This window comes from Helicobacter cinaedi PAGU611 (genome assembly GCF_000284635.1).
GTDB lineage: Bacteria > Campylobacterota > Campylobacteria > Campylobacterales > Helicobacteraceae > Helicobacter_C > Helicobacter_C cinaedi.
Map to the genome: position 1 here is coordinate 346,029 of NC_017761.1, position 57,671 is coordinate 403,699.

The following is a 57,671-nucleotide window of genomic DNA, read 5'->3' on the forward strand; positions in this document are numbered from 1 at the left end:
ATGCACGAGTTGGGGGAAGTTATGCGTTATCATTTGATTATGTGAAAAGAAATTTTCAATATGTTGTGTGATTTGCTTTACATCACTTAAGCTATTGATAAGATTCCTAAACTCACTCGCCCCCTCGTGTCCTTTGGTGTAGGCGTGGAGATTCTTGCGAAACATAATCGCCCCCCTTTCCCCATAAAATTCTATCATTTTATGAAAATGCTCCAATACAAGTTCTTTTTTGACAATGGGTGGGATTTCCTGCGTATTGTTTTTAATCTGCCAGAAAATCCACGGCGAAGTAATAGCGGCCCGTCCTATCATCACACCATTTGCACCGGTATGCTCTAGCACCTTTTGGGCTTTTTCCACACTATCAATCTCGCCATTAGCAATAAGGGGCATAGGAATATTTTGCTTAATATACGCGATGGCATCATAATCAATCTTTTCTTTTTTGTAACCATCTGCTCTCGTGCGTCCGTGCACCACGACAAAATCAGACTTCACATCTTTTAGGGCTTGGGCTATCTCGTGGGGAATCTTTTTATCAAAGCCAAGGCGGACTTTTAGACTTGTGTAGGGCGTTTTAGCGTTTTCTTTAATGAGATTAGCAATTTTGACTAACAGATTTAAATCTTTTAGAAGTCCGCTTCCATTGCCGTGATTTGCGACCTTTGGGGCGGGGCAGCCACAATTTAGATCAATTATATCAATGTCCTTTTGAGTGTTTAGAATCTCAACTGCTTGTTTGATAACCTCTTCTTTTGAGCCAGAGATTTGCACACTATAAGGCTGCTCTTGTGGGGATTTTTCAGTCATTTTGAGCGTGCGTTTATTGCTATATACAAGGGCGTGAGAGCTTATCATCTCACTTACGGTTATATCCACGCCAAAGTCCTTAACCACGCTACGAAAAGGCAAATCTGTATAACCTGCAAGAGGGGCTAACATCAAAAGATTCTTAAATTCAATCATTTAATTTCTCTGCTTATAGTCTGTGTAGTCAAAGCGTTTGAGAATCTCAAACTTGCCATTTGTGTCAATCACGCCAAGAAAGGGTAGGGGGATTCCATTAAAGGTGTTGTTTTTTACAATCGTGTAGTGGAGCATATCTTCAAAAATAATTCTATCGCCAACAAGCAGTGGCGTATCAAAGCTATAATCGCCTATAACATCACCAGCTAGGCAGGTTGGACCACCTAAGCGATAAGTATATTGGGCGATATTAATCCCTTTATCAGATTCTATATTGCCATCTTTGCTAAGTTTGCAAAGGGTAGGGCGGTAGGGCATCTCAAGGCAATCAGGCATATGAGCCGCCGCACTCACATCAAGTATGGCTACCTTGCCTTGATTTTCAACAATATCAACCACCTCGCCTATAAGAAAGCCCACCTGCCACCCCACTGCTTCGCCCGGCTCCAAAAACACCTCAATATCATTGTGGCGTTGTTTAAAATCTTTGATAAGATTGATAAGCAACTCGCAGTCATAATCTGCCCGAGTGATGTGATGTCCGCCGCCAAAATTCACCCATTTTTTGTTTTTAAGATAGATTCCAAAATGCTTTTCAAAATGTGGCAATGTGCGTGAAAGGGCGGCAGAATCTTGCTCACAATGTGTGTGAAAATGCAACCCATCAATACCTTGAAGTCCATATTGCTGCACACCTTTTGTAAATTCGTTTGGGGTAATGCCTAAGCGGGAAAGTGGCACACAAGGATTATAAATAGGTGGCTCTACCTCGCTATATAACAGATTCACACGCAGTCCCACTTCAATGGGAGAAAGATTCTGTGTTAGGAGTGTTTGATTTTTAGAATCTATTAGGGGCTTAAACTTCTGCCATTGATTAAAGGAATTAAAAATAATATGCGTAGCATATTCTAAGATGGATTCAAACTCACTTGCTTTGTAAGCTGGGGAAAAGACACATATTTCTTTATGTTGCACACTAGAATCTTGTGTATTATCTTTGTCCTGATTTGCCCTGCCACCTATCTCTTCATAGCCTAACCTTGCTTCATATAGTCCGCTTGCTGTGCTTCCACTTAGAGTGTGTTTAAGTGTGTCAAATCGTCTCCAAAACGCATAGCCTTTGAGTGCTAGGAGAATCTTTGCTCCACTTTGCTTTTGAATAGATTCTAAGATTTTAAGATTGTGATTAAGCCTTTCTTCTTCTAAGACATAAGCGGGTGTTGGAATCTCTAAAAGTGTGAGAGGGTTTCGCATATTTGGCTCACCCTACTATTTAAGGGCGAATTTTCTCACCGCAGCTTCAATCTCAACGGGATTTGATTTAGAGATAAATTCATCAGCATCAAGGGAACGAGCCATATCTTCATTGCTACTTCCGCTCATTGATGAATTGACAACGATAGGCAAATGCACAGTGGCAGGATTGCTTTTGACTTGTTTGATAACTTCAAATCCGCTTGCTTCAGGCATTTCAAGGTCTGTGATAATCATACCGATTGAGTTGATGTCTGTCGTTGGCGAGAAAAGATAATCAAGCAAGTGTTTTCCATTGATAAAATCGTGATGGATAACACCAAGTTTATTAAGGATAAGCTGCATTGTGCGTAGCACCGTTGGGCTATCATCAGCAAGAAGTATGCTTTTTGTCGTATCCACTTGAGAGATTTTAGCAATGCCTTCTTCTTTGTCTTTTTCAATCCACGGGAAGACATCAATCAGCATTTTTTCAATATCCACCACCTGCACTAGGCGTCCATCAAAATATCTTGTGCGGCTCACAAGCTTGCCATTATGCCCGCCACCACCGACACCTACACCTTGCTCAATCTCTGTCCATTTTTTGTTTAAGATTCTATCCGCTTCGTAGATTCTTACCCCAATTGTCCAGCGTGAAAATTCACAAATCATAATAATATCTTCTTCCCCCGGCTCCCGCTTCACACCATAATCACGCAGATTCCTAGCCTTATTGCTACTATCATAATAAAACCATTTACGCATATCAATAAGGGGGATTGTCAGCTCACGAATGGTAATAAGCCCTTCAACTAAGCTATTATTCTCGTGTGTAACGACGGTAAGCATTCCGCTGTATTTGATAACTTCACGAATCTTAAAAACATTTACCGCATATAAATCCTTACCCTTTTCTAAGCGGAAACAAAGTAGCTGTAATTCATTGTTTTTGTGAAGGCTTGTTACTTGATCTATCTTTGACATACTCGTTTTTGACATAATCACACCTCAAATTTTCAAAAATAGCTAATCATAGCACAATTTCACTAAATCTAACTTTATGTATTCTTGTCTTTAGTGAGTTTTGAGCTAAAACGCACTTTTATGACAAGCACAAGCCACCGCAAGATTCCATATACCACATATCCGCTCATCAACACACACAAAGTTTCCTGTGGATTCACATACACAATGCCAAGCAGTAAAATCACGGCAATAAATGACTTAAAATTCCACTGCATTTTTTTAAAGCTAGGATAGCGGATATTACTTACCATAAGGATACTGATAATAAAGCTCCCAAGCAACATTACATACCCATAGTTATAATTTTCAATCAATTTATATTCTAAATCAATCAGCACCCACAGCATCACAACAACTGCCGCGGAGGGAATAGGCAGACCAATAAAAAAGTTTGGTTCGCTACTTGTAGTGATATTAAATCTTGCCAATCGCACCGCCCCAAAGATAACAAAAATTGCCGGCACACACGCTCCTAGCCGCCCATAATCTATGCCGATATAAAAATAAAGTAGCATTGCTGGAGCTACGCCAAAAGCTACAACATCGGCTAGAGAATCAAACTCCACTCCAAATTTGCTTGCCGTGTTTGTAAGCCTTGCTACGCGTCCATCAAGCCCATCAAGAATCATAGAGGCAAGTATCAGCCAACACGCCATTTCAAAATTACCCTTTGAGGCATAAATCACGCTTAAGATTCCTAAAAAAATACTCCCTGCGGTAAAAAGATTAGGTAGGATAAAAAGTGGATTAAACTTCATAGAAATATCCTAATACACTTTGTGAAGCACTCACTCTATCGCCAATACTCACTTTCAGCTCAATTTCGTTAAATGAATTTTTAGAATCTTGAGGAATAGTGATTTGTGTCATTCCTGCTTTCATAAAGCCCATGCGTTCGCCTAGCTCCAAATGACTATAAGCAAAAAGTTCGTGAGAAGAGAAGAAGATAGGGAAAAATTCCATAGAGAATACACAATCATGGTTGTTTTCAAAACGCATTGTAGCGTTGAGCTGGGCTTGTTTTTGTTTATTACAGCAAGTGAGAGACAAACCTTTTTTTTGACTTATCTTGCCTTCAAAAACATCGCAAGGTGCGCGTATTATACCCACATCAAGAAAGCTTGTTTCAATCTTGATATGCACTTCATTATTTGTAGAGTAAACATCTCTTACAATACCATCAACGGGCGAGACAAAGGCGTTGTTTTCGTGCGTTTGTGGAATCCGCTCCGGATTTCTAAACATAGCAACCCACAAAATGAGAAAGACAAGCGACACAAATCCACACAAAGTCCAATCAAACAAAGCACTGATAAGAAATAGGGCAAGAAGCACACCTGTGCCAATCCAACCTTGTTTTGCAATGATTTGTGTTGTTGTCATATTCTCTCCTTACTCTTCTTCCTCAATAGGCACAAGACGCGTTTGCAGCTGATTTTCCTTTTCATACTCTTCAATGATCTCTCGCACCCTAGCCCCATCAATCACCTCTTTTTCAAATAGTTCTTTGACCATATTTTCAATCGCGTCCTTATAATCGCTAAGAAGCTTTTTTACGTGCGTGTAGCGTTCATCAAGTGTGTTTTTGATATGAGTATCAATCTCTTGGGCAAGTTGTTCGCTAAATTCCCTTTGTGTGCCACCACCGCCTAAGAATGTATTGCGTTGCTTTTCAAGCACCATAAGTCCGCTTACATCAGTCATTCCATAATAGCTAATCATTGATTTTAAGATTCCAGTCGCTCTCTCCAAGTCGTTACTTGCTCCAGTTGAGATTTCCCCTAGGAATACTTCTTCAGCTGCCCTACCGCCTAAAAGCACATCTACTTCTGCCATAAGCTCGTGCTTTTGCATAAGGTAGCGATTTTCTTCAGGCGTGTGAAGTGTGTAGCCAAGAGCTGCCATACCACGCGGAATGATAGAGACTTTATTTACCCTATCCGCACCTTTTGTCATTTCAGAGACAACAGCGTGTCCGCTCTCGTGGTAAGCTACAATCTTTTTTTCTTTTGGCGAGATTCTACGAGACTTTTTCTCTAGCCCGGCAATGCCCCGTTCCACCGCTTCTTTAAGGTGTTTTTGACTGACTTCTTTCTTATTTTCTCTGCCTGCAAGCAATGCGGCTTCATTAATAATATTTGCTAAATCCGCCCCAGCAAGCCCTGCGGTGAATTTTGCTATCTCGTGTAAATCAACATCTCGTGCCAGAGAAACATTTTTGATATGCACTTTGAGAATCTCAAGTCGCCCTTCAAAATCAGGCTTATCCACAAGCACTTGCCTATCAAATCGCCCCGGACGCAACAATGCAGGGTCTAAAATCTCAGGGCGGTTAGTCGCCGCAAGGACAATAACAGGGGCAGATTCAGAGCCAAAGCCGTCCATTTCAGCTAAAAGCTGATTAAGCGTTTGTTCTCTTTCATCATTGCCACCTACCATACTTCCAGCGGCACGGCTTTTACCAATAGCATCAATCTCATCAATAAAAATAATGCTTGGTGCATCTTTTTTTGCCATTTCAAACAAATCTCTTACCCGACTTGCCCCAAGTCCAACAAACATTTCAATAAAGCTACTTCCGCTCATTGAGAAAAATGGCACATTTGCTTCACCTGCCACGGCTTTAGCTAAAAGCGTTTTTCCAGTCCCCGGAGGTCCTACTAACAGCACCCCGCGTGGAATCTTAGCGCCAACTGCCGCATACCGTTCGGGGTATTTGAGAAAATCTACAATTTCTACAACCTCTTCTTTTGCTTCTGCATTTCCTGCCATATCATCAAAACGCACATTAGGTTTTTCGGCATTCACAAGCTTTTTGGCGTTCCCCATACCAAAGATTCCACCGCCCATACTTTTTTGCATACGAGCTGTTAGGAACATCCACAAAGCAAGAATAATAAAAATAGGCAAAAGCATATTTACAAGATCGCCTAAGAAACTCCCCTCACTAAAGCCACTATACTCAACCTTTTTTTCATCTAGCAGTGGCACAAGCCCAAGGTCTGCCACCTTTTTGGTCGTATAAAGTGTGCGTGGGGAAGTGTGTGCTGAATAGGCTTTGATATAAGTCTGTCCAATGCTTACAGAGCTAATTTCACCCTTAGCTATAAGCTCCTTTAGCTCATTGTAGCTAATCTCTTTTGTAACGCTCCCTCCGATAAGTTTATCGGTTAGCGACTCGCCATTTGGTGAAAATAGCTTAAACAAAAGTAAAGCAAGAATCACAAAAATCGCAAAAGTAAGAAATGGATTTTGCTTAAAAGGTGGTTTTTTATCATTATTTTCCATAATTATTGTCCTTTTATTCTATTCTAGTGTTAGTTTCAAGGCTACCCATTCATCTTGGCAACGAGATTCTAGCACTTTAAAATCACTAAAAGTCTGCATTATATCAAATTTATATTCATCAAGTATCCCAGAAAGGATTAAAACGCCATTTTTTGCTAATTTTGCCTTAAAATCATTGTGTAAAAGCTTCACAACAAAGGCAATGATATTGGCAGTAATGACATCATAAGTTGGCGGAGAATCTTCCGGGGCTTGAGCGATACTACCAAGCCAAATATCGCATAAAGTTGTATTATTGAGCTTAGCATTTTTGTGTGTTTCTGGCACAGCACTTGCATCAGTATCACACGCATAGGCTTTCGCACCAAGCTTGTGAGCGGCTACACTTAAGATTCCACTGCCACAGCCCACATCAAGCAATGTTTTATTGTGTAAATCAAGTTGGCTAAGAAATTCCAAACACATCGCTGTGCTTGCGTGATGTCCAGAGCCAAAGGCAAGGGCGGGATTGATGATAATTTCGTGTTTGACTTGTGGGGATTTAGAATCTTTATCTTCATATTGCGATTCATACCACGATGGGCGGATATAGAAGATTCCACTAGAAATAGGCTGTATAGAATCTTGATAGGCTTTTATCCAATCGCAATTTGCTTTTTTCTCAATGTGATAACAAAAGCCAACAGATTTGTCAAAAATCGCTGAAAGGTTTAAGGCATAGGTTTGTAAAGATTTAAGGAGACTAGAGATGTCAAAATCATCTGCTAGGCGGATAATAATTTGTGTGGGTTGAGCATTGTCGCTATTGTTTTGAGATAGGGCTTTGGCTTGTAAAATGCTAAAATCATTAAAGCTCTGCCAAGAATCTTCATCATAGCTAATGGCAAATGGATTTGAAGCAGATGAGTTTAAAGTGGGGAAAATGTCTAAATATTCTATCGCAGAAGAAGTTTTGTCTGTAATAAAATCAGCGAATTGCTCTAAAAAGTGGCTTGGGTGGATAATAATCTCCCAATATGTTTGATGTTCCAAGCCATTCATTAAGACTGAAGCCTAGTCTTCATTCACACCTAGCACGACTTCAAGCTTTTCTTTGAGAACTTGAGGCGTAAATGGTTTTACAATATAGTTATTTACCCCAGCTTTTAAAGCCGTGATGACTTCAGCTTTGCCCCCTTCAGTCGTTACCATAATAATGGGAATAGTCGTATATCGCTCATCAGAACGCACTTTTTTAACCAAATCTAATCCATTCATCTCTGGCATATTCCAGTCTGTAATAAGCACCTGTATGCCCTCAGTAGTGTCCATAATCTGCCAAGCTTCCACGCCGTGTTCCGCTTCTAAAATATCCTCATAACCTAAGCGTTGGAGAGTATTTTTTATAATCCGTCTCATCGTAGAGCTATCATCAACAACCAGCAGTTTCAAGTTATCTCCTTCTTTAAATGTGGCTATCATAAATAAACCGACATTTTAGCATATCTTTATATACAAGTTAGATGAATCCTTGCATTTTTTTCAAAAATCGGCATTTTATCTTAGTCTCTAAAAAATTGCAAGGCTTCTTTTAGGTTTATTTTTCCTTCATAAAATGCCTTGCCTACGATAACACCGCCAATATAAGGGCTTTTATCAAGTGTGTGTAGCTCATCTAGCCTTGCAAATCCCCCACTAGCAATGGTATAAATTCCACTACTTTGAGCAATGCTTTCCGTCCAGTCAATATTAATCCCACTCAATGCCCCATCGCGGTTAATATCTGTGCAGATAATAGCTTGGACTTTGCTACCTGCAAACCTTGTTGCTAGAGTTTGTGAATCTAGTGTGCTTTCTTCTACCCAACCTTGTGTGGCAACCTTGCCATTGCGTGAATCAATCCCAACAGCCACGGGATAAGATTCTGCCATAGTTTTGACAAACTCCCAATTTTCTGTGGCAATAGAGCCTAGAATCACCCTTACACCCATTTGTGTGTAAAGCTTAATGCGGTTTTCATCGCGGATTCCCCCACCGACTTGCACTTGCAGCGTGGTAGAAGCAATAATCTTTTCAATATGTGTAAGATTCTTTGGAATCCCAGCCATTGCTCCATCTAAATCCACAATATGCAAAAACTTAGCCCCCATATCTTCAAAGCTTTTAGCAAAGTCCAAAGCTTCCCCATAGACTTTTGCACTTTGCATTTCGCCCTTAAAAAGTCGCACTGCCTTGCCATCTTTTAAATCAATCGCGGGATAAATATCAAGTGCCATTCTCACTCCTCATCTGGCTTAATATTATCATACATCCATTCCGCACACCAGCCCACAAACGCAAAAACTAAAAACGCATAACGCACATTAAAATAATTATCTGAAATGGCTAACACAGAGGTGCAAATAAAACAAATGATAATATTTAAGACAAGTAGGGCAAAATTCATATATTCATAGAATCCAAATAAGTCTTTATGCCTTATCATTACCCAAATGAGCAGTCCAACGCCCACAACTAAAGCAAAAATATCAAAATATGCATAAAGGTTATCGCGAAAATAATAAGGTTGCAAGGAAAGGGCAAACAACACAGCAATAACAACATTGACTGGAGGACGCATATCATAGAGCATTTTACCGATTTGATTATGCTGATTTGGGTGTATGCCAAAAATTAAAAATAAGAGTGGGACATAAACAAATAATATATAAGCACAAGCTATCAGCACAATGCGTGGCAAATAATCCACTAAGAGTTCAAAAAAGCCACGATGATAAATACTCCCTTCAATAGCAAACATATCCATAATATCTTCAGTCTGCGTTGTATGTGTGCTTTTAAGAATCACAAGATAGATAAAGACAATGCTTAGGCTTAGCATAATTACTCTTTGTAAGGCATTACTTGTTTGATACCAACTACTCATAATCACAAATACCCCACTTAGCACAAATCCACAGAGCAACAAAAAAATGCTTAGGCTATCAAAAAACTGATCTTCACGGATAAAAATCAAAAATAAATGCGAGAAAGATTGCGAAAATTGTGAAGTGAAAAGGGTGAGATTTGTAAAAACAAAAAGAGCAAACAAAATCAGTGAAAAAATAACTTTTATGCGTGTATTATTAATCATTTATATCCTTTTAATAGTTTCTTAGAAAATAACCATCTATACCATCGGCAATACCAAGTGCTAGAAATTTTTGATATTCTTTTTTGGCAATAAGCTTCCCTTCATCTTTGTGTGAAGCATAACCAATTTCAATAAGGACGGAAGGCATTAATGCTCCAGCCAAAACCCAAAAAGGACCTTCCCTTACAGCTCCATCGTGGGTATTATGTGTTTGCTTTACAATATTGAGTATGCCTGATTGAATCTCAATAGCAAGTTTGTGTGAAGCAACAAGATGAAAGCTACTGATGGTATTTAAAAATGATTTCGTAGCAAAATGGCTCATTGTTTCAATATCGCCTTGGTTTTCTGCCTTTGCCACTTGTTCGGCACGCTCACTTCTAGCAGGAGAGAGAAAGTAAGTCTCTACGCCACTTGGCGTTTTAGGAGAATCTTTTGGCATTGAATTAGCGTGAATGGATACAAACAAATCCGCATTTTTCCCATTGGCAAATTCTGTGCGTTTTCGCAAGTCAATATACACATCACTATTTCGTGTCATATATACAATGTATCCACGATTTTTAAGCTCTTGTGTAAGTAGTTTGGCCACTTCAAGCACGATGACTTTTTCACATATCCCTTCCACGCTCTTTGTGCCACAATCCTTGCCGCCGTGTCCTGCATCAACAACAATTTTTTTTCCAGCCCCAATTTTGCCTTTTTGTTCTTTTGGCGGTTGCGTGTCTTTTGTGGCAATTTCATCGTCTTTTTGTTTGGCTTTATCTTTAGATTCTGTTGTGGCTTCTGCTTTTGTGCTAGGCTGTTGGGCTTGTGATGGGCTTGTTGGCTTTGACTGTGTATTTTTTGAATCTAGGCTTTGTGGAGTGCTACTAGATTTGTTTTTTGGTTTAATGAAAATATAGAGATTCTCTTTTTCTTTGATGAGTTCATATTGGGATTTTGGCTGTGTGTTGATGACAATTCTTACAATTTTTGGCGTATTTTGTGCCACTTGCAAGGTTGAATTATCTTTGAAAATAAAATTCCGCTTTGGAATAGTGAGATTTGCTTCGAAATCAACAAAATACCTATTATCTTGGAGTTTTTTCACTTCCCATTTGAGGTTAGCAATATCTTGTGCGAATACGATTTTAAGATTCCCATCGCCAAAAGGCACCATTTTAACAATGCGATGCTCCCCAAACACACATACAGCAATAAATGCAATAATCGCTATAATCCGCAATATCAAGCCCTAATCTCGCACTAGTTCGGCAATGATTTCTTTTACCGGCTGAATCTTTTGGATTCTATATCCATTCGCCCCTGTAAAGTATAGCCCTTGCTCTCTATCACCCATAAAGCCTCGCCCTAGTGAATCTGCTATGCAGTAGCCCACTTTTTTTGCCTCCACGCCTCTATGGCAGGGTGAGACGCAGTTGCTGATACAGCGTATTTTTGGTGCATTGCCTTGGGCTAATCTATCAAAGATTCCAGTTTTCACCGCCCTTGCTGGATAGCCAACGGGGGATTTGACAAGCTCAATATCTTCTTTTGTAACTGAAGGCATTAAATCCCTATACGCCACTGCATCACATTCCAAAGAGCCAAGCCACCTTGTTCCCATTTGCACACCACTAGCACCCAAAGCCATCATTCTATCAATATCGCTTCTATCCCAGATTCCACCAGCGGCGATGACAGGGATATTGCCCCATTTTTCTGCCTCATCTACCACTTGGGGCAGGACATTTTCAAGCTGATATTCTTCTTTAAAGCAATCTTCATAGCTAAATCCTTGATGCCCTCCGCTTAATGGTCCTTCCACCACGACTGCATCGGGGATTCTGGCGTATCTATCCATCCAACGCTTACAGATAATTTTTAAAGCCTTAGCTGAAGAGACAATCGGCACAAGAGCGACATCAGGGAAATTTTTTGTAAATTCAGGCATATTTGTGGGGAGCCCAGCGCCCGTTACAATGATATTTGCTCCAGCCTCACACGCATCACGCACCACGCGACCATATTCATTAATAGCATAAAGTATATTTGCCCCAAGTGGATTATTGCCACAGATTTTACGCGCATTTTTGAAAATCTCATTGAGAGCGTGTTTTGAATAAAAATTAATCGCTTCAAATGGTTTGGAATTTGTGATTTTTTCAACAAACTGCATTTTTTGATAATATCCTGTGCCAACAGCACTGATAATGCCAAGTGCTCCTTCTTTAGAGACATTACCAGCTAGTCTATCCCAGCTAATCCCAACGCCCATACCACCTTGAAAAATTGGATACTTAATCGTGTGTTTGCCTATTTTAAGTGGTTGTAATCCCATCACAAATCCTTATTTTATAATCACTTTTGCAAATCGCCTTTTGCCAATTTGAACAATGTATTCCCCAGATGATAGCTTAAGATTTTCATCAGTTATCTTTTCTTTATTGATTTTCACAGCCCCAGCACGAATATCTCGGCGCGCTTGAGAGGTGGATTCACAAAGTTGTGCGTAAGTAAGCACTTTAGCTATCCACTCATCTTTTTCACAAGTAAATGTAGCTAAATCCGCAGGAATCTCATCTTTGCTAAACACATTGTCAAATTCTATTTTAGCTTTTTTTGCTAAATCAATGTTATGATAGCGTTGCGTTATTTCTAAAGCAAGTTGTTCTTTAACACTTTTAGGGTGTGCTTTTTGGCTTTCCACTTGTGCTTTAAGCTCTGCAATCTCTTGCAAACTAAGAGATGAAAGCAACTCATAGTAACGCCACATCATCTCATCGCTAATGCTTAGAATCTTGGCATACATTGTATTGGCAGATTCAGTAACACCGATGTAATTATTGAGCGATTTGCTCATTTTATTCACACCATCAAGCCCTTCAAGCAAAGGCATAGTCATCACCGATTGTTCTTTATCTAGTCCATAACTCCTTTGCAAACTTCTGCCTACTAAGAGATTAAACTTTTGATCATTCCCCCCAAGCTCAATATCGCATTCCAACGCCACAGAATCATAGCCCTGCAATAATGGATACATAAATTCCACCATTGAAATGGGCTGATTGTTGTTGTAGCGTTTGGTAAAGTCATCTCGTTCAAGCATACGCGCCACTGAAAACTTTGAAGTTAAATGTATGATTCCACCAGCTCCTAGCTCACTTAGCCATTTTGAGTTAAAGCATACTTCTGTGTATTTGGGATCTAGCACTTTAAAAACCTGCTCTTTGTAAGTAATAGCATTTGCTTCTACCTGCTCTTTGCTTAAAGGCTTTCTTGTCTCACTTTTGCCACTTGGATCACCGATAGTCGCGGTAAAATCGCCAATCAAAAACTTCACATCGCCACCATATTTTTGAAAAGTAGCAAGTTTTTGTAAAAGCACCGTGTGTCCCAAGTGTAAATCAGGTGCGGTAGGGTCAAATCCAGCTTTAACGCAAAATCGCTTTCCATTTTTATAGAATCTTTCTACTAAAGTGTGGATATAATCTTCTCCTATGAACTCCACACAGCCTCGCTTTAGCTCTTGCATTGCTTCTGTTATACTCATATTTTGTTCCTTTCTTAAAGTCTAGTTTCTAGCTTGAATACACATCTTTTAAGTTGCTTAATTCAATGATTTTGTATTTTTTACTTAAAGATTCTTTCAAAGTCTTTGTATCTTGCGTTTTGCTTTCAAAGCAAATCTCGCAATATGAAGCAAACTGGCGATTAAGCACATCATAATCTACACTTACAATATTGCAATCAAGCTTAGCCAATACACCGCAGATATGAGCCAAAGCCCCTTTTTGATTTTCTAAGGCTATGATGAGTTTATAGGTAATTTTTTGCTCATTTGCCCACTGCACAAACAGCATTTCACTGCCTTGTTCCATTTCATTAATAGCCCTATCACACATTTTATGGTGGATATAGGCTTTTTGTGCGGTTTTAATAGCCAAAATATCATCGCCATACTTTGGGTGACAGCAATAGTCAAATACCACTTCATTGATATTGCGATTAGTATGTAAAATGATATTATCAAAGCTTAGGACTTTAAACTTCAGCATATTAATTTTAATTTTCCCCAAAAAGTTTGCCTCTCGTGCAAAGTTGCCCTTAATGCTGTTTTTTACTTCTTTTAAAAATGTCAAATCACTTGCTGCACGATAAATATGAGAATCTAGCTTGTTTTCTTTAAGATAAGTAAGAATTGTCGCCTTTGAGCTATCAAAGATGGTTTGCAGGATATTTAACGCAATTTTTTTATCAATCTCTTTGAGTTTAGCTTGACACTGGATTCTCATATGATTTTTAGCGCGTGATGTTTTCACCGCATCAATCCAAGTGCAACGCGGAGAGATCTTTTCATTCTCTTCTGCGACTAGGATTCTCACAATGTCGCCATTTTTAAGTGGCTGAAGCAAGGAAGCCTTTTGATGATTGATATAGGCTTGTTTGGCTTTGTCGCCTATATCACTATGCACCGCATAGGCAAAATCAAGTGCCACTGCCCCAACAGGCAAGTTATAAATATCTCCAGCAGGGGAGAATACCACCATATCTTCTTTATACAAGTCGTTTTTTGCTAACTCATAAAACTCTTCAATCGTGTCATTTTGGTATTGTAAATTATTGAGCCATTCTAAGTTTGGCTCTCGCCCACCGCTTTTATATTTCCAATGTGCGGCTACACCATATTGAGCGGATTTGTGCATATCAAATGTGCGAATCTGTACTTCATAGATACTTGCCCCTTCAAAAATAGTCGTATGAATGGTTTGGTAGCCATTTTCTTTTGGGATAGCAATATAGTCTTTTAAACGCGACACTACTGGCTTTAGCTGCAAATGTAAAAGCCCCAGCACCTTGTAGCACTCCAAGCTTGTAGGCACGATAATCCGCACCGCGAGTAAATCTAAAATCTCATCAATACTCACGCCCTTGCGTTGCATTTTTAGAAAAATTGAATAATACCTTTTCACACGACTTTCAATCACAAAGTCTCTTTCAGCAAAGCCATTTTGCAATAAAATCGTAGAAACTTTTTGTGTAAATTCATTGAGTCGCAAAGCAATAGATTGATTATTATCTTGGATATACTGCTCTATGCTTTGGTATTCTTGCGGGAAGATATAAAAAAAGCTTTTATCTTCTAGCTCACTTTTGAGTGAAGAGATTCCAAGTCGGTGGGCGATTGGGGCATATACCATAAGCGTTTCTTCTGCTATGCGTTTTTGCTTTTTTGGGGGCAGGGCATCAAGGGTTAGCATATTGTGCATTCTATCACTTATTTTTATGACTAAGGCACGAATATCTTTGATAGAAGCTAGTAGCATTTTGCGAAAGCTTAGTGCCGAGGCGGCAAGCTTTTCATTCATATTTGAGCTTAGCTCCTCATTGCGAATCTCCACAATCTTTGTGAGTGCATCGACTAAATGTCCAACATCCCAGTCAAACTCCCTGCGTATGTCTTCAAGGGAATAGAGTGTGTCTTCTACCACATCGTGGAGCAATGCCGCACACAACATTGTCTCATCGCCTCCATAAAAAGCCACAATACACGCTACACACAGCGGATGAACAACATAAGGCTCACCGCTTTTTCGGAGCTGTCCTTGATGAGCGTTAATAGCCAAATCTATGGCTTTTTGCACCTTTGGTGTGATGGTAGTGAGATTATTAAGCTTACTAAGTGCAGATTCTGTATCTTTAATCTGTGTGAGTTGGGCAAAAAAGTCCAAAATTACTTCCTATTCTTTATCCTCAATGGAAGTAAATTCTATCTTGCCTTCAGCAATTTCACGCATAGCAATATCAGGGAGCTTGTGTAATTTCACATCCATATCTACAAGGGGTTCTGCACCATTGCCTAATTCTTTCACGCGTTCAAAAATGAGATTAGCTAGTAAGTATCTGTCATCTTGTAGTCTTTTTAACGCCTTTGCGGCGATTTGCTCTGTTCGTAATGCTTCCATTGTGTTCCTTATATTTGGGATTTAAAATTGCGGATTGTATCCTTTTTTTATTTTAACTTTGCTTTTATTTGACAATTGAGCATACACCCTTATCAAATTTCAATAAATCAAGCAGATTCCCTCTTTTAAACATATTGCACACAAGAATGGGCAGCTTATTGTCTTTAGCAAGAGCAATAGCCGTATCGTCCATTACTTTGATATGATCTCGCAATGCCTCATCATAGCTAATGGATTCTAACATCACCGCATCATCAAATTTATGCGGGTCTTTATCATACACGCCATCAACTTTTGTCGCCTTAATGATGACATCAGCCCCAATCTCTACTGCTCTTAAAGTCGCTGCACTATCAGTTGTAAAGAAAGGATTGCCCGTCCCTGCACCAAAGACAACCACACGCCCTTTTTCTAAATGCCTAATAGCTCGGCGGTAGATGTAGCTCTCACACACTTCTTTAATCTCCAAAGCACTTTGCACCCGCACATCTACACCCAAATGCTCCAAAGCTTCCTGCATTGCCACAGCATTTATCACGGTAGCAAGCATACCCATATAGTCCCCACTCGTGCGGCGGATAATGCCCCCTTGTGCGGCAGACACACCGCGGATAATATTGCCACCACCGATAACAATGCCTACTTCAATGCCATTATCCACAAGGCTTTTTATCTCACCTGCGATATATTCTAGAATCTTCACATCAATCCCAAATCCGCTATTACCCGATAATGCCTCACCTGAAAATTTTACTAATACGCGTTTATAGTCCATAGCTAATCCTTTGATTTTGAGTTTGCCATACTACTATAAAAGCTTAAACTATTCTATAATCACTCCCTTACAAACGCCACAAATGATGAGCTTTGCAAATATGAAAGATTCTAAATTTTATGCGGTAAGATGTCTTGAATCCAAATTTAAGATTCTACAACGCCATACGAATGCAGTCATAGAGCATATCCATATTTTGCTCTGGGACAAACTCCACGCCCATAAATTTACCCTTAGAGATGATTTCACTTTTGGGTAGCTCTTGGACTATCACGACAAAGGCGACTTTTGCATTGGCAGTTGGCATTTCTTTATAAGTTTTAATGAATCCTAATGCACTGGCATTGCCGATTTTCTCATCAATAACAATAATATCTTGCGGATTTTGAGCAAGTGTTTTAAGGGCGTTAATGGGGTCATTATCCATAGTGATAAGCAAACTAGAATCTATTTTTTCAATCACTTGGCGGTATTTAAGGATATTTACCATTGTTTCACGCACGATTAAAAGCTTTTTGCGGTTGGTGTTTTCTAGGTAATGCAATAAATCAAAAAGCTCTTTTGATTTGGGTGAGAGCTTACTCTTATCAAGCCCACGCAGAAAGTAACGCAAAAATGTCTTTGAGCTAAAGCTCCCTTCAATGCGAGAGTTTCTAAAAAAATGTTTAATAACTTGGCTGTATTTTGCCCTGCTCCAAAGTGTTGTGTCAAAATCGTATGCTTTTGTATCAAGCAGAGCGATAAAACGCGTTTTAATATCATCTGTCATTGGTGTATAAACGGCACTAAAAGCCTCAAAATGATCATCTCTAAACCGCTTGAGCCTAGCTGTCTCACTCACAAGGGCATCTTTTTGATTCCCTATGAAATTGAGTAAATCCACATACCGCTTCCGCATTTGCTTGACTTCTTTTTCAATCTCAGCATACTCTTTACTGCCTTTATCATCGCGTTTGCCTAGAGTTTTTTCCCCTGCTGCGAGTGTGCCACTTAGGGCGTTGGTTTGGGCTTGTGCGTTGGCAAGCGAGCTTTGAATCTTATCAATGTGCGTGATTGTTTTATTATATTCTGTTTGTCTGGCGAGAAAAATCATCTCAAAGGCGTAGTTGAGTGCATATTGTGTCTTTTTGTGATAGCTAAGATATTCTTTTGAGAGATGAAGCACTTCTTGTTTAAGCTTTTTAAGCACATCATTTTCAATATTTGCATCCATCGCACATAAGTCATTATATGCAGTGAGTAAAAACCGCCGCATACGGATAAAATCAAGTTTTAAATGCCCCTCCACAAAATCACTATATCCGCTTAGAATCTCATTTTCCCTAGCAAAATATTCTTCAATACACACACGAGCAGATTTTGTTACAGGAATTTCATCTGGGTCAATGGGCTTGGGCTTTATATGGATTTTTGTAACTAATTTCATCTCAACGACAAATTCTACTTCAACGCCCTTTTTCAGCTCACTTATCTCATCTTCCCAAACATCAAAAGGAAAGTCAAAAACGCGTTTATTAAGGTCTTGTTCTACTTGAGCGTTTTGTGCTTGTGAATCTACATTAATGATTTTTCCATACAGCATCGCATTCCCTTTAAAATTGTAGCAAGGTTGTATTATACCTTGCTTCCTTTAAAATAATGCAAAATTACACTCAAAGATTCTAATCCCTACTATTTTTTATATCTTTTGGATTTTTTTGTAGAGAGATTCTAGCTCGTTAGGCGTGATTTTAATGCTTTGTGTCTTTGCCCACGCATAAATGGCTTTAAGCTCATCGGTATTATCTGTTTGAGTAGTGCTATTATGCGTAAAAAGTGGCGGCAGAATCCGCAGTGGCGATTTGCTTTGAATCTTTGCCCTTAGCACAACAAGGCTAGATTCTCTATCTTGTAAAGAATGCACAAAGCGGAGTGTATCTACATTAAACCCGCAGATTCTAAGTTCATAAAATAGCGTTTGCAGCTCCCTTGCATCATAGCATAGGCATAAGCTCCCATTTGGCTTTATCACACGCTTGATATGTGCAAGCAGGGCAGGAAAGGGCAGGAAGCTTTGATGTCGTGCCATATTTTTACGCATATTTGTGCCTTGTAACGCCCCCTTGGCATAAAAGGGTGGATTGCTGATGACAAAATCAAACTTGATGTCGGTGTGAAAATCTAAGAAATCCACACAATGCACTTGAGAATGTATTTTGGATTCAAACTGCCTTGTGTTCAAACTCGCACATTGTGCCATTAGCGTATCTTTTTCTACAAGGTGGAGATTGATATGTGGATTCTTATGTGGCGTGGCTTTATTTAGAATCTCCCTAGCACAGAGCATTCCTAGAATCCCACTTCCAGCCCCCACATCTAAGAGTGAGATTCTAGATTTGAGAAAAGCCCTAGCAAAGTGGCTCAAGATAAGGCTATCGGTGTTATAGCAGTAGCCATTGTGGAGCTGGTATATCTCTAGTGCAGCCATAGAGCCAAATCCTTGCCTAGATTCATTGTGTGGTAAAGCTCAAAGTCCATTGCGTTGCTTTTTTGTGTAAAATTTAAATCCACACAAAAAAACGCCTTATGCACTAAAAGCATATCAATATATTTTCTTAACGCACCAAGCAGATTTAGCCCCCCTTCAATCACAACAAAGCCTTTTAAACTCTCAATCTCTTCTGCATTGCGGAAAGTATGGAATCTTGGATTATTTTCATGCTTGGAAAATAAGCAGAGTTTGGGTTGTTTATGCTTATCATAAGGGGGCAGGGCATATCTGGCATTAAGCGTTGGGTTATCACTTCTAAGTGTTGCTCCGGATATACAGAGATAATCACACACACTGCGTTGATTATGCGTAAAAATGCGTGAAGATTCAGCAGATATTTGCCCATTTACATAGCTCCCATCAAGTCGCATAGCAATTTTAAACAGCACAAATCGCCCCTTTTCTCGCAGAATCTCAAAGGGCAAAAGCAGTTTTTGTGCTTCATTTTGAATCTGGCTTAGGCTTGTGTGTATCCCCGCTTCTTGTAAAGTTTGCATTCCGCCTGAAGCAAGGGAGTGAGAATCTTTTGTGCCAATAACGACTTTAGCAAAGCCTAGTTCTTTTATGAGATTGGCACAGGGGGGCGTTTTGCCATAGTGATTGCAAGGCTCTAGGCTCACATAAAGGGAGTGGTTTTTAAAAATGCCATTGTGGTTGTGTAAAAGGAAGTTGTGGAGTTCAAGGCTAGATTCTAGATTTAAAATCTTAGAATCTTGCGTGAGTGTGAAATAGGCTTGTTTGATGGCGATGACTTCAGCGTGGGGGCTACCAGCTAGGCTATGCACCCCACGAGACAAAATCTCGCCATTTTCACGCGTGATGATAGCACCTACACTTGGATTTGGCAGGGCTAGAGTTTGGGCTTCCCACGCTATATCACAACAATGCTTGATAAGCAAATCATCACTAGAATTCAAAAATAACCTTTGCTTTTTTGATAGATGAAAAAGGAATATTTATCTTTTCTTTATCCACAAGTAAGGCAATTTCCGTGTCATTAACATTTTCTAAGATTCCTTGCAAACTGCTTTTGTCTATGAGTTTAAGGCTTATCATTTCGCCAAGTGAAAAGGCGTAATGCTGGGGCTTTTTTAGGATTCTATCCAACCCCGGAGAGCTAACTTCTAAATGATAATTATCCATATTGATATGTTCCACATCAAGTAATGGGGAGAGTAGCTCACTTAGAATCTGGCAGTCCTGCAAGCTCACTGCATTGCTATCTTTTGAGCTAAGATTCTGCATAGGAGCTTTTTTTGTAATGCTTATGCGTAAGATGTGGCGTTCATCTTCTTTTAAAAAATCAATGTCATAAATATAGAGTGAAAGAGAAGCGGCGAGTCGCTCTATTTTTTGAGTGGTTTGAGCTGAAAGCATATTATTCCTTTTTTTGTTTATTCTTTTGGGGTGCGTTTCTCACGCTCTAGTTGTGCGAAAATTGAATCTAGATTGTTCGCAGAATGCAGCGTATCATCAAACTTAAAAATCAAGTTTGGGCTACGAAACCACTGCGTAGAGTTTAGGATATATTCTTTTAAGATTCCTTGAGCTTTTTTGAGTTGCTCTAAAATGGTTTTGCGTTCATTTGGCGAAATATCTGTGCCTTCAATATACACTTCTGCACTCTGCTTACCCTTAGAGCATTTTACCCCTGTGATTATAAGGGTATTAATCTGCGGGTCTTGGAGCTGGGATAGGGCAAGGCTTAGCACCTCTTGGAGTAAAGATTCTGTGCGTTGTTGTTTAATATTCATTTGGGACTTCCATTTCTCTTAACTGATAAAAGTTTTGGCGATAGGCTGCAAAAGCTCCTTGCAAAATCGCTTCTCTTGCTTCACGCACGAGATTCAAATAATAGTGGAGATTATGCAATGAAGCAAGGCGATGATAGGTAATTTCTTGGGAGCGGAAGAGATGACAAAGATAGGCTCTTGTGTAGTTTTGGCAAGTGTAGCAGGAGCATTTTTCATCAATAGGCGAAGTGTCATTAGCAAAACTCGCCCCCTTAATGTTAATCTTACCAAAATGCGTAAAAAGCGTGGCATTCCTAGCATTCCTTGTAGGCATTACACAATCAAACATATCCACCCCACGATAAATCGCCTCTATAATGTTTTCTGGTGTGCCAACCCCCATAAGATAACGCGGCTTAGATTCTGGCATAAAGGGTATGGTGTGGGATATGGTGCTATACATCTCTTCACTACTTTCCCCAACAGCTAGTCCGCCGATAGCAAAGCCATCAAACTCACCTAGATTTACAAGTGAAGTGGCTGATATTTCACGGAATTTTGGGCTAGTGCCACCTTGGATAATGGCAAAAAGATTGTTTGTTGTCGCTTTACCTTGAGATTTTTTCATCTCGTGGTATTCTAGGGAGGCTTTTGCCCACTCTGTTGTGCGTTTGATAGAATCTAAGATTCTTGTCTCACTTGCTGGAAGCCCTACTAAGTCATCAAGCACCATCATAATATCGCTATTTAACGCATATTGAATATCTAACACAAAAGAGGGGGAAAAGAAATGCTTAGAGCCATCAATATGGGATTTAAACTCTACGCCATTTTCATTAAGCTTGACATTTTGATTTAAGCTAAAGGCTTGGAATCCACCGCTATCGCTTAAGTAGCTGCCATTAAAGTTAGCAAATGTATGAATCCCACCAAATGCTTTTAATCGCTCTATCCCCACACGCAAATACATATGATAGGTGTTTGCAAGGATAATTTTGGCATTAAGATTCTGTGCTAAATCAAGACTATCAAGGGCTTTGACACAGCCTTGCGTACCAACAGGCATAAAAATAGGCGTTTGCACGATAGAGTGAGCAAGAGTGAGTGTGAGTGCTCTTGCCTTGCCATCTTTGGCTTCTATATTCACTTGCATTATTTTTTAGAATCTCGTGCGTGTTCTACGGCAGTGTGAGCGGCTTTGATAAACGCTCCACGCACACCTAGCTCTTCTAAAATGGCTAGTCCCCTGATAGTCGTCCCACCCGGACTTGAAATGGCGTATTTTAACTCATTAGGGCTTTTTGTAGCTAACTCTGTGGCAAAGCCTAGAAAAGTTTGCTTGACTAACTCTTGGCTTTGAGCGTGGGTTAGCCCTTCTAAGATTCCCGCATCTATAAGCGATTCAGCAATGAGAGCAAGGAAAGCAATGCTACTGCCACTTGTGGCGATGCTAGATTCTATTAACGCTTCATTATCCACACTTACAGCTTTGCCAAAAGATTCTAAAAATGCAAGGATTTCTGCATTAATTTTTGAATCTGCTTGTTGTGTATAGGACTTGTGATAAAAGGCAGTGGCGGAGTTTTTACTAAAAGCGGCGATATTTGGCATAAGTCGCACGATATGGCAAGATTGAAGCCACTTTTCCAAGGTCTCAATACCAACCCCGGCTAGCACACTATACACATATTGAGCCTTGCCTTGAAAAATAAAGCTATCTAGCCCCTTTGGCTTGGTGCAAAGCAGAACAACGCTATCTTGTATATCAAGCACGGGCTTAGAATCTAGATATTGTGGCGTATAGACTTGAGCTTCTATGCCACATTGAGCGATACAATCTTTGGCTTTTTGTAAATCTCTGCCGGTAAGAAAGACATTAAAATGTGAGGCGATGAAGTCATTATGCGTAAGAATGGCTTTTGCCATATTGCCATAGCCTATAACAAGAAGTGTTTGTTTCATCTGTAACCTTTGCGTATTTTGTGGCTTTTGTGTATGATCGCTTGTTTTGGAATATAGAATCTAAATTTAGTTTTTTCTTACAGGAGCGGCACTTTCGCCTTTTTGTGCTTCCTCTTTATTATAATACTGCCCGATCGATTCACTTAAGCTATACATTGGATATTGCGTGCTATCAAGGACAACTTGTGCCATTGTGAGATTATCAAAGTTAAAAATAAGGGGTGCTAGAAAGTTTATGGTGGAACTTTCAATAGGCTTTTGAATCACCATAATATTGGCAACAGCGATATTTTTGGCATTATTTAAATCAAGCAGAATCTTAATGTTTGAAGGCACATCAAATTCGTATTCTCGTAGCAAAAAAGGATTCACAAGTGTAAAGTGAGGCACTTCATATTCAGCATTATAGAGCTTCATAAATAGCTCATCAATTTTTTCAAGTTTCATTTTTGTTACATTTTCAAACCCTAGAATCGGCGATTTGACTTCAAAAATCATCATTTTCTCCAAGAAATTTAGGCTATATCCACGATAGAAGCACGGATTATAACACAAATTATGTAGTTTTTATACTAAATAGTGGAATCTAAAGTGTATAATACATTTTTATTTTCAAAGTTTAAAGGTTTTTAATGAGAATCTACGCGTTTATGTGTCTTTTGTTTGCAAATTTGATATTTTTTGGCTGTGCAAAAAAAGAAGTAGAGTATAACAAGCCCGCGTCATATTGGTATGAATCCATCATCAAAGAGATTAATTTTGGCAACTTAGAGGGGGCAGATGGCTATTTTTCATCTCTGCAAAGTGAGCATATTAACTCTCCGCTTGTGCCAGAAGCTATGCTGATTCTAGGAGAAGCTCATATGGAAAAAGATGAATATCTTTTAGCTGCATTTTATTTTGATGAATATCTTAAACGCTACACTTCATTGGCAAATCAAGACTATGTGCGGTATTTGAAGATTCTAACAAATTTCTATGGCTTTAAAAATTATAGCAAGGACCAAGAATTTATCGCTCAAAGCATAAAAGAAGCACAAAACTTTTTACAAAGCTATCCAAATAGTCGCTATACGCCTTATGTGGAATACATATACATTAAGTTTCAATTAGGGCAGATTGAGCTATATAAGGCAATCGCCAATGTGTATGATAAGCAAGATAAAGATGAAGCAAAAGATAAGTATCTCTCACGGATTAATGAAGAGCTGCTGACAAGATTCAAGCCAAAGCCATCGCATATCCCTTGGTATGTTAAACTTTTTAATTGGTAAAAATGTAAAAATACAGGAGAAAAAATGAATAATATAGAAAATGATTTTCCCATAGTAATGCCCCTTGTGATAGAAGATGAGCTTTTTATTTATCCTTTTATGATTGCTCCACTTTTTATCAGTGATGAGAGTAACATTGAAGCCGCTGATAAGGCTATCAAGGGCAATAACCTTATTTTTATAAGCTCCACACGAAGTGATGATAATCAAGCCTTTTATGATGTGGGCGTGATAGGCTCTATTATGCGTAAGGTAGCCCTGCCTGATGGGCGTGTAAAACTGCTTTTTAAAGGGCTGTATCGTGGCAAGATTCTAAAAGTGATAAAATCAAGCAAAGAGCCGCTAAGCGTTGAGGTAGATAGGATTTACTATAAGGAGTATGATGAGATAAAAATGAACGCACTCTTAGAAGTTTTGCGTGAAAAGTTGCGACATTTAGCCAATCTTGATGGGCATTTTCCGCCAGATTTGCTAAAAAGCATTGAAGAAAACTCCGAGCCAAACCGCATTGTAGATCTCATCGCTTCAGCTATGCGACTATCTAAAAATCAAGCCTATACACTCTTTGCTAAAGATGATGTAGAAGAGCGGATTTTGGGGCTTATTGATTATATTATTGAAGAAACACAGGCTCAAAAACTCCAAAAAGAAATAAAGAACAAAGTCCATAACAAAATGGAGCAAGTCAATAAGGAATATTTCCTTAAAGAGCAGTTAAAGCAGATTCAAAAAGAGCTAGGCACGGATAATACGCGTGATGAGGAGATAGAGCAGTATTTACAAAAGCTTAATGCCCTAAAGCCTTTTATGGGTGAAAATGCCTATAAAGAGGTGCATAAGCAGATTAAGCGACTCTCTCGTATGCACCAAGATAGTGGCGATGCGAATATTTTGCAAAATTATGTTGAATGGGTGCTTGAGATTCCTTTTGGCACTTATGCTAAGCAAAAGCTTTCTATCCAAAAAGTAGCCAAACAGCTAGATATTGATCATTATTCCCTTGAAGAGCCAAAGGAACGCATTGTTGAGTATTTTGCGGTAAAAGAATTGATTGCCAAAAGAGAATCTACTCAAGCCAAAGAGACAAAAAATAGCAAACAAAAAGACGAGAAAAGCGAGAAAGGCACGATTTTATGCTTTTATGGACCACCCGGAGTTGGGAAAACAAGCCTTGCAAATTCCATTGCCAAAGCGATTAAAAGAAAGCTTGTGCGTATCGCTCTTGGGGGCTTAGAAGATGTCAATGAGCTAAGGGGACATCGCCGAACATATATCGGTGCTATGCCCGGACGCATTATACAAGGGCTTATTGAAGCAAAAGAGATGAATCCACTCATTGTGCTTGATGAGATTGATAAAGTCGGCAGAAGCTATCGTGGCGATCCTACAAGCGTTTTGCTTGAGATTCTAGACCCGGAGCAAAATCACGCTTTTAGGGACTATTACACAAATTTTGATGTGGATTTATCCCAAGCTATTTTCATCGCCACAGCCAATGATATATCCACAATCCCAGCCCCCCTGCGTGATAGAATGGAGTTTATTACTATCTCTTCTTACACGCCACAAGAAAAGTATGAGATTGCAAAAAAATACCTTATCCCTCAAGAGCTTAAAAAACACGGCTTAAGCCAAAATGAGCTAAATATTTCAACCCCAGCACTAAAGCAGGTAATTGAAAAATATACGCGTGAAGCCGGGGTGAGAAGTCTGCGACATAAAATCGCACAAATTATGCGAAAAAGTGCGATTTTAATCCTTAAGGGGAGTGAATCTGTAAGTATCACGCCAAAAAACTTAAATGAATTCCTTGATAAAATCGTGTTTGAAATCTCCCCAGCGGATAAGCAACATAGCGTTGGTGTAGTCAATGGACTTGCTTGGACGAGTGTGGGCGGCGATGTGCTAAAGATTGAAGCCATTAAGATTAAGGGCAAGGGGGCATTGACACTTACAGGGAGCCTTGGCGAAGTGATGAAAGAATCTGCCCGTATTGCGCATTCTGTGGTGAAAGTCCTGCTTGATAATAAGGTTTTAAAGCAAAAAAACACCGCAAAGAAAACTAGCTCAAAAACGCCCATTTATCAAAGCTATGATATACATTTACACGTGCCAGAGGGTGCTACGCCAAAAGATGGTCCAAGTGCGGGTATTGCTATGGCGTGTGTGATTGCCTCCATTTTGACAGATTCTAAAATCAATGCAAGTGTGGCGATGACAGGGGAGCTAACATTACAAGGCAAGGTTTTAGCCATTGGCGGCTTGAAAGAAAAGCTTATTGCCGCACACAAGGCTGGAATCCAAAGGGCTATCATTCCGCAAAAAAACTATGAACGCGATTTAAAAGACATTCCCAAAGAGGTGCAGCAAAAGCTAGAGATTATCGGCGTTAGCGATATACAAGAAGTGCTAAAACTCGCCTTGTTGCCTTAAATGAATCTGCCCCAAAAACAAGGATAATGAAGGATTACCGCAAGAAAATGAAAGATACACAATTTTTATTAGGGCTTGGCTTTGGGCTTGTGGGCTGGGTGCTTTTTGGCTTAGGAGTGGTGCTGTTTCCTTTAAGCCTATTTTTTATTATGCGTTCTTCCTATCGTCCGCCATTTTTTGCCCTGCTTGTGATTAATGGTATTACAGGCTTTAGCCTTTCACTCTATTTTGATTCTCAATACATCGCTCAGCACATTCTTTAAAATTTTTAAATTCATATCCAAATGCCACTTTTGTGCCACAAGGTGGGCGTTGTGTTTGAGCCTATCAATATCATCTTTTGTGTGTTTTGTTAGGGCTAAAAAAATATCGCTAGATTCAAAGCCATTAGTGATAATCCCGCATTGATGAGTGCTAAGAAAATGGCTCATATCCTGCAAAGGTGTGCTAAGGATAGCAAGTCTAGCTTGGAGATATTCAAAAAGTTTATTTGGCATACAATGGGCGAGATTAAAGGTTGTTGGCTTAAAAGGAATAAGTCCTATGTCGTATTCAAGGCTTGTTGGGATAATCTCCTTCATCGCCACAGGTTGCAGAATCTGCAGAGATGTGATACTTTTAGCTTGTTGGCTAAAAGATTCTAAAAAACCTTTTTGATTGCTTAAAGCCATTATGTGAAGGCTAAAGGGTGTTTGCTCTAAAAGTCTAGCTAAATCCAAAAGCTCCATACTGCTCCTATCGGGGCTTATAAAGCCGTGATAGAGAATCTTTATCTTTTCTTGCGTAGGGCGGGGTGAAACATCATAAAAAGGCGGCAGGGATAAAAAAGTTTTACAAGGGATATGAAAATCTTTTTTATACCGCTCACATAGCCCATCACTCACGCTAAAAGCAAAATCTACTTCGCTCAAATACGATTCACATAAAAAGCTAAAAAATCGCCCAAGCCCTTGAAGCCATTGCGTATCATTTTCATACTCAAGCGGGTAAAATTCACGCAAATCAATGAGAATCTTGCACTGCGGATTATGGTCTTTATATTCACACGCAAAGGGCAGAAGTGTAATGTCTTCTACAATAAGCAGATTCTGCAGGGGCAGGGAGCTAAGAATCTTAGCGATAGGTTTGCGGTTTGGCGTGAAAATAAGGGGCATAAAATCCCCTTTTTGACAAAGCTTTAAGATAGCGTCATTTTCCTGCTTTGTGCGTTGTTTGCTATTTTTATCTAGTGGGAAGCTAAAAAGTGTGGCTTGTATAGAATCCACAATTGCAAGGCTTTGGCAGTCTTTTGAAATGACATTTAGGTGTAATGTGTGGTGTGAAGTTTTCTGTATTTTGCCTAAGAGTTCTAAAAGCCGACTTGAGCGGGGCTTGGTATTGATATTATGATCGCAAAGCAGAGTGATATTAAGATTCAAGTCTTATTCCTTTGTGTGTAAATAGAATCTCACAAGCCTTTTTTATTCCATTCCTTTATAAACTCATTTTAAAATATTCAAAATACAAAATCTTTCAATAAGTGTCGGATGTGGTAAATGGCAAATAAGGTAAATGGCAAGTGGGTTTGTATAAAGAAAACTTGACTTTTTCATTTTGTTGTGCTATTTTTTCTTTTTTCGATATTTATTTACACAAAGGATTCTACGATGAAAATCGCTCACTCAATCACTGATATTATCGGCAATACGCCCATTTTGAATCTAAAGGAGTTTGCCCCAAATCTTTATGGCAAATGTGAGTTTTTAAACCCTAGCCATTCTGTCAAGGACCGCCCTGCGTATGCGATGATAGATGAGGCAATGAAACAGGGCAAAATCAATAAAGACACGATGATTGTAGAATGCACAAGCGGGAATATGGGGATTTCCCTTGCGATGATTTGTGCAAGTTTTGGGCTTAAAATCACTATCACTATGCCTGAATCTATGAGTGTAGAGCGACGAAAAATGATAAGCTTTTTTGGGGCAAATCTCGTGCTAACTCCAGCAAGTGAAGGTATGAAAGGGGCGTTAGATAAGGCTAAAGAGATTTTAGATTCTACGCCTAATGTCTTTATGCCAAGCCAGTTTGATAATCTTGATAATAAGCAAATGCACAAACGCACTACGGCTTTGGAGATTTATGAGAGTTTTGAAGGGGAGTTGGACTATTTTGTTGCAGGCTTTGGCACAGGTGGGACTATAAGTGGTGTAGGAGAGGTGCTAAAAGAGAAGATTCCACATATTCAAATTATTGGTGTTGAGCCTTCTGCCTCACCGCTATTAAGTCAAGGACAAGCTGGAGCGCATAAGATTCAGGGCATTGGGGCGAATTTTATCCCTAGCATTCTTAATCGTGATGTTATAGATTCTATTGTATGTGTGGAAAATGAAGTGGCGATACAAACGGCTCAAGAGCTGGGCAGAGTTGGCGTTATGGTTGGAATCTCAAGTGGGGCAAATGTGGCTATGGCTAGAAAAATCGCCTTAGAAAATCCAAACAAAAAAGTGCTAACAATGCTCAATGACACAGCCGAGCGGTATCTCTCAACGGATTTGTTTAATACGCTTTAGAGTTTGTGTAGTAGAGATGAGCTAGGCTTTACTCATCGGGTATTACGCGATAGAAAAATGGAATAGTATATTGCGTGTCTTCTTGCAAGTTGTGTTTTTGGCATTGTGCTTTTATACAGGCTTTAGCTTTGTGAAGCACTCTTGTGATATGTGGGGCAAACTCGCTTTTGGGCTTATCAAATGCGAGAGATTGAATCTCGCAAGTATTAGCTTTGAGTATAAAGCTAACTTTTAGGCTTTCTTCTTTGCCAAGTTGCAGGAGTTCTTTAGGATAGGTATTGTGCTTATCTATACATTGTTTTACAGCTTTGTAAAAAGGGGCTAGGCTTGAGTGCGTCTCTATGGCGGCTTTGTGTAAATCTTTTGCTAAGTCTTTAAAGCCTATCAGCAGATACACCAATACAAAGAGCCAAAGCAATGCGCCAATAATGCCATAAAGCAGTGCATATTTTTTCATCATAGAGCCTTTTTTGTTTGGGCGTAGTGGATTCTAGCACAAATTTTTCATAATAGAGCCTATACACTTAGAGGGTTAAAGCATTAAAACTAGAATCTAACATTGCGTTTTCTAAGCTTCTTTGCGAGAAGAGAAATCGCCCATCACACAAATCCAAGCTCCTGCCAATCTATGCTATTTGGCTTTTGTAGAATTGTTAAGTTTTCTCACACACCACTATCCATTCTTCATTCATTGTGTTAGATAAGATTCCAATCTTATTTGTGGGGGAATTTTTAAGTGGCATAGCTTTGTTAGAAATCTTGCGTCTTATGGTAGTCAAATGCTTAAAGCCATTATTGCAAAAAACTTCGGCGATAAACTTATCGGTTGGAAGTTGTATCTTTTTAACTTGACGATTACCTACTACAAAAAAAGTTTTAGCCCCGACATTCAAAACATTTATCAACTTTAAAATGCTTCGTTCCAAATCTACATAAAAGCTTGAAACTTCTAAAGCTCTTTTGCTATCAATTTTAGCAATTTCTTTTATATATTCTTGCATTATTCCCCTGTTATAAAGCTCTTTTGACTTTTTGCCGCCTAAAAGCTGCGAGTCAAGTTTCCTTGCATTTTTAACCCCTAAATACTCATTGATAAAAGTGCTAAATTGTCCATAAGCCACTGTCGTTTTAGAATCGCCATAAGGTGGGCTAGTGAGAATGGTGTCAAACTTTTCAGTGGTATTTGTAAAACTTGAGTTTGTAATATTATGCGTAATATTTTTTATTTTATGTTGATAAAAAGATAAATAATCATCAATAAGAGAATCCAGCTTTTCTTTAAAGATTTTATGCGTGTTTGGCTTGTAATTTTCATAATCTTTCATTCTAAAAAGTTTAAATTCATTATTTCTTGTATAGCTTGCTTCTCTTAAAGTTTCACTAAAAGCAAGTAAAAATAAGTTTTTTATATTCCATTCTTTAGTATTGTTTAAATGATGAAAAATAAGGGCTAAATCCACCTGTGCTTGTTTCTCTATCCAAAAATCAATATTTGTAATATTAGCTTTCTTAACTTCTATAATTTTTACCATATTTTCAAGTAACTTAGCCTTTTCTCTTAAGAGACTCTCTCTTTCTATATAGTTAAGTTTAGCTTTTGATATAAGGATTGCTAAAGGATTTAAATCAAAGCCCACAAAATGCTTTATACCATACTCTAAACCACTTATAAAACTACTACCACTTCCACAATATGGGTCTAAAAGAGCTGTTTTCTTTGCCTTAAACTCTTTTAATAATTCATAGCCAATTTGTGGGAGCATAGTCGCTGGATATTTGTGTAAATTAGGATACATTGACGCATAGCTTTGCCCTAAAAAATCATATTTTGGATTATATATAGTTTTTATGGATTCTTGTATTGCTAGGGTCATAATTGCTCCCTTATATAATCAAGCATATAGCTTAAAGGTTTAATAAAATCCCCTGTTTGTATATTTTTCCCTATAAAAGCGCAATCAAAAAATTTAAACATACCCCTATGTTGCGGATTATTGATTTCATTATAAAAATTAACGGTAGCAAAACATACTAAAGGTTGAATAGGTGGGTTATAGCTAATATTGTATTTTTCTTTAATGCTAGATTCTGTATTGGCAATTTCCATTAGAAGCTTCCATTTGTATGTTTGACCAGCCCTTTCTCTTAGAGAAGTTTTAAGAGATAAGATAAGGCAACTTGCTAAATTTTGTTTAGAATCTAGTCGATAAATTACTAAATCTACATCTGGTTTTTGCGTTTCTTCGCCCACTTTTATATAAAACAAGTCTTTAAAATGTGGGATTTGTGATATTTTATTGGTGATAAAAATATCTTTATCAATATTTTTGCTTTCTTTATTTTTTAAAAATACCCAAATAATAAGGTTTGAAAAAGCACTTCCTGCTATGCTCTTTCTTGCTTGACTTATATCTTTAATCTCATTTCTATCAACTCGTTCTTTCAGCAATCTTTCAACTGCATCTTTAGAATTTAGCAAATATCCATAGAGATTGTTAAAAACTTCCTGTAAATTAAGCTTATTATTTTTTAAATCTTTTATTATGGATTCAAGCATAGGCTGCATATAGTATTTGTTTTCTATCTCTTGCAATGTTTTTATTTCAATGTTATTTAGCATTTTTATTCCTTTGTTACTTTAAGCTTTTGCTACCCATTTCTCGTATTTTACCCTTTTACAACTCCGTCTTTAAAACCGCGCCATTTGCGGCGTTGCTTACAAGTAGCGAGTAGCGTTTGAGCCATTTGCTTGTTATCTCTTTTTTAATTGGTTTCCATTTTGCCTTTCTAGATTCTAGAATCTTAGAATCTACCTTTAGCTCCAAGCTCCCACGCGAGACAGAAATCTCTATTTCATCACCATCTTCAATCAGTGCGATAAGCCCCCCTTCAGCAGCCTCCGGGCTTATATGCCCGATACAAGCCCCCCTTGTCGCCCCACTAAATCGCCCATCGGTTATGAGTGCCACGCTTTCGCCTAAGCCCATTCCCATAATAAGACTTGTAGGGCTTAACATCTCTTGCATTCCCGGTCCCCCCTTTGGTCCTTCATAGCGGATAACTACCACGCTTCCAGCCTTTACCTTGCCCCCTGCGATGCCCTTAATCGCTTCATCTTGGGAGTTAAAGCAAATTGCCTTGCCGCTAAATTCTTTCATAGATTCTGCTACTGCTGCGACTTTTAGCACCGCCCCTTGTTTGCACAAATTGCCAAAAAGGATTTTTAATCCGCCAACTTGTGAGTAGGCATTGTCATTATGGCGGATAATTTCGGGGTCTGTGATATTTGCGTTTGCTATTCTCTCTCCCAAAGTTTCGCCTGTGATTGTAAGAGCGTCTAAATGTAAAATAGAATTTACAAAACTAGAATCTTTACTTTCTTTTTCACAAGGGGGAGGGGCTTGAATTTGCAAGTGTGGGTTTGCTTCGCTGCACGAGAAGTCGCTCCCTCTCCCTTGTGTATCCCCCACCCCTACGACGCTTTCAAGGTTGTGCTTCGCACTTTCATTGATTATATTTGTGGCAAAGTTGTGCTTTGCCACTTTGAGCGTTGCTAAATCTACTTGAGATTCTGGGTTTTTAGAATCCACAATTCTAGTATTTGCGGTGTGGCTGTGCAAGTTTTGAGAATTTTGGGGAAGGTTAGCGGACTTGGCGTCCGTGCCTTTCACAAAATTCTCAACCTTGTCGCATTGCATACCCAAAGACGAATTGCCACGCTTAGAGATTTCATTCATCACTGCCGACACCCCCCCCGCTCGGTTAATGTCTTCCATATGCACACTACTTAACGCCGGGGCGATTTTGGCAATATGGGCAACATTTGTGGCAATATTATTGATAGATTCTAGGTTGAAATCCACTTCCGCTTCCTTGGCGATGGCTAACATATGCAAAATCGTATTCGTGCTTCCGCCCATTGCCATATCCACGACAAAGGCATTATGCACGGCTTTTGCATTTAAAATATTGCGGAATCTAAATTTTTCACTTAGGCTAGAATCTAGGGCAATCTCTACAATGCGTCTAGCCCCCTGCCTTAGCAACTCTTCCCTTTCTGGCGTTAAAGCCGGAATCGTGCCATTGCCCGGTAATGCCACGCCCATAGCTTCACAGAGTGTATTCATAGAGTTTGCCGTAAACATTCCACTACAACTCCCTCCGCTAGGACAGGCTTGACACTCTATCTCGTACAGTCTTTTTTCGCTAATCTTGCCGCTTTCATACGCACCTACTGCTTCAAATGCTGAGTTTAAATCGAGTATTGTGCCATCTTCCAAACGACCCGCTTTCATAGGACCGCCACTCACAAAGATTGTGGGCACATTCACACGCAACGCTCCCATAAGCATTCCGGGCACGATTTTATCGCAGTTTGGCAGGCAAATCATCGCATCTAATGCGTGGGCGTTCATCACAGATTCTATGCAATCAGCAATCAGCTCTCGGCTAGGCAGGGAATAGAGCATACCGCTATGTCCCATAGCGATACCATCATCTACGCCGATAGTGTTAAACTCAAAAGGCACACCACCAGCCTTGCGTATCTCATCTTTTACAATTTCAGCGTATTTGTTTAGGAAAAAATGTCCCGGAATGATGTCAATATAGCTATTTGCTACGCCGATAAAGGGCTTATTAAAATCTTCATCTTTTAGCCCCGTAGCCCTTAGCAAACTTCTGTGTGGGGCGCGATTATGTCCCTTTTTTACAATATCACTTCGCATAGAATCTCCTTAATTAATCTCTGCGACATTGTAGCATTAAAGCGTGATTTTTTGCTGATTCTGTGAAAATGGATAATGCGAATTTGTTGATGCAAATAGCACAAAGACGCATTTTTAGGAGCAAGTCAATGAAGATAATATTGTTTCTATGTTTGTTTGTAAATCTTTATGCTGAAGTTGTGAGCTTAGTAGTAATGAAACTAATGAGCTGACAGAACAAAAGAATAAAGGGTAGGATAGTGCATTGTGAATGGGTGTAAATCATTTTGCTTTGCTTGATTGTATGGATTCTGTAATTATTTAAAGCGGTTTGATTGAATCTAAATACATATACCCCCTATATGTATATTTACAAATATGTGGAATAATGCCTAAAAATTGATACCACGATATGAATAAAAAAGGCATTGCAAATGGATCAAATGGATAGACAAATAAAAATGACACAGCACACAGGACAGACTCAAGCATTTTTAGCAGATGATGAATATTTAACACAGGATAGCACTTTAGCAAACCCTACATATAAAGACTATACGCTTTCAATCTCTGGGCTTGATTGCCCAAGCTGTGCTTCACGCATAGAAGATTCCCTAAACGCCCTGCCACAAGTGAGTAAAGCAAATGTTGATTTTAGCACCAACACACTCTATCTCTCAACAAGTGATTTAAATCTTGCTATATCTACAATTCACACCATTGAGCCACAGGCTAGGCTCACTTCGCCCCAAGATTCTACATTTGTAATTTCCACGCAAACGCCACAAGCACAAAGGGGCTTTATATTTTTAGAATCTGCATTTATTCTCACACTTATAGGGATTTTTGGCTTATGTATGGGGGCGTTGCACTTGACAACTTTTGGGGAGCAGAATGCCCCCTATGTATATGGAGTTTTAGCTCTTTTATATCTCACCGCTGGTAAGCCTATTTTTTTAAATACGCTGAGTAATCTTAAAAACAAAGTCATTTTTGATGAAAATTTTCTTATGCTTTTTGCCACGATTGCGGCATTTTGCTTAGGCGAGATAAGTGAAGCGGTGGCGGTTATGCTGTTCTTTCGCTTAGGAGAATTTTTAGAATCAAGGGCAGTGCAGAAGTCTAAAGATTCTATAAAAGCCCTTTTGCAAGTCATTCCCACAATCGCACATAAAAAAACAATAAATGCGGAAAATGGCGAGATTTTAACCGATTTACACCCAAGTGAGCTAAAAGTGGGGGATTGTATAGTGGTGAGAGTGGGGGAAAAGATACCAACTGATGGTGTGGTGTTGCAGGGGAAAAGCTACCTTGATATGCGTTCAATTAATGGCGAGAGTGTGCCAATTAGCGTGGATTCTGGGCAAAATGTCATTGCCGGGGCGATAAATACAAGTGCGGTTTTAGAAGTGCGTGTGGAAAGGGTGTTTGAAGATTCTCACATTGCTAAGATTGCTAAACTCACACAAGAAGCAAGTGCCAATAAGGCAAAAACGCAAAAAGCCATTACAAGCTTTGCTAGAATCTACACGCCCATTATCTTTGCCTTAGCCTTGCTGATTGCTTTTGTGCCTCCGCTTGTGCTTGGGGGTGATTCTACCTTATGGCACGAGTGGATCTATCGTGCGTTGGTGGTGCTGATGATAAGTTGTCCGTGTGCGTTAGTCATCGCCGTGCCTTTGGGGTATTTTGCCTCTATTGGTTATGCAAGTAAGCTAGGCGTTTTGTTTAAAGGCTCAATCCATTTAGAATCTTTATCGCAAGTGAAAAATATGATTTTTGATAAGACGGGGACTTTGACTTTGGGGAATTTTGAGGTATTAGAAGTTGTGCCAAATGGGGAGTATGATAAGGATTTTCTTATCTCTTTGGCTGTATGTGCGGAAAGTCAATCCACTCACCCCATCGCTCAAAGTATTGTAAAACTTGCTCAAACACAAAACAATGCGTGGCGTATAGAATCTTATGAAGAGTTAAGCGGGAGGGGTGTGATTGTGCGTTGTGAAAAGGGGGAGATTCTAGCTGGGAATGAAAGGCTAATGAAAGAAAAGGGTATTCAATTTACTCCGCAAGACATAGGGCTTACAATGGTGCATATCGCGTATAATGGCGTGTATGTGGGGTATATAAGCGTTGGCGATAGGCTTAAAAATGATAGTGTGGAATCTATACAAGCCCTTAGGCGATATGGTGTGGAGCATTTTGCGATTTTGAGCGGGGATAGTCAAATGCAGGTGGATAGAGTGGCAAAGGAGCTTAATATTCCCTATGCGTATGGGAATCTTTTGCCACAGGAAAAAGCACAAAAGCTCGTGGAGCTTATGGGGTGTTGGAGTGGAAAAACTGCCTTTGTAGGCGATGGGATAAATGATTCTATCGTGCTAAGGCGGAGCGATGTGGGCGTGAGTATTAACACGGGCGAGGGTGGGAATGATATAAGCAAAGAGAGTGCGGATATTATTTTGCAGCAAAATTCCTTGCAGAGCTTGGTGAGTGCTTTGAAAATCGCTCAACACACACGCAAAATTACTTGGCAGAATATCAGCTTTGCCCTTGTGAGTAAGCTTTTTTTGATTGTGCTAGGGGTTGTGGGTGTGGCGAATATGTGGCTAGCTGTCTTTGGCGATGTGGGCGTAGCACTTCTAGCCTTGCTGAATGCTAAACGCCCCATAGATATAAATAAGAGAAACTAACTCTTACTGCTGTTTGCGTCTAAAATATAGTCCGCTCCAGCACAAAGCGGATATATCTCTGTGAAAAGGTATGTTTGAGCCATCAAATGGGTCTTTCCACTCATCATATAATTCATAGCCCAGATCGTTGAAGAATCCGATAAATTCATCACGATTAAAAATATAAAGTGGTGTGTAGAATTGATTGAGTGCGTTTTGAAGTGTTACATAGGTTGGGGTTTTATCTTGTAAGGGTAGGCGTGTGAGTAGTATATGTTCTATCCCCCCCCCCCGTTAAATATTCTCTTAATGTTGTATAAACATTTTCCAGATAGAATAATGCACCTGATGAAAGAAAAATATTGCAATTTTGCTCTTGTGGGGTTAGAGACATAATCTTTTCATCTAGCTTTGATATAAAGTGTAGATTCTTAGCTCCTAGCTCTGCTGTAATGGCTCTGCCAAGCTTAACATTGTGCTCTAGCTCACATACACGCCATAGTGGCTTGTGATGAGTGTGGCTTACATAGGCAAAATAATGCCGTCCTTCCCCGCCACCAAAGTCGCATATATTAGGTGTGATACCATTTTTGATTTGTGAAGAGATAATTCTATCAAGCCAAAAGAATACGGGATATTCTGTATCCACCATAGGTGTAGGTTTTGAGTAGAACTTGATAAATGCTTGAGTACCTTGAGATTTTACATCATTGTAGCCTAAGCCCCTTTTTTTGCTATGTTTTGGTATAGCTTTTGTGGCAGATTTAAAGCCATCATACACACCACGAAACGCAATAAAAGCATAAGGAAAATATATGTAGCGATATATATCCTTAACAAAATTGAGTATGTTCCTAATTATACTCATAGAAAACTCCTTGTGTTTAAATTTTGCAACATAAAGTTGCTTGGTGGATTATAACACAAAGGTAATTGTTTTCTAGTGTAAGATTCTAACAACTATAAGTCGTTAAAAACTCAAATGGGTGGGGGCGGGCTTCCCAAGGCCAGATTTCAGTTTCAAATTTATAAGCTTTGTAGGTTTGGATAAACTCTTCGCTAAATACGCCGCCCTCCTTGAGATATGCTCTATCAACAAGCATTTCTTCAATGGCGTGGCGAAGTGTGTGAGGTAACTGCTTAATGCCTTTTTCTCTAATCTCATCTAATGTTAGTTCAAAAAGATTTATCTCCATTGGCTCACCGGGTTCAATTTTATTTTTAATCCCATCAATCCCTGCGAGCAGCAAACTTGCAAAGGCAAGATAAGGATTTGCCGAGCTATCAGGGAATCTAAACTCCATTCTTTTAGCTTTCTCACCGCTGTTGTAAGGGATTCTAATACTTGCAGAGCGATTTTGTGCAGAATAAGTCAAAATGCTAGGTGCTTCAAAGCCCGGGATTAGGCGTTTGTATGAGTTTGTGCTAGGATTTGTAAAAGCAGCTAACGCCCTTGCGTGTTTAAGCACACCGCCTAGAAAATGCAATGCCATATCACTTAAACCTTGATAAGAATCTCCAGCAAAGAGATTTTTGCCATCTTTCCAAATGCTGATATGCACGTGCATTCCGCTGCCATTATCGCCATACAAAGGTTTTGGCATAAAGGTTGCAGTTTTGCCATTTAAATGTGCTACCATTTTGACAACATATTTAAGCTTTTGCACATTATCAGCCGCTTCTAACATATCACCAAATTTTACGCCAATCTCCCCTTGCCCCTGTGCCACTTCGTGATGCACGACAAAGGTTTCTAGCCCCACTTGATTTAGCACCTTTACCATTTCTGCACGCAAATCCACCATCGTATCAACAGGAGCTACGGGAAAGTAGCCACCCTTAGTCCCGGGGCGATGTCCCATATTCACACCACCTTCAAACTCTCTAGCACGATTCCACTCGCCCTCTTCAGAATCTATCTCATAGTATTGGCAATTCACCGCATCTTTTATCTTAATAGAATCAAAGACGAAAAACTCATTCTCTGGTCCATAATACGCCACATCGCCGATTCCACTCTCTTGTAAAAATTTCATCGCCCTTTTTACAATGCTTCTAGGGCATTTTTCATACGGCTCATTTTTATAAATGTCCCAAATATCGCAAAACACCACCACCGTTGTATCCGCAGTAAAAGGATCGATAAAATATCGCACCGGATCGGGTATAAGAATCATATCCGATTTATCCACACTCTGCCACGCAGGGATTGAGCTACCATCAAAAGGCACACCTTCAAAGCTTCCTTCATCAATCGCATTTCGTGAAAAGCTCACGTGATGCCACACGCCCTTAATATCGCTAAACCTAAAGTCTATAAACTCCACTTCATTTTCATCGCAGAATCTAAAAAACTCCGCCACTTTTGTCTTATCTACGCTTACTCTACTCATTTTTGCTCCCTTTATCAAAATGTGCGGATTATAGCACAAGTAAGTAAAATGACTTTGTGCTACTTTCTAGATTCTTGCTTTGTATGCTTGTGAAAATCTCTCTAGCGGATTAGAATCTCCACCTTGCCATTATTACCATTCACGCGGATTCTATCGCCATTTTTGAGAATCTGCATTACATTTGGCACAGCCATAACGGCGGGGATTTTCATCTCTCTAGCGGTAACCGCTCCGTGCGAGAGTGCGCCACCACTTTGGGTTACCACTGCTTTGGCATTGTAAAAAAGTGATGTCCAAGCGGGATTTGTGCTTTGGGCTATAAGAATGCTCTGTGGGATAAACTTGCCAAAGTCTTCGCTCCCACGCACGATAAACACCTCCCCCTCCACTATCCCCGCACTTGCTGGGATGCCTTGCAGAATATCGCTAGATTCTATATGTGAGCAGTTATCCGCAGTAGAATCTAAGCAATCTTGTGTGGAATCTAGCTCCCATTTTGGCGTTTTAGCGGCATTTTCTAAATAGGTTTGTTTATTTTGAGTGATGTGGCTTTTGAGTTGTTCTTGTGAGATTTCGCCCTTGACAAAGGATTCTAGCGAGGCGATATTAGCAAAAAATACATCAAAATTTTCACTCACAATATCTAAAGCCTTAAGTCGCTCACCTAAGACATACACGCCTTTACGCACAATAGGGGTAAGTCGCGTTGTTTGATAATGCTCTTCATCATCTAAAATCGTATAAGTTTCAACAAGCTCTAAAAACTCATGCAAAAACAGCTCAAGCTCCACACTTTGGCTTCCCACAAGGGATAGAATCTGCTTTTTAGCTTGATATTTTTTTGCCACAATATCACTTGCTTTGGGTTGGGGTGAAGTGCTAAGAAGTTTAAGTGTATCAAGCACGACATCTATGGCTTCACCCCAAGTGGGAATGTAGGCGTCAAACTCCACTTCGCGATGTCCGTGATTGTGTAAAAATGTTTGTAAGCTTTGAGAAAATGCCCCAAAATCCCGCAATAGATTCTGCTCTATAATGCTTTTAGAATCTGTGCTATGGAGCAAATCATACAAGCTTTGATTATTTTTTATCATACAAGCGAGTTTGAAAAGCTCATCATTCACAAGGCTTGTTTTGGTGTTATCCGTGGTGGTAAGCAGTGTAAAAAGGCTTTGGGCATTTGTGCTATCAATAAGCTTAAGCAGGGCAAATAGAATCTTATAGAGCATAGCTTGAGTAATGGAAATAGCGATATTTGGCTTAAAATACTCTGTGCCAACTCGCACGATTTGCCCTATAAACTCCCATACTTCTTGTAAGTTTGCATTGCTTAAATCCTGTGCTTTTAACGCTCCTAGCTCTTGGAGATATGTGGCTAAATCACGATGCCATAGCTTTGGCAGGGTTTTTATAGATTCTAGCTTATTTGTGAGTGAGGGCAGGGCTTGTATGAGTGAATCTAAACCAGTAAAGGGCAGTGTATTCTGCCCCATATACAGATTGATCGCATTTTGATTGCCATAGATGTAGTTATCAAACATAGTAAACCACTTGCCCTGCATAGGCGGCAGTCCTAAAAGCTTAAAGGAATAATCAAGCGAGATGTGAAACGCCCTATCTACATAGTCCCAAGTGAAAGGGTTTAGTGCCTTTGGGTATCGCTCCGCAGACTCATCTCTGCTCCAACGCGGCGGGATAGTCGTAATGGGGCGAGATTGCAAAAGGTAGAGATTGTCATCTACAATCGCCCATTCTATATCTTGTGGAAAGCCATAAAATCGCTGTAAGGCAAGGTTTAGTGAAGCAACTTGCGTAATTTCTTTTTCACTTAGCACTGCTATATCAGCAAAGGCAGAATCTATATGACATTCCATTGTGCCTTGCGTAGAATCTTGTGAATCTTTTAAATCCTGTGGGCTTTGGGGTGAAGCTTTATCCTGTGGAGCAATGCAATCTTGTGTGCAGTGTGTGGGAAAAATGCCTTTGGTTTTATGAGCGATATGGCTAGATTCTATTTTCTGCTCTAAGGTGTTAAAGCGATATTCATCAACATCAAACTCCCCGCCTACGACACTTTCCCCTAAGCCATAATTGGCGTTAATCAGCACTTCATTAAGGTTGCAAGTAATGGGGTTTATAGAGAAGCTCACGCCTGATTTTTGGCTTGACACCATTGTTTGCACCACTACCGCCATTAATGCGTCTTTGTGGGAAAATCCAAGCTCACAACGATATGCAATAGCACGGGTATGCCAGAGCGAGACAAAGCATTCTTTGATTTTTTGCTCAATCATCTCTAGTCCAACGCAGTTTAAAAATGTATCGTGTGCTCCAGCAAATGCTCCGGCATTTAAATCTTCAAGTGTGGAAGAAGAGCGAACACTAAAGGCTTGTTGTGGGCTAAAGTGAGTTAGGGCAGATTCTAGCTCTTTGAGACAAGAGGGCGGCAGGGGAAGAGTGAGTAAATGCTCTTTGTATTGCGTGGCTTTAGATTCTAAAAGGGCTAAGTCATCGCTTGGAAAAGATGGAATTTCATTGGCGTTTGATAAAAAGGCTTCATAAGCTTTAGTAGTGATGATAAAGCCCTGTGGCACAGCAAATCCCACTTGAAAGACTTTGGCTAGACTTGCCCCTTTGCCTCCACTTAGTGAAAGCTTTAAAGCCTCCTTGTCGCTAAAATGTAAAAGATTCATTTTCTCCCCCTTGTGTTGAGATGTGTGCTAAGATAGAAAGGCAAAATGCAGATGATAGCTAGGGCAAATCCCGCAAGGCAGTCAATCACATAATGATAATGCAAATAAATGGTAGAAATCCATAAAAACACGCTTGGCAGGAGCCAGATTTTAAACTGTGTGCGTGAAAAGGCAAAATTATACAGCAGGATAAAAAGCGAGATTCCACAATGCAGACTTGGAAAGACATCAGTTAAGTTACTGCCTAGCGTGTAATGCTCCGCAAGGAGCGGGTAGAAAAAATAGCCTTGCGGGGCAGTAAGCTCATCTTGTAAAAAGGCATAAGGACCGATAGCAGGGAGAAAAATATAACCCAAAAAGCCAATGGCATATACACTCATAATGCCTATGAAAAACCTTGCTGAAGGCTTATAGAGCAGATAATAGATAAAAAAATACAGCAATTCAAACAAAAAAAGCAAATAAAAAAAGCTAAAAAAATCATCAAGTAAAAGTGAAAGGCTAGAGTGCGAGTAGGAAAAGAGTTTGCCTAGATACTCTCCACAAAGCCAAGTATCAAGCCCATAGAGCAAAGAATCTACCTTGCCTTGTGGATTGATAAGTGGCGAAATATCCCTTAAACTTATAAATAGCACATTCATTAGCACGATATAGAATCCAAACCGCACGATAAAGGCTGTTATGCGTGTGTTGAGCAGCACAAGAAGTATAAGGGCAAGTATAAAAGACAGGCTTGTGCCTGTGTGGCTAGAATACACAAGCCTTGTAGCGATAATGCCAAGTAGGATAAACCATAAATATTCGTGGAGTAGCATTCTTTTGGGTTGAGCGAGTTTTGACATTTTGTTCCTTCAATACAAGCTTGATAAGCATTTCACAGATTTCATAGATTTTGCCATTACACTAGCCCGACAAGTTGTTTGGCTTTATCATAAGTAGCCTTGGCAATGGGGCGGATAGAATCCGCACTGCTATCAAGCACACTTTGGATATAGGCTTTATCTTGGCTGATTTTGGCATAAGCTTCTTGAATAGGACGCAAAGATTCTACCAATACTTCGGCAATGGCAGATTTAAGATGTCCATAGCCCTTGCCTATAAATTCAGATTCTATATCGTGGCGACTTTTTTGCGTGAAAATCTCATAAATGCACAAAAGATTATAAAGCCCTGAGCGACTTTCATCAAAGACAATTTCAGTTTGTGAATCTGTAATGGCTTTTTTGATTTTTCGTGTGATTATATCTGGGCTATCAAGCAGGAAAATCGCGTGATTTTCGCCTTTGGCGGATTTACTCATTTTAGAATGTGGGTCATCTAGCCCCATAATCCTAGCACCAATTTTAGGGATTATAGGCTCTGGAATCCTAAAGCACTCGCCATACTCGCGGTTAAAGCGGATAGCGACATTACGCGTTAGCTCTAGGTGCTGCTTTTGATCTTCGCCCACAGGCACATTGTGAGCTTGATAGAGCAGAATATCTGCTGCCATAAGGGCTGGATAGTTAAACAAACCGACATTAATATTTTTTGAATTCTTGTTTGATTTATCTTTAAACTGCGTCATACGACTCATATCGCCCATAGGAATATGGCAGTCTAGAATCCACGCTAATGCCGGGTGCTCATCAATTTGACTTTGGATAAAAAGGCTTGATTTGCTTGTATCAATCCCGCAGGCAAGTAGGATTCCAGCAAGTTCAAAGGTTTTTTGTTTCAATTCGGCAGGGTTTTGACGCGTGGTAATGGCGTGGGAATTGACAATGCAAAAGATGTTTTCATACTCATTTTGTGAGCTTACCCATTGCTTGATTGCTCCTAGATAGTTGCCAAGGTGGATATTGCCGGTGGGCTGAATGCCTGAAAAAACGCGTTTTTTAGATTCTATCGTGTGAGATTCTCTCTGTGCTGTGTTAGTCATAAGATTCCTTAATGTTGTGAGATGATAAAGATTATCAAGGCGGTATTATAGCCTAAAATCTTAGCGTGAAAAGTTGTGTTTATAGCAAAAAAACTGCCTAAATTTTGGTAAAGTTTTTCTTTACGAAAATGTGTAGAATCTCCCCCTTTTTTCTTTATATAAAATTAAAATGTTTCAAAATGACACGATTATTTAGCATTGCTGTGCTAGAATCCCCACACAAAATCCAACAATGGAAGGAGATATAAAGATGCTTGAAATTAGATGGCATTCTCGTGCTGGGCAAGGTGCTGTAACAGGTGCGAAGGGTCTAGCCGATGTAATCGCAGGGACAGGCAAAGAAGTGCAGGCATTTGCGTTTTATGGTTCAGCCAAACGCGGTGCATCAATGACGGCGTATAATAGGATAGATTCTGAACCGATTTTAAATCACGAGAAATTTATGAATCCGGATTATATTTTGGTGATTGACCCGGGCTTGGTGTTTATCACAAATATTTGCTTGTATGATAAGCCTTCTACAAAATACATCATCACTACGCGTTTAAGCAAGGAAGAGCTTATAGAGAAAAAGCCAGAACTTGCGACAAAGAAGCTTTACACACTTGATTGTATTCAAATCTCTATTGATGCCATTGGTAAATCCGTGCCAAATGCACCTATGCTTGGGGCATTGATGAAAGTTTCAGGTATGCTTGAGATTGATTATTTTTTAGAATCTTTTTCAAAAGTGCTTGGCAAGAAGCTTCCCCAAAAGGTGATTGATGCGAATAAGGTGGCGATTAGACGAGCTTATGAGGAAGTCAAATAACATAAAGGAGATTTTATGGAAAAGTTAAAAGATTGGGATCAATTTGAAATAGGCTCCGTGCTTTTTCCTTTTAAAAAGGGTGTAGATGGGGCGATGGAGCTTTATAAATGCGAGAGAACTTATAGTGGCGATAGCTCATTTACTGATAGTGTGGCACATTGGCGTGTGGAAAAGCCTGTGCATAATAGCGAGATTTGCATTAACTGCTTTAATTGCTGGGTATTTTGCCCTGATGCGGCTATTTTGACAAGTAATGATAAGTTAGCTGGGGTGGATTATGTGCATTGCAAGGGTTGTGGTGTTTGTGTAGATGTATGTCCTACAAATCCTAAGTCTTTGCTTATGTTTAATGATCACAAGGATAATGATGAGGCATTAAGAGAGTGGCCCCAAAAGCAACCTAAAAAGACAGAAGCATAGGAGGAGAATATGGCAAAAGTAATGGAAGTAAGAGATATTGAAGTATGGGATGGGAATATGGCTGCTTCCCAAGCGTTGCGTCAAGCTCAAATTGATGTCGTGGCAGCCTATCCTATCACGCCTTCAACGCCTATCGTGCAAAATTATGGGAGTTTTGTGAGTAATGGCTACATTGATGGTGAGTTTGTAATGGTAGAATCTGAACACGCGGCGATGAGTGCGTGTGTGGGGGCTGCAGCTGCTGGTGGGCGTGTAGCCACAGCGACTAGCTCTCAAGGCTTTGCTTTGATGGTTGAGGTGTTGTATCAAGCGTCTGGTATGCGTTTGCCTATCGTGCTAAATCTTGTCAATCGTGCCTTAGCCGCACCACTTAATGTTAATGGCGATCATTCTGATATGTATCTTAGCCGCGATACAGGCTGGATAAATCTCTGCACATACAATCCCCAAGAGGCGTATGACTTCAACCTTATGGCGTTTAAAATTGCTGAAGATATGCGTGTGAGAGTGCCGGTAATTGTAAATCAAGATGGCTTTATTTGCTCTCATACAGCACAATCTGTGCGACCTTTTAGCGATGAGGTGGCATATAAGTTTATTGGTGAGTACATCTCACATAATCCTATGCTGAATTTTTCTAATCCTATTACCTATGGCGCACAAACTGAAGAAGATTGGCATTTTGAGCATAAGGCACAGCTACATAAGGGCATTATGGATTCACATATTGTGATTAATGAAGTGTTTGAAGCATTTGAAAAGCTAAGTGGGCGTAAGTATAGCCTTGTTGAAAGCTATGACTTAGAAGATGCGGAGGTGGCGATTGTCGCACTTGGCACAAGTGTAGAATCTGCGCGTGTGGCAGCAAAAGAGGTGCGTGAGCAAAAGGGCATAAAAGCTGGTGTGCTATCTATCCGCTCTTTGCGTCCCTTTCCATTTAAAGAAGTTGGCGAAGCGATGAAGAATCTTAAAGCGATGGCGTGTTTGGATAGAAGTTTGCCTGCTGGAGCGCTTGGAATGTTATTTAATGAATTTTCAGCAGCAGCTCTTTCAGCTGGGGCACACCCTATAATGTCAAACTATATCTATGGGCTTGGCGGACGCGATTTGACACAAGCACATTTAGAGGGTATTTTTGCTGAACTTGATGCAAATGCAAAGGCTGGTAAGCTTACCCACCCACTTCAGCAAATGCTGGGCTTACGCGGACCTAAGATGAGCTTTTTTTAAAAGGAGAATGCAATGGTAAAAGAAGTCAAGAATCTAAAAGAATTTCAAAAATCATCAAAAAAATTTGAAGGCGCACATTTACTTTGTCCGGGCTGTGCACACGGAATGATTGTGCGTGAGGTGCTAAGTGCGGTTGATGGACCTATTATTTTAGGAAACTCAACAGGGTGCTTGGAAGTGTCAAGTGCGGTATATCCACATACAAGCTGGGATGTGCCGTGGATTCACATAGGTTTTGAGAATGGTTCTACGGCAGTGGCTGGAGCTGAAGCGATGTATAAGGCTTTGGCACGCAAGGGGCGATATACTGGAGAAAAGCCAAAATTTGTAGCTTTTGGTGGTGATGGGGCGACTTATGATATTGGGTTTCAATGGATTAGCGGTTGCTTTGAAAGAGGGCACGATATGACTTATATCTGCCTTGATAATGAAGTTTATGCGAATACCGGTGGGCAGAGAAGTGGCTCTACTCCGCTTGGTTCAAGCACTTCAACAACCCCTGCTGGAAGCTCAAGCTATGGTAAGAAAGAAAAGAAAAAAGACCTGCTTTTTATTATGGCAGCTCACGGCTCTCCGTATGTCGCTCAAGTCGCACCCAATAAGTGGAAAGATATGAATAAAAAAATTAAACGAGCCATTGACACAGAGGGTCCTACTTTTATTAATGCAATGAGTGCCTGCACCACAGAGTGGCGATTTGAATCTAACAAGACGGTTGAAGTGAGTGATTTGGCTGTGGATTCTCTCGTGTTCCCATTGTTTGAGATTATTAATGGTGTGGAGCTTCACATTACATATCGCCCAAGAAATGTGATTCCTGTGCGTGATTATCTTGGTGCACAAGGGCGATTCAAACATCTTTTCAAGCCTGAAAATGAGCATATCATTACACAATTCCAAAAAGATGTAGAAGCGCGTTGGGAATATCTCCAAAGACGCGAAGAAATCAACCCCAAATAATCCCCAATCCCTAATCTTTAGGATTGGGGAGAATTAAAAGTCTTAATCAAAGATTTATGCAATTTTAAATACAATTGCCGATTTTATTTTCCACTATTTCACTGCTAAGGATACAATAAATGTCAGAAAAATCCGAAAAAATAGGCAAAAAATCAAAAGAAGTTAATGCAGAACTAGAAAATCTTTTTAAAGAAGAGGATAGCGATTATATCACTTATGAGAAAATCGCACAGATTATGCTCAAAGCCCCAACAACAGCACAAGTCAAAAAAATAAAAGATTTAAGTAAAAAGTATAAAAAACAGCTTTTAAGCTCATCTGAAGTAGCAAAAATGCTGAATACCAAAGAGCAGATTCAACGCCAAGCTGATAGAAAAAAGCTACTCAATGAAGAGCTTGAAGATGAATTTGATTTTATGAAAGACAAGGAGCTGTTAGAGTGGAGTAGAAGTGATAGCCCTGTAAGAATGTATCTGCGGGAGATGGGACAGATTCCATTATTAACAAAAGAAGAGGAAGTAAGCCTAAGTAAGAATATAGAGCTAGGTGAGAATACCATACTTGATGCGATTTGCTCTGTGCCGTATTTGATTGATTTTATTTATGACTATAAAGATGCGTTGATTAATAGAGAGAGACGCGTAAAAGAGCTGTTTAAAAGCTTTGATGATGAGGAAGAAGAGGGCGAAGAGGAGGAAGAGGAGTTTGATGCTGTTGAAGAGGAGGAGAACTCACGCAAGGCAAATTCCAAAAAAGATCAAAAGAGAATTGAAAAGGTAATGGAGAGTTTTAAAGTACTTGATAAGGCTAAGAAGGATTGGCTCAAAGTGCTCGAGACGCCCATTAGTGAAAGTGAAGATGAATTAGGGCATATTTTGTTGCTCTCCCACAAAAAGCATATTTTGAAAATGAAGCTTTTGGATTTGGGACCTACAAGTAAGCTTATTAATGAGCTTGTAAGAGCTATGGAGAATAGCTTAAAAAGTGGCGATGGCTTTGAGCGTGAATTAAAGCGTTTGGAATATAAACTGCCATTATTTAATGACACGCTTGTGGAAAATCATCAAAAGATTCTTGCTAATATTACCGCGATGAGTCGCGATGAGATTGCCTCAATGGTGCCAGAGACGACTATGGTTAGTGTGTATATGGAGCTTAAGAAGCTTTTTCAAACAAAAGAGGCAAGTGAGGGGGGCTTTAACCTAGAGCCAGAAAAGTTAAAAGAGATTTTAGAGCAAATCAAACGTGGAAAGTCCATTTCTGATAAAGCAAAGGCAAAAATGGCAAAGTCAAATCTCCGCCTTGTTGTGAGTATTGCCAAGCGTTATACAAATCGTGGGTTGCCTTTTTTGGACTTGATTCAAGAGGGGAATATTGGGCTTATGAAAGCTGTGGATAAGTTTGAGTATAAAAAGGGCTTTAAGTTTTCTACTTATGCGACTTGGTGGATTCGCCAAGCTATCTCTCGTGCCATAGCCGATCAAGCACGCACAATTAGAATCCCTATCCATATGATAGAAACGATTAATAGAATCCACAAGATTATGCGTAAGCATATACAGGAAACGGGTAAAGAGCCAGATATTGAGTATATTGCTAAAGAAGTGGGATTGCCTATTGATAAAGTCAAAAATGTGATTAAGATTACAAAAGAGCCAGTAAGCCTTGATGCACCTATTGGGAGCGATGATGATGGGAAGTTTGGGGATTTTGTAGAGGATAAAAGCTCTGTTGGTCCTATGGACTATATCCTTAAAGAGGATTTGAAGGTGCAAATTGATGATGTGCTAGAACAGCTTAATGATAGGGAAAAGGCGGTTATCCGTATGCGTTTTGGATTGCTTGATGATGAGAGCGATCGCACACTAGAAGAGATTGGCAAGGAGCTAAATGTTACCCGTGAGCGTGTGCGACAAATAGAATCTAGTGCGATTAAAAAGCTCAAACACCCAAAAGTAGGCAGAAAATTAAAGAATTATATTGAAGAGTAGGTAGTTGTTTTCATTGAGGGTATTACTACTCTCAATGAAATTGAGTATTTAGTTGGGTTAATGGACAGCTATCATACACACTAAAATAGAAAGATATAGCGTATATTAATGGTGTGTGTTCTATCTTTTAACTCAAATCGCCCAGTGGCACCTGTGTAGATATTGGTTGCTGTTGTGTCAAAAATGGTGCTAGGTAGAATTGCCACTCGTGTAAAAAACTCTAAACTATGCCTGTTAGCAAATAATTTCCTTATTCCTAGATTTGCCCATAGGTTTATAGCCTATTTTGTGGTTAATATATACATCACGATAGTTGTTAATCGTATTGCCACCAAAAAAATTAAAGCCAACGCCTAATCCACCAAATACATCAAGATAATGCTTAATGTTGTAAAGTACATCAAAATTAAAACCTATTTTAAATGTGCTAATGTCCCACTGACCGGGATAATTTACTAAGATGTAATCCAAACTTGTATAGTAACGAGCTGAAAAATCGCTTTCAGGCATTTGTGTTTCTTGTCCTATATAAAACCCATAATTCAATCCATTACCACTATCTGTAAAAAGGGTTACACCGCTGCTTGTTATTGAACTCATACCATATCCTAAGCTTGCACCCACAAAGTAGCGATGTTTTATTTCTATTTCGTGCTTTGATTGTTCTTTTTTGGTGTTTGCTTGAAGAGATTCTACAGAATCTGAAGCAGAAGTAACCCCCAAAAAGACTAAAAACATCCATATGTGCCACCTAAAAATATTCATAATCAAACCTCCAAAAAGTATTTTTTGAGATTGCGATTTTCCCCCCCCCCCCCCCCGTATTTTAGATTAAAATACGGGATAAGTTGAAAATTTTGATATACAAATTGAAAAAAAAGTAAAAATTTTACAAAATAATAAAAAAGTATGATTTTAAAATGGAGGTTGATTTGGGGTTGCTTTTAACTGATATTTAGTTTATTACGATACAATCCACCCTTTATTTTATACCAATCAAGGAGGTCATTATGGCTTTAGATACGGCGAAAAAAAAGGAAATCATTGCAAAATTTGCAAGAGATGGTAAGGATACAGGCTCAAGTGAGGTGCAAATCGCACTGCTTTCACAGAGAATTGCGGATTTGACAGAGCATTTAAAAGCAAACCCAAAGGATCATTCAAGTCGCTTGGGGCTTTTGAAGCTTGTAGGACAGAGAAAATCACTTCTAGCCTACCTTAAGAAAACACAATATAATCGCTATGTCAAACTCATTGGTGAGCTAAAACTCAAAGATAGGTAGCATTTTAAGATTCTAGCCTTGATTTTAGACTAGAATCTTTCTCCAAATCTTCCAAACACAAGCAGAATTAACATACAACACATACCGCCAAAAATCACTTCTCCAAAGGAATTAAGTGCCTTGGTTTGTGATAGGATTAGAATCCCAAAACTCGCCCCGGTAGTTAAGGCTGAAAAGACAATAGCGTGGTTTGTGCGTGGATTTTCTCCCTCTTTTATCGCATAGATTCCATAATCTACACTTACTACCACAAGGATAAGCAACGCAAAAAGGTGCATCATATTAAATTCACTATGACTCGCAACAACACAAAGTGCCACACTCAAAGGAAAAAGCACAAATCCCACTGCGTGAAAAAAATCTTTTCTTAAACTAAGGGACAGAGAGAGAAGCATAAGCCCTAGAGCAAGGCTCAAAACAAACATCATAGGCTTATAAATAGAATCTGCAAGATTATCCATAATGCTTTGTAAAGAGCATGTTTCAAGCATAAGATCAGATTCTAGAATCTGCTTTTGCTCTGCTGCATTCCATAGCTTAAGGTTGCTGTTTGAATTTGTTTTTAATGCTTCAAGGAGCGAAGTGGCGTGCTTTATCTGCTCTTGTGTCATATTTACCAAAAGATAAAAATGCTTTTCTTGCGTTTCTCCCTGCTTTTTATTAAAAGTTATATTTAGCCCTTCGCTAAGAAGTCCTCGCACAAAGAGCATAAGCCCTTGAGGCTCTCTAGCTTGTAGCAAAACTTGTGGTGTATCGTTGTGAAGTCTTTCAAAAAATGCCCTTTGTTCAAGCATTTGCGTGTTGTGATAGTCAAGCTTAGAGAGATCAAAATCAAGCCTTGTATGCCAAGCGGCGTAAATAAAGCCAAGAAAGGCTAGGAGCAAAAACACAAAAGAGGGTATGTAAGGCTTTCTTAAATGATTGATAAAAGAAAAAAGCCTAGGGGGATTTAAGCCCAAATGCGGATAGATAAAAGCAAAACTCATATAAGCAATACTTAAAGAAATCATCGCGTATAGGGCAAGTTGAGCTAAAAGCGGAAAAGGGATAAACAAACACGCCCCAAAGCCTAGTATTGTGGTAATGTAGCCATAAAACACGGCACGATTAAATATTGCTTTTTTCCGTGCATAAAGCCCAAAAAAGTGATGGTGCATCATATAGTCAATGGCAATATTTGAAATCCCCATACCAAAGCTTAATGCCATAATCGTAACCTTTGGATACACGCACAGCACGAGCAAAATGGCAATGATATTAGCAAGAATAAGTGTGCAAATGGTGTGAAAAGTCAAAAGCGGTATGCGGAGAATCACAAAATACAGCACAATAAATACAAGCGATGCAAAGCCTAAAAGAAATTTGACTTCTTGTAAAATCAAGCCTAGATTCTCCACTCGCATAAAATCAGCGGAAAAATATCGCATATCCGTATAGCTAGATTCTAACTCTTTGAAGCTCTGTATCCTCAAGGCTACGCAATTCCACAAGGGCGTAAAATCCATAATCTTTGGCAATAAGGGGTGAGCGTGAATCTTGTAAAATTTGTGGCGTTTGCGAAGTTTGGAGCGTTTGCAATATAGGGGTAAAAATTTGAGTAAAATCTAAGTCTGCCTGTGAGTTTGAATCTGGGGTAAGGAGATATGAGCTAGGGTTGGTTAAAAAGTCATAGAGTTGTTGCTGCTGTGAGGAGCGGAATTGCGAGATGGAAGCGACATTGGGAATTTTTTCAACCTGTGAAAGAAGTGTCTCAAATCGCTTTTTTGAAGATTCATCAAATCCACGCAAAGCTAAGGGGACATATTTTGAGTTTGCAAAATGTCTGTGGGCTTCAATCAAGGCTCTGTTATCATTATCTGGGAATAAATCAAGCACCTCTTGACTTATCCTAGAAGAATCTACAATCCATAAAAAATGCCAAAAATACAGACAAAAAGTACTAAGTGTAGTGAGACAGATTTGTTCATTGTTAAGCCTTGGAATCTAAGAGAATGCAAAGTAAGTATTATAAAACCTTTGCTATAAGAGAAGGCTAAAGTTATGCGAGAAAAATGAAGAGATTATGCTGCAAAAGCAGCTATGTGAAAGATTCAAAGCCCTTTCACATCGGCAAATTAGATTTTAAAAGGATTTTCAACCACCTTTTTTCTATCTACAATATATGGAATAAGTGCCATATGTCTTGCCCGTTTGATAGCTACTTCCACACGTTCTTGCCATCTCTTTGTGTTGCCTGTCAAGCGTCTTGGCATAATCTTATATCGCTCTGAAAGTGAATGCTTCAGCATTTCCACATCTTTGTAGTCAATAAACTCAAGCTTAGTTTCAGTGTATCGGCAGTATCGTTTTGAGTATTTTTTCTTTTCCATTTGAGTCTCCTTACCAAAAATTATGCTTAGAATGGGAGGTCTTCATCATCAATATTGATTTCAGGGATATTTTGAGAATAGCCTCCCGCTGCTTCTCTCCCACCGCCATAAGTTTGTGGCTGATTATAGCCTTGAGGATTGTATCCTGCATTTGGATTATTATATCCACCATTGTTTGTGGTGTTTGCAGGATTTGCGGAGTAGGCATTATTATATCCCCCTCCATTCTCGCTATACGCACCACTTTCGCCCATAGATTTAGAATCTAGCATTTGCATACTTTCAGCTGTGATGGTGTGTTTGCTTTTTTTAGCTCCACTTTGATCGGTCCAAGATTCAAAGCTTAATCGCCCTTCAATGAGAATCTTACTCCCCTTTCTTAGGTATTGATTTGCCACTTCCGCACTTCGCCCAAAAAGCTTCACATCAACAAAGCATACTTCTTCGCCTTGCGAACCATCTTGCTTTTTATATCTCCTATTGCTTGCCAATCCAATAGTCGCTAGAGCACTTCCGCTAGGCAAGTATCGTAGCTCTACATCTCGTGTGAGATTTCCCATCATAATTACCTTGTTATACATCTAGCGTCCTTTTGTGTGTTAGGCTTGTGGAGATTCTTGTGTGTCTGCCTTTGGGGTTTCCTCTTTTTTTGGCTTTGTAGCTTTTGCTTCAGGCTTATTATTTGCCTTATTGACAAGCGATTGCCACGCATTTTGCTCTTTTTTGCTCTCATACTTAATCACAATAAATCGCAAAATTTCTTCATTAATGCGGTAATTTCGCTCAAGCTCCAAAATCAAGCTAGGCTCTGCTTTGAAGTAGATAACAAAATAATATCCGCGTTTATTTTTTTTGATTTCATAAGCAAGATTCCGCATACCCATATCAAGGCAGGTTTCAATCTCGCCACCATTTTTTGTAATAACTTCTTTGAAAAAATCAATTCTTGCCTTGATTTCTTCTTCAACAAGTGTCGGTTTGAGAATAAACATCGTCTCGTAGAATTTCATTATGTCTCCTTTTGGTGTAACCGCCCTTTTGTAGCCTAAATGAGCCAAAAGAGCAAGGCATAGGGGGCGGATTCTAGCGTATCAATTCTTGAATTTTGATTAAAGCACCCATAGATTGCTTAGATTTGCCCTTGCTGACTTCATATCGCCAGAGTGAAAGTAACTCAAAAATATGAATATATTCTGCTTCCTTAAAGCGTATGCAGTAGCGTGATAAACGCTCAATAATGTGGTTTGGGGGATTATAGCCTAGAATCTCCCTTGCATTGATACTCCCATAGCTTTTCGCGTAAGCAAAAAATAAAAAAAGTTGATAAAAAAATCGCTGAATCTCCCCAATCATCATTATTTCATTCACACCCTCTTCATAAATATTTTGCAATATATGAATAAAGGGCTTTTTATCCATAACCGCACAGCACAGCTCTTCTATGCTAAAGCTCCCCACACCATCGCATAATAGATTAACTTCACTCATATCAATGCTTTTTCCCGCATAAATGCTAAATTTCTCTAGCTCATTTAGGCTTAGGGCAATATCATTATTTTGTATATTTAGAATTTGAGTTAAGATTCTATCTTCAATCTTTAGCCCAAGCTCCTTGCTTCTTTCCTGTAAAAAGCCTATACATTCTCTCATATTTGGCTCAAAAAATCGCACTTCAACAACGCTATTTTTTGGCATTTTAGGGTGATGAAAATACCCCACAATACCCTTGCAATCACGCATATAATCGCCACTAGACTTATTTTGTGCTTGATAATATTCTATAATCAAGGCATTATGTGTATTAGCACTCAAAGAGTGTAAAAAGAGTTCAATATCTGCTTTGCTAAGTCTGTGATTAATCTTTAGCACCACAAGGGAGCTTGTGCCAAAAAGTGAGCCTTGTGAAAGCAGGGTATTGATGCTGATATTATTGTATTCATCAAAATAAAAGGTGGTTTTTTCTTCACTCTTTAAGCTTTGGGCAATTTTCTTACCATAATAGCCCACCATAAAGCTATCTCCATACAGCAAACTCGCACGAGGCGGATTTTCTTTGAGCAATGTATCAAGCTGGGCTTTATTCATTTTTATCCTTTTTTTTTCTTTGTGGCATTTGTGTGATTTTTAGTGCGTTTTTGCGTGGTTTTTTGTGCTAAATCCTGCAACATAGAATCTTGTGCTTGTGAATCTAGCACCTTTGCATAAACACTCATAGTGAGCAAATCCACCTCCATAATCTCCACTTCCACCACGCTAAAACGCGGCATAAACCTATCAAGTGTGATTTTCACTTGCGGAATGACATTAAGAGCCACACCTTCCCCTTCATCTCTGCTGACTAGAATCTCACATCTAAGCCCTTTATCTAGCAGCCTTTTAGCATACCGCAACATTTTAAGATGATAAAAATACGATTCAATCTGGGCTATTTGCTTTTCTTTTAGGTTGAGTTCGTGGGTGGTGGCATTGCAAGATTCAAGCAAAAATGGCAAATTTTTATCCTTATGTAAAATCGCTTTTAAGATTCTATGCACAATAAGATCACTATATCGGCGGATAGGTGAAGTGAAATGCGTGTAAGATTCAAATCCTAAGCCAAAATGTGCCAAAGGCTTTGAGCTATAAGTCGCTTTGCTTAGAGATTTAATCATAAGCCCATCTACTATTGCTCTTTGATTGTCATTTTGAGATATTTTGGCGTTATCGTTTTCATCAGCTTGAGCTTGAATCTGCGTAATCAGCGTGTGTATATCTTGTGTCCTTGACACTTCATAGCCCATAGATTCTAAATCCCATCTTAGCTCATCTATTCGCTCTAGCTTTGGCGGAGGGTGGATTCTAAAAATACCTGAATCTAGCATTTTTGCACTCTCCACATTAGCTAAAAGCATAGATTCTTCAATAATGCTATGGGCTAAACTTTGAGTGTTTTTCTGCCACGAGGAAATTTCCATAGATTTATTAAACTTTAATTTTATCTCTTCATTTTTAAAATCAAAGCCCACATTTAAGCGGTTTTTTCTACATTTTTTCACAAATGGCACATAGGCTTTGAGCCATTGCGTAACAGAATCGGGCAGTTGCGTGGATTTAACGGACTTATTTTGTAAAAAAGATTCTATTTCTTCATAGCTGACATTGGCGTGTGATTGTATAAGGGCTTCAAAAAGCCTACTTTTTTTCACTTCTGCTTTTGTGTTTAAGCTTATCTCCCACACCATTGCTAAACGCAGTTCATTCTGCTTTAAAGAGCAGATTCCACTGCTTAGGGCAAAAGGCAGCATAGGCAGGACTTTGTGTGGAAAATACAGACTAAAGCCCCTTTTTTTAGCCTCTCTATCAAGCTCACTATTAAAGCTTACATACTCGCTGACATCGGCTATTGCCACATAGAGTGTGCGTGATTTTACATCAAAATAAATCGCATCATCGTGGTCTTTTGCATCAATGGGATCTATCACGCAAAAGGGCAAATGGCTTAAATCCGCACGATTAGGATACATAGCCTTATCCACTTCATTACCAAAAGACAAAGCAAATTCATTAGAGCTAGGGCTAAAATCATAGGCACGATTATAAGTGCTTAGGGCTATTTTTTCATCAATATTTGCATCTTCTAGCACCCCAAAAACTTCAACTATATTGCCACTTGCCACTTCCACTTTTACCACACAATGCTTTGGCAGGGCTTTGAGTGATTTTTGTGAGAGTTTTAGCTCAAGGTAACGCCCCCTTTTGCCCCTAGATTCTAACTCTAGGGCAAGAATGCACCCCTTTTTCATCACAAGCACGGCAATGGCGTAGGGCTTTATGGCGTATAAAAGTGTGATAAGATTTGCTTTTTGTTTTGTTTTGCCTTTTTGTCCTTTGCTTTTTGCTTTACCCCTTTTAGCTAAGATAATATCGCCCTTTTTGAGTTTATAAAATTTACCTTTTTCAAGCACAAAATCCGCAGAATCTGTATCTCTAAAACTTTTTAAAAAAACCTTGCCACTTTGTGAAATATCCACACTGCCGATGATAAAATCACTTTTAAGCTTATGGATATTCCCTTGTGTTTCAAGGACATCGTATTCTTGGAGTTTTACAAAGGCATTATGGAATGATCTTGGAATCTGCTTTGTGCCATTGGCGATAAGTGCGTAAAAATAAATCATTCTTTTATCCTTTGAGTCTTATTTTTCCCATTAGATTCTATCCTCTAGATTCTATTTTTTTCTCGCCATAATCTTAGAATCTCGCCCAAAGTCTTTGGCTCAAAGCCCAAACGCTCACAGCTGACATTAAAGCAAAAGGAATAATTTGTATCGCGTGAATGGATATGTCCGTGGATATTTAAGCTACAATCTGCTAGGGCAAAAAGCGTATCTAGGCTTTCTCTACTCTTAGCAAATCTATCGTGTGCCTTGCGGTGAAATACCGGAAAATGCGAAAACATAATCCGCTCCCCACCACAATCAGCAATAATAGCATTGAGATACACATCATCTTTTATCATCATCTTGCCGTATTTTTCATAGAGTTTTTTGCGTATCGCCTTAGCATTTGGAATCTGCAAATTTAAGCCCCTTTGCACCTGCCAGCTTTTCAGTGCTTTAAGCTTGGTAAAACGCGTAACATCATTATTGCCGACAAGGAGCTGTTTTTTACCCCGCAGTTCTTTTAGGTAGTGAAACCCACCCGGATAATACAAATCCCCCAAATGTAAGATTCTATCTTTTTTCCCCACTGCCTTATTCCATAAATCTTTATGAAACGCATAAAAATCATCATAGCCATTTGTCCTAGCACTTTTTAGGCGTGAAGGCTCTCTTTGCAATACTGCTTTATGTCCAAAGTGGCTATCGGAGATAAGAAAAGTATTTTCATTAATGATAAAATCCATACCCTTATCCTTATAATTTATGGGATTGGCTCTAAAAGTCGCTTTGCTACATAGCCTTGTATCTCTCTTTTGCCACTTTGAGATTCAAAGATGTAATAAATTTTCGCCCACTGTGCATTGTTCTCGCCCTTTTCAAAGGATAGAATCTGCATTTTTCGTCCCTTTGGTGCTTTAGCGATGATGATAGAATCTGTGCTAGGCTTTGCCCTTACCATAGCGGTATTAACGATGACTTTGGCATAAGATTCTGTCTTTTTTTGCTCTAATTTAGAATCTTGCTCTGTGCTTTGGGGCGTTTTTGTGGTTTTTTGCGGTGTAGATTCTGTGTTTTGGGCTTGGCTTTGCTCTTGTGGGGGCAAAAGCGTGTTGCTTAGAGCTTGGCTTATCACATAGCCTTGCAATGTTTGCGTGGATTTTGTTTGTGGAATAGAATCTACTGAAACTTTGCTCCATTTGCCTACTTGTTGTAAAACTTTTACCTGTGTATATTTTGGCAATT

55 protein-coding genes and 1 pseudogene (2 of these 56 cut by a window edge) are annotated in these 57,671 nt (G+C 39.3%); 11 read left to right on the forward strand and 45 right to left on the reverse strand.

Annotation, left to right across the window (positions count from 1 at the left end):
* From HCN_RS01730 to fliW, 24 genes are all read right to left on the reverse strand, one after another.
* A protein-coding gene (locus HCN_RS01730; protein WP_041309585.1) for a tRNA dihydrouridine synthase crosses the window boundary here: on the reverse strand, positions 1-963 show its 5' portion. It extends 21 nt beyond the left edge of the window; only the first 963 of its 984 coding nucleotides appear in the window; the start codon lies at positions 961-963; its stop codon lies beyond the left edge, outside the window.
* A gap of 3 nt (positions 964-966) precedes the next feature.
* The gene (nspC, locus tag HCN_RS01735; RefSeq protein WP_014666370.1) at positions 967-2,223 is read right to left on the reverse strand and encodes a carboxynorspermidine decarboxylase; all 1,257 of its coding nucleotides are present in this window, start codon (positions 2,221-2,223) and stop codon (positions 967-969) included.
* Between the two features lie 15 nt (positions 2,224-2,238).
* Positions 2,239-3,204 (reverse strand): chemotaxis protein, encoded by a 966-nt coding sequence (locus HCN_RS01740; protein ID WP_014666371.1) that lies wholly within the window; start codon positions 3,202-3,204, stop codon positions 2,239-2,241.
* A 59-nt stretch (positions 3,205-3,263) separates the two neighbouring features.
* The gene (gene pssA / locus HCN_RS01745) at positions 3,264-3,989 is read right to left on the reverse strand and encodes a CDP-diacylglycerol--serine O-phosphatidyltransferase (protein WP_002957165.1); all 726 of its coding nucleotides are present in this window, start codon (positions 3,987-3,989) and stop codon (positions 3,264-3,266) included.
* Complete coding sequence (locus HCN_RS01750; RefSeq protein WP_014666372.1) at positions 3,979-4,614, reverse strand: phosphatidylserine decarboxylase; 636 nt, start codon at positions 4,612-4,614, stop codon at positions 3,979-3,981. Before HCN_RS01750 ends, pssA begins: the two co-directional genes overlap by 11 nt.
* A 9-nt stretch (positions 4,615-4,623) precedes the next feature.
* Positions 4,624-6,519: an ATP-dependent zinc metalloprotease FtsH gene (gene ftsH / locus HCN_RS01755; protein ID WP_002957163.1), complete on the reverse strand. Its 1,896-nt coding sequence runs from the start codon at positions 6,517-6,519 to the stop codon at positions 4,624-4,626.
* 18 nt (positions 6,520-6,537) lie between these two features.
* Complete coding sequence (locus HCN_RS01760; protein WP_014666373.1) at positions 6,538-7,560, reverse strand: 50S ribosomal protein L11 methyltransferase; 1,023 nt, start codon at positions 7,558-7,560, stop codon at positions 6,538-6,540.
* A 12-nt stretch (positions 7,561-7,572) separates the two neighbouring features.
* The gene (locus tag HCN_RS01765) at positions 7,573-7,950 is read right to left on the reverse strand and encodes a chemotaxis response regulator CheY (protein WP_002957161.1); all 378 of its coding nucleotides are present in this window, start codon (positions 7,948-7,950) and stop codon (positions 7,573-7,575) included.
* Between the two features lie 110 nt (positions 7,951-8,060).
* Positions 8,061-8,774, reverse strand: a complete 714-nt coding sequence (hisA, locus tag HCN_RS01770) for a 1-(5-phosphoribosyl)-5-[(5-phosphoribosylamino)methylideneamino]imidazole-4-carboxamide isomerase (RefSeq protein ID WP_014667633.1) — start codon at positions 8,772-8,774, stop codon at positions 8,061-8,063.
* A gap of 2 nt (positions 8,775-8,776) precedes the next feature.
* Complete coding sequence (locus tag HCN_RS01775) at positions 8,777-9,631, reverse strand: hypothetical protein (RefSeq protein ID WP_014666374.1); 855 nt, start codon at positions 9,629-9,631, stop codon at positions 8,777-8,779.
* Between the two features lie 10 nt (positions 9,632-9,641).
* Entirely contained in the window at positions 9,642-10,859 is a 1,218-nt protein-coding gene (locus HCN_RS01780) for an N-acetylmuramoyl-L-alanine amidase (protein WP_014666375.1), read from the reverse strand.
* 9 nt (positions 10,860-10,868) lie between these two features.
* Positions 10,869-11,954 carry a nitronate monooxygenase gene (locus HCN_RS01785; protein ID WP_002957157.1) on the reverse strand — a complete coding sequence of 362 codons (1,086 nt, stop codon included), beginning with the start codon at positions 11,952-11,954 and terminating at the stop codon, positions 10,869-10,871.
* 9 nt (positions 11,955-11,963) lie between these two features.
* A complete protein-coding gene (gene tyrS / locus HCN_RS01790; RefSeq protein ID WP_014666376.1) occupies positions 11,964-13,166 on the reverse strand; it encodes a tyrosine--tRNA ligase in 1,203 nt (400 codons plus the stop codon).
* 28 nt (positions 13,167-13,194) lie between these two features.
* On the reverse strand, positions 13,195-15,345 hold the full coding sequence (locus HCN_RS01795; protein WP_014666377.1) for a RelA/SpoT family protein: 2,151 nt from the start codon (positions 15,343-15,345) through the stop codon (positions 13,195-13,197).
* Positions 15,346-15,354: 9 nt separating this feature from the next.
* Positions 15,355-15,579: a DNA-directed RNA polymerase subunit omega gene (locus HCN_RS01800; RefSeq protein WP_002957154.1), complete on the reverse strand. Its 225-nt coding sequence runs from the start codon at positions 15,577-15,579 to the stop codon at positions 15,355-15,357.
* 64 nt (positions 15,580-15,643) lie between these two features.
* Complete coding sequence (gene pyrH, locus HCN_RS01805) at positions 15,644-16,354, reverse strand: UMP kinase (protein ID WP_002957153.1); 711 nt, start codon at positions 16,352-16,354, stop codon at positions 15,644-15,646.
* A gap of 154 nt (positions 16,355-16,508) precedes the next feature.
* Positions 16,509-17,936: a hypothetical protein gene (locus tag HCN_RS01810; RefSeq protein WP_002957152.1), complete on the reverse strand. Its 1,428-nt coding sequence runs from the start codon at positions 17,934-17,936 to the stop codon at positions 16,509-16,511.
* A gap of 96 nt (positions 17,937-18,032) precedes the next feature.
* Complete coding sequence (locus tag HCN_RS01815) at positions 18,033-18,821, reverse strand: tRNA1(Val) (adenine(37)-N6)-methyltransferase (RefSeq protein ID WP_014666378.1); 789 nt, start codon at positions 18,819-18,821, stop codon at positions 18,033-18,035.
* Positions 18,809-19,801: a bifunctional diaminohydroxyphosphoribosylaminopyrimidine deaminase/5-amino-6-(5-phosphoribosylamino)uracil reductase RibD gene (gene ribD / locus HCN_RS01820; RefSeq protein ID WP_002957150.1), complete on the reverse strand. Its 993-nt coding sequence runs from the start codon at positions 19,799-19,801 to the stop codon at positions 18,809-18,811. Before ribD ends, HCN_RS01815 begins: the two co-directional genes overlap by 13 nt.
* The gene (locus tag HCN_RS01825; protein WP_002957149.1) at positions 19,791-20,261 is read right to left on the reverse strand and encodes a ribosome maturation factor RimP; all 471 of its coding nucleotides are present in this window, start codon (positions 20,259-20,261) and stop codon (positions 19,791-19,793) included. The genes ribD and HCN_RS01825 overlap by 11 nt, the downstream gene beginning before the upstream one ends.
* Positions 20,262-20,278: 17 nt before the next feature.
* Entirely contained in the window at positions 20,279-20,638 is a 360-nt protein-coding gene (gene rbfA / locus HCN_RS01830) for a 30S ribosome-binding factor RbfA (RefSeq protein WP_002957148.1), read from the reverse strand.
* Positions 20,628-21,770 (reverse strand): tRNA guanosine(34) transglycosylase Tgt, encoded by a 1,143-nt coding sequence (gene tgt, locus HCN_RS01835; protein ID WP_014666379.1) that lies wholly within the window; start codon positions 21,768-21,770, stop codon positions 20,628-20,630. Before tgt ends, rbfA begins: the two co-directional genes overlap by 11 nt.
* On the reverse strand, positions 21,770-22,579 hold the full coding sequence (locus HCN_RS01840; protein ID WP_014666380.1) for a pyrroline-5-carboxylate reductase: 810 nt from the start codon (positions 22,577-22,579) through the stop codon (positions 21,770-21,772). Before HCN_RS01840 ends, tgt begins: the two co-directional genes overlap by 1 nt.
* Before the next feature lie 66 nt (positions 22,580-22,645).
* Positions 22,646-23,077: a flagellar assembly protein FliW gene (gene fliW / locus HCN_RS01845; protein WP_014666381.1), complete on the reverse strand. Its 432-nt coding sequence runs from the start codon at positions 23,075-23,077 to the stop codon at positions 22,646-22,648.
* A gap of 134 nt (positions 23,078-23,211) precedes the next feature.
* Between fliW and HCN_RS01850 the strand changes: the two genes are divergently transcribed.
* Genes HCN_RS01850 through HCN_RS01860 form a run of 3 tightly spaced genes read left to right on the forward strand, consistent with a single transcriptional unit; the run spans position 23,212 to position 26,549 of the window.
* Complete coding sequence (locus HCN_RS01850; RefSeq protein ID WP_002957144.1) at positions 23,212-23,853, forward strand: outer membrane protein assembly factor BamD; 642 nt, start codon at positions 23,212-23,214, stop codon at positions 23,851-23,853.
* Positions 23,854-23,877: 24 nt separating this feature from the next.
* Positions 23,878-26,286 (forward strand): endopeptidase La, encoded by a 2,409-nt coding sequence (gene lon, locus HCN_RS01855; RefSeq protein ID WP_014666383.1) that lies wholly within the window; start codon positions 23,878-23,880, stop codon positions 26,284-26,286.
* A 47-nt stretch (positions 26,287-26,333) separates the two neighbouring features.
* Positions 26,334-26,549 carry a hypothetical protein gene (locus HCN_RS01860; protein ID WP_014666384.1) on the forward strand — a complete coding sequence of 72 codons (216 nt, stop codon included), beginning with the start codon at positions 26,334-26,336 and terminating at the stop codon, positions 26,547-26,549.
* Here the strand turns inward: HCN_RS01860 and HCN_RS01865 are convergent.
* Complete coding sequence (locus tag HCN_RS01865) at positions 26,505-27,704, reverse strand: glycosyltransferase family protein (RefSeq protein ID WP_002957141.1); 1,200 nt, start codon at positions 27,702-27,704, stop codon at positions 26,505-26,507. The genes HCN_RS01860 and HCN_RS01865 overlap by 45 nt on opposite strands.
* A gap of 228 nt (positions 27,705-27,932) precedes the next feature.
* Between HCN_RS01865 and cysK the strand changes: the two genes are divergently transcribed.
* Positions 27,933-28,838, forward strand: a complete 906-nt coding sequence (cysK, locus tag HCN_RS01870) for a cysteine synthase A (RefSeq protein WP_002957140.1) — start codon at positions 27,933-27,935, stop codon at positions 28,836-28,838.
* A 28-nt stretch (positions 28,839-28,866) separates the two neighbouring features.
* On the opposite strand, the gene HCN_RS01875 is transcribed toward cysK, so the two are convergent.
* The 5 genes and pseudogenes from HCN_RS01875 to ilvD all read right to left on the reverse strand — a co-directional run bounded on the left by HCN_RS01875 (position 28,867) and on the right by ilvD (position 33,565).
* On the reverse strand, positions 28,867-29,295 hold the full coding sequence (locus HCN_RS01875; RefSeq protein ID WP_014666385.1) for a hypothetical protein: 429 nt from the start codon (positions 29,293-29,295) through the stop codon (positions 28,867-28,869).
* Positions 29,296-29,362: 67 nt separating this feature from the next.
* Positions 29,363-29,480, reverse strand: a pseudogene (locus tag HCN_RS11185) (class I SAM-dependent methyltransferase); the annotation flags it as partial.
* Positions 29,481-29,491: 11 nt separating this feature from the next.
* Positions 29,492-30,712 (reverse strand): TRM11 family methyltransferase, encoded by a 1,221-nt coding sequence (locus HCN_RS01880; protein ID WP_002957138.1) that lies wholly within the window; start codon positions 30,710-30,712, stop codon positions 29,492-29,494.
* A complete protein-coding gene (locus HCN_RS01885; protein WP_002957137.1) occupies positions 30,709-31,458 on the reverse strand; it encodes a BsaWI family type II restriction enzyme in 750 nt (249 codons plus the stop codon). Before HCN_RS01885 ends, HCN_RS01880 begins: the two co-directional genes overlap by 4 nt.
* Positions 31,459-31,513: 55 nt before the next feature.
* Positions 31,514-33,565: a dihydroxy-acid dehydratase gene (gene ilvD, locus HCN_RS01890; RefSeq protein ID WP_014666386.1), complete on the reverse strand. Its 2,052-nt coding sequence runs from the start codon at positions 33,563-33,565 to the stop codon at positions 31,514-31,516.
* A 422-nt stretch (positions 33,566-33,987) separates the two neighbouring features.
* Between ilvD and HCN_RS01895 the strand changes: the two genes are divergently transcribed.
* Complete coding sequence (locus HCN_RS01895; protein ID WP_231900491.1) at positions 33,988-36,237, forward strand: heavy metal translocating P-type ATPase; 2,250 nt, start codon at positions 33,988-33,990, stop codon at positions 36,235-36,237.
* A 220-nt stretch (positions 36,238-36,457) separates the two neighbouring features.
* On the opposite strand, the gene HCN_RS01900 is transcribed toward HCN_RS01895, so the two are convergent.
* From HCN_RS01900 to trpS, 5 genes are all read right to left on the reverse strand, one after another.
* A complete protein-coding gene (locus HCN_RS01900) occupies positions 36,458-37,084 on the reverse strand; it encodes a class I SAM-dependent methyltransferase (protein ID WP_014666388.1) in 627 nt (208 codons plus the stop codon).
* A gap of 85 nt (positions 37,085-37,169) precedes the next feature.
* Positions 37,170-38,609 (reverse strand): type I glutamate--ammonia ligase, encoded by a 1,440-nt coding sequence (gene glnA / locus HCN_RS01905; protein WP_014666389.1) that lies wholly within the window; start codon positions 38,607-38,609, stop codon positions 37,170-37,172.
* Positions 38,610-38,710: 101 nt separating this feature from the next.
* Positions 38,711-41,302 (reverse strand): PEP/pyruvate-binding domain-containing protein, encoded by a 2,592-nt coding sequence (locus HCN_RS01910; protein WP_014667514.1) that lies wholly within the window; start codon positions 41,300-41,302, stop codon positions 38,711-38,713.
* Positions 41,299-42,144 carry a phosphatase PAP2 family protein gene (locus HCN_RS01915; RefSeq protein ID WP_014666390.1) on the reverse strand — a complete coding sequence of 282 codons (846 nt, stop codon included), beginning with the start codon at positions 42,142-42,144 and terminating at the stop codon, positions 41,299-41,301. The genes HCN_RS01910 and HCN_RS01915 overlap by 4 nt, the downstream gene beginning before the upstream one ends.
* 56 nt (positions 42,145-42,200) lie before the next feature.
* A complete protein-coding gene (gene trpS, locus HCN_RS01920; protein WP_014666391.1) occupies positions 42,201-43,223 on the reverse strand; it encodes a tryptophan--tRNA ligase in 1,023 nt (340 codons plus the stop codon).
* Between the two features lie 250 nt (positions 43,224-43,473).
* Here trpS and HCN_RS01925 point away from each other — a divergent pair, with 250 nt between their 5' ends.
* The 5 genes from HCN_RS01925 to rpoD all read left to right on the forward strand — a co-directional run bounded on the left by HCN_RS01925 (position 43,474) and on the right by rpoD (position 48,635).
* Positions 43,474-44,034, forward strand: a complete 561-nt coding sequence (locus HCN_RS01925; protein WP_002957115.1) for a pyruvate flavodoxin oxidoreductase subunit gamma — start codon at positions 43,474-43,476, stop codon at positions 44,032-44,034.
* 15 nt (positions 44,035-44,049) lie between these two features.
* Positions 44,050-44,454: a 4Fe-4S dicluster domain-containing protein gene (locus HCN_RS01930; RefSeq protein ID WP_002957114.1), complete on the forward strand. Its 405-nt coding sequence runs from the start codon at positions 44,050-44,052 to the stop codon at positions 44,452-44,454.
* Between the two features lie 9 nt (positions 44,455-44,463).
* A complete protein-coding gene (locus tag HCN_RS01935) occupies positions 44,464-45,684 on the forward strand; it encodes a 2-oxoacid:ferredoxin oxidoreductase subunit alpha (protein ID WP_002957113.1) in 1,221 nt (406 codons plus the stop codon).
* Between the two features lie 12 nt (positions 45,685-45,696).
* Complete coding sequence (locus HCN_RS01940; protein WP_014666392.1) at positions 45,697-46,644, forward strand: thiamine pyrophosphate-dependent enzyme; 948 nt, start codon at positions 45,697-45,699, stop codon at positions 46,642-46,644.
* 119 nt (positions 46,645-46,763) lie between these two features.
* On the forward strand, positions 46,764-48,635 hold the full coding sequence (gene rpoD, locus HCN_RS01945; RefSeq protein WP_002957111.1) for an RNA polymerase sigma factor RpoD: 1,872 nt from the start codon (positions 46,764-46,766) through the stop codon (positions 48,633-48,635).
* A gap of 234 nt (positions 48,636-48,869) precedes the next feature.
* On the opposite strand, the gene HCN_RS01950 is transcribed toward rpoD, so the two are convergent.
* A complete protein-coding gene (locus HCN_RS01950; protein ID WP_002957109.1) occupies positions 48,870-49,400 on the reverse strand; it encodes a hypothetical protein in 531 nt (176 codons plus the stop codon).
* Positions 49,401-49,645: 245 nt separating this feature from the next.
* Here HCN_RS01950 and rpsO point away from each other — a divergent pair, with 245 nt between their 5' ends.
* Complete coding sequence (gene rpsO / locus HCN_RS01955; RefSeq protein ID WP_014666393.1) at positions 49,646-49,918, forward strand: 30S ribosomal protein S15; 273 nt, start codon at positions 49,646-49,648, stop codon at positions 49,916-49,918.
* A gap of 29 nt (positions 49,919-49,947) precedes the next feature.
* Here rpsO and HCN_RS01960 read toward each other — a convergent pair whose 3' ends face one another.
* The 9 genes from HCN_RS01960 to HCN_RS01995 all read right to left on the reverse strand — a co-directional run.
* Positions 49,948-51,423: an MMPL family transporter gene (locus HCN_RS01960; RefSeq protein WP_232501873.1), complete on the reverse strand. Its 1,476-nt coding sequence runs from the start codon at positions 51,421-51,423 to the stop codon at positions 49,948-49,950.
* The gene (locus tag HCN_RS11845) at positions 51,356-51,793 is read right to left on the reverse strand and encodes a hypothetical protein (RefSeq protein WP_014666395.1); all 438 of its coding nucleotides are present in this window, start codon (positions 51,791-51,793) and stop codon (positions 51,356-51,358) included. The genes HCN_RS01960 and HCN_RS11845 overlap by 68 nt, the downstream gene beginning before the upstream one ends.
* A 239-nt stretch (positions 51,794-52,032) precedes the next feature.
* Positions 52,033-52,287 (reverse strand): 30S ribosomal protein S18, encoded by a 255-nt coding sequence (gene rpsR / locus HCN_RS01965; protein WP_002957106.1) that lies wholly within the window; start codon positions 52,285-52,287, stop codon positions 52,033-52,035.
* 26 nt (positions 52,288-52,313) lie between these two features.
* Positions 52,314-52,868 carry a single-stranded DNA-binding protein gene (locus HCN_RS01970; protein ID WP_002957105.1) on the reverse strand — a complete coding sequence of 185 codons (555 nt, stop codon included), beginning with the start codon at positions 52,866-52,868 and terminating at the stop codon, positions 52,314-52,316.
* Positions 52,869-52,886: 18 nt separating this feature from the next.
* Positions 52,887-53,297, reverse strand: a complete 411-nt coding sequence (rpsF, locus tag HCN_RS01975) for a 30S ribosomal protein S6 (RefSeq protein WP_002957104.1) — start codon at positions 53,295-53,297, stop codon at positions 52,887-52,889.
* A 73-nt stretch (positions 53,298-53,370) separates the two neighbouring features.
* Entirely contained in the window at positions 53,371-54,372 is a 1,002-nt protein-coding gene (gene holA, locus HCN_RS01980; protein WP_014666396.1) for a DNA polymerase III subunit delta, read from the reverse strand.
* A 2-nt stretch (positions 54,373-54,374) separates the two neighbouring features.
* A complete protein-coding gene (locus HCN_RS01985; protein ID WP_014666397.1) occupies positions 54,375-56,444 on the reverse strand; it encodes an RNB domain-containing ribonuclease in 2,070 nt (689 codons plus the stop codon).
* A gap of 44 nt (positions 56,445-56,488) precedes the next feature.
* Entirely contained in the window at positions 56,489-57,172 is a 684-nt protein-coding gene (locus HCN_RS01990; RefSeq protein WP_002957101.1) for a metallophosphoesterase, read from the reverse strand.
* A gap of 17 nt (positions 57,173-57,189) precedes the next feature.
* Positions 57,190-57,671: the final stretch of a M99 family carboxypeptidase catalytic domain-containing protein gene (locus HCN_RS01995; protein ID WP_014666398.1), read on the reverse strand. The gene runs 1,618 nt beyond the window's last position; only the last 482 of its 2,100 coding nucleotides appear in the window; its start codon lies beyond the right edge, outside the window; the stop codon is at positions 57,190-57,192.

Bases quoted from the DNA above. Each gene is read 5' to 3' on its own strand.
- nspC (WP_014666370.1), bottom strand. From the start codon at position 2,223: ATGCGAAACCCTCTCACACTTTTAGAGATTCCAACACCCGCTTATGTC.
- HCN_RS01740 (WP_014666371.1), bottom strand. From the start codon at position 3,204: ATGTCAAAAACGAGTATGTCAAAGATAGATCAAGTAACAAGCCTTCAC.
- pssA (WP_002957165.1), bottom strand. From the start codon at position 3,989: ATGAAGTTTAATCCACTTTTTATCCTACCTAATCTTTTTACCGCAGGG.
- HCN_RS01750 (WP_014666372.1), bottom strand. From the start codon at position 4,614: ATGACAACAACACAAATCATTGCAAAACAAGGTTGGATTGGCACAGGT.
- ftsH (WP_002957163.1), bottom strand. From the start codon at position 6,519: ATGGAAAATAATGATAAAAAACCACCTTTTAAGCAAAATCCATTTCTT.
- HCN_RS01760 (WP_014666373.1), bottom strand. From the start codon at position 7,560: ATGAATGGCTTGGAACATCAAACATATTGGGAGATTATTATCCACCCA.
- hisA (WP_014667633.1), bottom strand. From the start codon at position 8,774: ATGGCACTTGATATTTATCCCGCGATTGATTTAAAAGATGGCAAGGCA.
- HCN_RS01775 (WP_014666374.1), bottom strand. From the start codon at position 9,631: ATGATTAATAATACACGCATAAAAGTTATTTTTTCACTGATTTTGTTT.
- HCN_RS01785 (WP_002957157.1), bottom strand. From the start codon at position 11,954: ATGGGATTACAACCACTTAAAATAGGCAAACACACGATTAAGTATCCA.
- tyrS (WP_014666376.1), bottom strand. From the start codon at position 13,166: ATGAGTATAACAGAAGCAATGCAAGAGCTAAAGCGAGGCTGTGTGGAG.
- HCN_RS01800 (WP_002957154.1), bottom strand. From the start codon at position 15,579: ATGGAAGCATTACGAACAGAGCAAATCGCCGCAAAGGCGTTAAAAAGA.
- pyrH (WP_002957153.1), bottom strand. From the start codon at position 16,354: ATGGACTATAAACGCGTATTAGTAAAATTTTCAGGTGAGGCATTATCG.
- HCN_RS01810 (WP_002957152.1), bottom strand. From the start codon at position 17,936: ATGCTGTATGGAAAAATCATTAATGTAGATTCACAAGCACAAAACGCT.
- HCN_RS01815 (WP_014666378.1), bottom strand. From the start codon at position 18,821: ATGGCTGCACTAGAGATATACCAGCTCCACAATGGCTACTGCTATAAC.
- HCN_RS01825 (WP_002957149.1), bottom strand. From the start codon at position 20,261: ATGCTTTCAGCTCAAACCACTCAAAAAATAGAGCGACTCGCCGCTTCT.
- rbfA (WP_002957148.1), bottom strand. From the start codon at position 20,638: ATGAATATTAAACAACAACGCACAGAATCTTTACTCCAAGAGGTGCTA.
- tgt (WP_014666379.1), bottom strand. From the start codon at position 21,770: ATGCAAGTGAATATAGAAGCCAAAGATGGCAAGGCAAGAGCACTCACA.
- HCN_RS01840 (WP_014666380.1), bottom strand. From the start codon at position 22,579: ATGAAACAAACACTTCTTGTTATAGGCTATGGCAATATGGCAAAAGCC.
- fliW (WP_014666381.1), bottom strand. From the start codon at position 23,077: ATGATTTTTGAAGTCAAATCGCCGATTCTAGGGTTTGAAAATGTAACA.
- HCN_RS01850 (WP_002957144.1), top strand. From the start codon at position 23,212: ATGAGAATCTACGCGTTTATGTGTCTTTTGTTTGCAAATTTGATATTT.
- lon (WP_014666383.1), top strand. From the start codon at position 23,878: ATGAATAATATAGAAAATGATTTTCCCATAGTAATGCCCCTTGTGATA.
- HCN_RS01860 (WP_014666384.1), top strand. From the start codon at position 26,334: ATGAAAGATACACAATTTTTATTAGGGCTTGGCTTTGGGCTTGTGGGC.
- cysK (WP_002957140.1), top strand. From the start codon at position 27,933: ATGAAAATCGCTCACTCAATCACTGATATTATCGGCAATACGCCCATT.
- HCN_RS01875 (WP_014666385.1), bottom strand. From the start codon at position 29,295: ATGAAAAAATATGCACTGCTTTATGGCATTATTGGCGCATTGCTTTGG.
- HCN_RS01880 (WP_002957138.1), bottom strand. From the start codon at position 30,712: ATGACCCTAGCAATACAAGAATCCATAAAAACTATATATAATCCAAAA.
- HCN_RS01885 (WP_002957137.1), bottom strand. From the start codon at position 31,458: ATGCTAAATAACATTGAAATAAAAACATTGCAAGAGATAGAAAACAAA.
- ilvD (WP_014666386.1), bottom strand. From the start codon at position 33,565: ATGCGAAGTGATATTGTAAAAAAGGGACATAATCGCGCCCCACACAGA.
- HCN_RS01895 (WP_231900491.1), top strand. From the start codon at position 33,988: ATGGATAGACAAATAAAAATGACACAGCACACAGGACAGACTCAAGCA.
- HCN_RS01900 (WP_014666388.1), bottom strand. From the start codon at position 37,084: ATGAGTATAATTAGGAACATACTCAATTTTGTTAAGGATATATATCGC.
- glnA (WP_014666389.1), bottom strand. From the start codon at position 38,609: ATGAGTAGAGTAAGCGTAGATAAGACAAAAGTGGCGGAGTTTTTTAGA.
- HCN_RS01910 (WP_014667514.1), bottom strand. From the start codon at position 41,302: ATGAATCTTTTACATTTTAGCGACAAGGAGGCTTTAAAGCTTTCACTA.
- HCN_RS01915 (WP_014666390.1), bottom strand. From the start codon at position 42,144: ATGTCAAAACTCGCTCAACCCAAAAGAATGCTACTCCACGAATATTTA.
- trpS (WP_014666391.1), bottom strand. From the start codon at position 43,223: ATGACTAACACAGCACAGAGAGAATCTCACACGATAGAATCTAAAAAA.
- HCN_RS01925 (WP_002957115.1), top strand. From the start codon at position 43,474: ATGCTTGAAATTAGATGGCATTCTCGTGCTGGGCAAGGTGCTGTAACA.
- HCN_RS01930 (WP_002957114.1), top strand. From the start codon at position 44,050: ATGGAAAAGTTAAAAGATTGGGATCAATTTGAAATAGGCTCCGTGCTT.
- HCN_RS01935 (WP_002957113.1), top strand. From the start codon at position 44,464: ATGGCAAAAGTAATGGAAGTAAGAGATATTGAAGTATGGGATGGGAAT.
- HCN_RS01940 (WP_014666392.1), top strand. From the start codon at position 45,697: ATGGTAAAAGAAGTCAAGAATCTAAAAGAATTTCAAAAATCATCAAAA.
- rpoD (WP_002957111.1), top strand. From the start codon at position 46,764: ATGTCAGAAAAATCCGAAAAAATAGGCAAAAAATCAAAAGAAGTTAAT.
- HCN_RS01950 (WP_002957109.1), bottom strand. From the start codon at position 49,400: ATGAATATTTTTAGGTGGCACATATGGATGTTTTTAGTCTTTTTGGGG.
- rpsO (WP_014666393.1), top strand. From the start codon at position 49,646: ATGGCTTTAGATACGGCGAAAAAAAAGGAAATCATTGCAAAATTTGCA.
- HCN_RS01960 (WP_232501873.1), bottom strand. From the start codon at position 51,423: ATGGATTTTACGCCCTTGTGGAATTGCGTAGCCTTGAGGATACAGAGC.
- rpsR (WP_002957106.1), bottom strand. From the start codon at position 52,287: ATGGAAAAGAAAAAATACTCAAAACGATACTGCCGATACACTGAAACT.
- HCN_RS01970 (WP_002957105.1), bottom strand. From the start codon at position 52,868: ATGTATAACAAGGTAATTATGATGGGAAATCTCACACGAGATGTAGAG.
- rpsF (WP_002957104.1), bottom strand. From the start codon at position 53,297: ATGAAATTCTACGAGACGATGTTTATTCTCAAACCGACACTTGTTGAA.
- holA (WP_014666396.1), bottom strand. From the start codon at position 54,372: ATGAATAAAGCCCAGCTTGATACATTGCTCAAAGAAAATCCGCCTCGT.
- HCN_RS01985 (WP_014666397.1), bottom strand. From the start codon at position 56,444: ATGATTTATTTTTACGCACTTATCGCCAATGGCACAAAGCAGATTCCA.
- HCN_RS01990 (WP_002957101.1), bottom strand. From the start codon at position 57,172: ATGGATTTTATCATTAATGAAAATACTTTTCTTATCTCCGATAGCCAC.